The sequence below is a fragment of the Nonomuraea sp. NPDC050404 genome (assembly GCF_040655495.1).
Taxonomy (GTDB): Bacteria; Actinomycetota; Actinomycetes; order Streptosporangiales; family Streptosporangiaceae; genus Nonomuraea.
Map to the genome: position 1 here is coordinate 1 of NZ_JBFAKB010000017.1, position 56,588 is coordinate 56,588.

Sequence of the window (56,588 nt, forward strand, 5' to 3'; positions counted from 1 at the left end):
CGATCTCGGAGGGCCAACCTCCATCACCAGCACAGCACCGCCTTCAGAAAGCACGACCTTCTACATCGCAACCTCCAACAGCGTTCGTGGCACACTGATCTCGACATCTTTGGATGCCTGACCACGACCCGGCAACACCAACCAGCCGAACACCCGAATCAAGATCAGATACGGTGGGCCAACCGGCGCGGACTGCGATCTTGCCCGTGTGGCCTCTGGAGGTCGAAGCCGGAGATCAAGCACCACGCGGTGAGTCATGAAGCGGTACAGGTTGGTGGGCCGCCCCTACACACGGCGGCCCACCAACCCTCATGCTTTGCCGCTATACGCCAGTTCCGTCGTTGTGGTTCAGGGGTGATCGGCGCCAGGGGCGATCGGCCGGAGGCGCTCCCGCCCGCAGGACTGTGCGACAGTGATGTTCTCGAACGAACTCGCCGTAGATGCGTAAAGCCCGACGCCGCCGCTGCGGACGACGGTGTCGCGACCCTTCAGGACCTGAACGCCGTCCAACGTCACAGTGATGCGGTCGCCGTGGATCGCCGCACCCAGTCGCACGGGACCTGTCAACGGGTTGCTGATGGGTGCCGTGGCCACTGTGACGGGACCCGACGCGTGAGCCTCGCGGATAATGCTCGCGTACTGGGTTCCGCTGCTCGTCTTGCCGACGTGGATCCGATACCCGTACGCGTCCGTGGTGTCCCGCAGCGAGATTCCCGCGTTACCGACGGATCCGTCGATCGTGACCGTGGTTTCCACGGCATAGTCGCACGCCTCGGAGAAGCGCGTCGGCAGTGTCGAGTCGGCCAGTACGTGCGCCCGGCCACCGGCAGGCGGCGTGAGGCGCAACTTGCCCGAGGCGACGGACACCGACCCTGTCATTCCTCGCCAACCGGCCTGATCGAGCCCTTCCCTGATCACGATGTCGTCGAAGGTCGCGGCCCGCCGATGCGTAAAGGCGGCGGCACCACCCGTCGGCAACTGTCCGTCGTCCGCGGAGATCGACGTATCGCCGACCTTGGCGCTCAGATGCCTCCCGATCGCGGATACGACCAGCTTGTGCGGGACGTTGGCCCCGCTCGGCAGTGCGGTCTGCGCGAGGACCTCGGTCTTCGAGTCGTATATCTTCACGAGCTTCAGCGTCGCTCCCGACGTGGAGTTGAGCACTTCGGCCCGGTAGTAGTTGTGGGAATCGTGGTAGCGGAACGCGAGACCGGTACGGGCCGTCGTCTGGCCGCGTACGCCGGGAACGATGTCCGCGGCCATGACCACGTCATCGGGTACGTCCTGCAGCGCCGCGAACGACATCATGTCCGCGGTCGAGGTCTGTGCCAGCTGCGTGTCCGGCTGTGCGCCGGTGAGCGCCCAGGTCCCCTGGACCGGCGCCCAGCCGCCAAGGGATCCGTTGAAGTCATAGACGTCACGGTCCAGGCCGGCATCGTCGAACTCGTCGTTGAGCACCGGTGCCGGGGCGAAGTGTTCCTCGACCGACACGGTGATGAGGTCACCCGCGCGGGTGAACGCGACCGGGGTGTCATTCACCGTCACCGCATTCGCGTTCGGCGCGTTGATGGAGAGCGTGCCGGTGAACGGATCCCCAAGCGAGATCCGGGCGGTCGCGCCGCGCAGTTCCACACTGACATCGGACACCACTGCGGACGCGCCGATGACGGTGTCGCCCTGGTCGATCAGCGACGACCCTCTGGTCAGCGAGTACCTGGTAAGCCCGCCGCCCTTGGCACGCTCGAGGTAGGCGGTCTCGGCGTTGGTCGTGGCGGCCCCGAACGCCCTCGACGAGGGAGTCGCCTCGCGCGAAAGGTAGAAGCGTCCGGTCGCGTCCGGCAGGGCGATCTCCATCGCCGTCGCCACGGAGTGACTCACCCCGGGCATGGCGATGCGCTTCGCCGTCACCGAGGGCGCCGCGCCGGCCCTGCCGGGAACCACCACCGTGTCCAGTCCCGTCGGCCCGTTGGAGGACCAGTCGTACGACAGGTAGTCGACGTTGGTGAGCACCTGCTCGCCGACGCGTACAGCACCCTTCTCGTGGACCCTGGGGGTTACCGCGGCGCCGGCCGTCGCCACCGGGATCAGCCGCACGCCGGCAACGGGTGCGGCTCCGGGCACGGTGTCGAACCCGACCGTGGCGACCTTCGTGGTCGGATTGACGGTCACCGGATCACCGGGGAAGTGCCAGAGCTGCCGGTAGTCGTGCGCGGCGGTGTCACCGGTGAGGGAGTCGGAGACCACCCAGAAGCCGGGCTTGACGAAGTAGACGGCGCGATCGTGCTCGACCGGCCGGTAGCCCATCGCCGCGCCGCGGTAGATGTCGAGGCCCGCGTTCGAGCGCCACAGCGACGTTGTGCGGGGGACGCCGGCGGTCTGCGGGTCTCCGTCGACCTCGATGGTGTTGTGCGCCGCGGTGGTACGGCGCATCCAGTTGTTCGTCTCGGTCGGGCTGTAGTCCCCCACCCCGGAGTCGACGATCAGCGGACGCCCGTACGCCGCCATCACCAGGCTGAGGTCGTCCGGATGCCGATGCGAGGCGGTGTAGCTGGAATTCTGGTTGTTGATCAGCATGTACCGGGCGTCGGCGTCCCACCCGGAACGCTGAACCGCGAAGCTGATCGGAAACACCGTGGACGACAGCGTCGGGGCGGTCCCTTCCGTTCGGCCGGAGGCGACCCAGGTGAAATCGGGCCAGGAGTTGCGTACGCCGCTCCTGCGAATGGCCGACGTACCCGCGAAGTTGTTCGGCGTGTCGCCGATCGCCGCGGGTTCAAGATTCGGCTGACGGGTCGCGAACAGCGAATCCGCGATCCAGTCCGTCCCCTGGACGAGCGAATCAGGAACGGTTCGCCCGTTGGCAGTCGCAACTGCTATGACGGAGTTGATCACATCCGCCACGTATGCCTGATAGTTGAACGCCGGCTCGCGGTACACACCGTCGCCCTTCAACCACACGCGCAGGAACCGCTCTGCCGAGCGCACCGCGAACCACTCCCAGCCAGGCGATGCCGAGAACTCGGGCAGAAACACGGCTGCCGCGTGGATGGAGCGGGCCATCGACACGTACCAGTTGTTTCCGACATGTGTCTGCAGCGCGCCGACGAGGAATTTCGTCGTGGCGTGCACGCCGGACAGATACGTCACGAGATCGCTCGCGTCGATGCCAGGATCGGTACGGAACACGGAAAACGTGCTGATCAACTGTGCGAGCCGCTTGGCGGCCGACAGGTTGCGGTTCTGCGGCCAGCTCTGAACGTCGGCGAAGAAGTCCAGCGAGATGTCCATCCACGCCGCCGCGTACGCCGCACGCTTGGCCGGGTCACTCTCGGACACGTAAGCGAATGCCAGTTTGGGCATGAACGTGAAGTCGCTCATCAGAACCTGCGCGCCGCCCGGGGTGGTCTGCGTCCCACCCCAAAGGTCCTGCCAGTCGATGTCGATCCGCTGCTCGGCGCTGTTGTAGAAGTTGCGGGTCTCGGCGCCGAACCGGAAGATCCCCGCCGCGAGCTCGTCGGGGCCCGAGTCGCCACCGCCCAGGCCCTCGGCCGGAGCCGGGTACTGGACGTCGGTGCGACCCGCGTAATACACCTTGAGCTCGCTCGCGGCGCCCGCTTCGTCACCGGCGGCCAGCTTGGCCGCCACCGCGCCGAGCCCCGGGCGCGTCAGGTCGAGCAGTCCGCCGAGATCCGACATGTCGGCGACGGCGGGACTGCCCGGCGACAGAACCGCCGCCACCAGAGCCAGCACGACCGCCGCACGGGCCCGGCCACGCGTGTACCAACGAAATCGCACCACTGTCATCTCCCTAACTCCGCTGAGTCCAGCGCGTCAGCCACCGGCCTGCTCCTCGTACTCGGCCTTGATCTTGTTGCCCGCCCGGTCCATGAACTTCGTGATGGCCGGCTGCCACGCCGAGACGGGCTTGTTCCCCAGCTGGATCTCCAGCAGCACCGAGTCGAGTTCCTGCTGCTCGCCGGCGGCCTTGCTGGCGGCGGTCTCCGAGTACAGCCCGAGGGTCGGGTCCGCGACGGCAAGCGGGACGCCGGCGACCTGGTGGTCGTGCTGGTCCTGCACGGCCTGGCGGTTGCCCGGCTCGTAGATGACGGGCGATGCCTCGGCGAGGTACCGCACCGGCAGGAATATCTGGCTGCGCCCGCCCTCGGTGAGGGCCGGGTCGGAGCCGTCGCGGTTGAACGTCCGGCCCTCGACGCCGTACCGGAGGGCCAGGTACTCGCTGCTGCCGAAGGGTGAGCACAACCAGTCGAGGACCTTGAGGATCTGCTTGATCCGGTCGGCGTTGCCGGTCTTGGCGATGGCGGTGAAGCTGGACAGCGTCGGACCGGGCGTGCGTACCCGCGTCCCTGTGCCGTCGCGGGTGGGCGAGAGCATGCCGGTCAGGCGGAAGCCGGGGACGTCTTTCGCCTGACCGTAGAACTTGCCCCACCCGGCGTACCCGCCGATGGTGAACGAGGTCGTGCCGGCCACCATCCACCCGTTGCGCTTGGTGTTGGGCGCGCCCGCGTGGTCGGGATGCATCACCCCCGACTTCACCAGCTCGACGGTGTCCTCCAGGGCCTGCGTGAACTGCGGTGTCGTCCCGGAGTGGGTGAAGACGCCACCGTCGGCCTGCCAGACGCCGGCGCCGCCGGGCCAGTTGCCGGTGATCCCGTTCATCTCAAGGATCGTGTTGAACGGGATCTGCCCGAACGCCCACCGACCGGCCCGCTCGTCGGTCAGCGCGCCCGCCATCTGCTTGAACTCCTCCCACGACTTGGGCTGGAGGCCAAGTCCTGCCTTGGCGAGCAGGTCGGCCCGGGTGTACAGCACAGTGCCGATCCGTGCCCGCGGCACGGGGACGCCCCAGATCCGCCCGTCGTAGACGGTGCTGCGCCAGGCATCGGTGGGCAGGGCGGCGAGGTTCGGATAGGCGAGGACCGCGTCCCCGGACAGGTACTCGGTGAGGTCGGCGAATGTCGCCTTCAGCATGGCCGGCATCTGCTGGACAACGCCCTGGATGGCCACCATGTCAGGCAGATCGCCACCGGCGATGGTCGTGGCGACCTTGCTCTTGTAGTCCGCCGAGGCGACGTACGTGATCTTCAGTTCGGTGCCGAGTTTGTCGTTGAGGTTCTGCCAGTAGGGGTTCGAGCCGAGCGCGGGGGCGATCGGGTCGTAGGTGTACGTCAGTGCCGTGACGGCTTCGCCCCGCACCGGTTGTGACGCGGCGCCGGAGGCGGTCGGGTAGGCGAAGTATCCCGGCGACACCCCGGCCGGCTCGGCGGCCAGGTCGGGCGCGGCCGCGGTGACGGGCTTGTAGGTGGGCAGCTTGACCGGCCCGGTCGAGCTGTTCGGCGAACTCGGGCCGCCGTCTCCGCAGGCCCCGAGCAGCGGGGCCAGCCCCGTTGCCGCGCCGAGTGCCAGGACGTGGCGGCGGCTGAAGGTGGGTGCCAATGACGTCTCCTTTCCACATCGTGTGGACGACCGGTCAGCCCTTGACGGCGCCGACCATGAGTCCCTTGGCGAAGTGCTTCTGGATGAAGGGGTAGATGAACAGGATCGGCAGGACGGAGATGACCAGAATCGCCATCTGGACGGAGATCTGTGGTGGCAGGTTCTCCAGGTTCGAGCTGAGCTGGTCGGACCCGATCGGGGTGTTGTTGACGACATAGGTGCGCAGCACCAGTTGCAGCGGAAACTTCTCCGACGACTGGAGGTACAACATCGCGGAGAAGAAGGCGTTCCAGTACGCCACCGCGTAGAACAGCCCGATCACGGAGACGACCGCCTTCGACAGTGGCAGGACGATCCGCAGGAGGATGCGGATCTCCCCGGCACCGTCCATATGGGCGCTTTCCCGCAGCTCGCCCGGGATTCCCTGGAAGAACGCGCGCATGACGATGACGTTGAACGCGTTCACCAGCACCGGCAGGATCAGTGCCAGGTAGTTGTCCAGCAGGCCGAGTTGTTTGACCGTCAGGTACATCGGGATGATGCCCGGGTTGAACAGCAGGGTGAACACCGTCATCAGCAGGACCGGCTTGTGCAGCAACGAACCCGGCCGCGACAGCGCGTACGCCAGAGCGATCGTGGTGACGAGGCTGAGTGCCGTGCCGACCGCGGTGATGCCGCCGCTCACCAGCAGCGCACGGGTGACGATTCCGCCGGACAGGACGGCCCGGTAGGAGTCCAGCGTCGGTTCGTTCGTCCACAGCACGAAGCCGCCCGCCCTGTTGATCTCCTCCGGGGAGGCGATGCTGGTCACGAGCACCGCCCAGAACGGAACCAGAACCGCCAGGCAGCCCAGGCCGAGCACGAGTCCCCGCGCACCGAACCCCAGCTTGCTGGGCTCGCCCATCCAGGCCGGGCGCTGGGTACGGCCCGAGCGTGGCCGCCGCGGCCCCGCGCCCGCGGCGGGGCGCGCCACGGACACCGCGGTCGGCACAGGTCGGCTCGTCACTTGGCGTACACCCCCTGCTCGCCCAGGGCGTGGGCCAACCGGTTGGCGCCGAGCACGAGCGCGACACCGACCATGCCTTTGATCAGCCCCACCGCGGCGGCGGTGCCCCAGTCGCCGCCGACGATCCCGTGGTTGTAGACGTAGGTGTCGAGTACTTCGCTGGCACCGGCGCCGACCTGTGCCTGCTGCAGGATGATCTGCTCGAACCCGACGGACAGCGAGTCACCGAGCCGCAGAATCAGCAGCAGGACGATCACCGGGCGGATGTAGGGCAGGGTCACGTGCCACAGGCGGCGAGCGGCCGAGGCGCCGTCCACCACCGCGGCCTCCATCTGCGCCGGATCCACTCTGGACAGTGCGGCGAGGAAGATGATCGTCGACCAGCCGGTGTCCTTCCAGATCACCTGTGATGTGATCATGAGCTTGAACAGCTCGGGCACGCCGACGATGTGGAACGTGGACAGGTCGGCCGAGCGCAGCCAGGCGTTGAGCATCCCGCCGTTGCCGAACATCTGCTGGAACAGGGCGACCACGATGACCCAGGACAGGAAGTGCGGCATGTAGAGGATCGACTGGGTGAGGCGTTTGAGCCGTTCGCTGATGGTCGCGTTCAGGATCAACGCGAGGCAGATCGGCAGTGGGAACACGAAGATCACCTGGATCAGCGTGATGATCAGTGTGTTGACGAGTGCGTTGAGGAACACCGGGTCGCCGGTGAACACCGGCTCGAAGTTGTCCAGGCCGACGTACGGGCTGTGCCAGATTCCGAGGAACGGCTGGAAGTCCTGGAAGGCGATGATGTTCCCGCCAAGCGGCAGATAGTGGAACAGCAGCAGCGCCGTGACCCCGGGAAGCGCCAGCAGCAGCAGGACCCGGTCGCGCCGCCAGCGGTTGCGCAGGCTATGCATCGCCGCTCTCCACCGGTGCGGGCAGGCCGATGGGCCGGCCCGCGACGCAGGCTCGCACCGCCGCCCGCAGCCGGTCGTCGGCATTGGCCGCGACCCTCCTGCTCCGGGCGACCGCGGGCGCCGGGTCGGTGGCGATGTCGGTGACCGCCGCGACGACCGTCGCCGCGGCACGATGGTCGAGCTCGATCACCAGGTCCGGGGCGCCGAGGTCGGCGAACATCTGAGATTTCGTGGTCTCGGTCGGCTGCCGGAGGTAGACGGTCGGGATCGCATGTCGTGCGGCCAGAATCGGCGAATGACACTCCATGCTGACCACCAGCGACGAGACGGCGTAGACCCCGGTCGCCTCCTCCAGCGGCCAGTACCGGTCCAGGAGCCGGACCTGACCGAGCGTCTGTGGACTGAGCAGGCTGGGAAGCTGCTCGTGAGCGAGCTCGACGGCATAGCTCATCTCGGGCACCACGACGGCCGGCAGGCCGCTGACGCGTACCCAGGTCTCGATCGCGGCCGCCAGCACCGCCAGGTCGTGCGTCACGGTGGCTCGGTTGACCGCGTCGCGCCGCAGCTGCTCGCGGGTCGGCTCCGTGCCGTAGATCTTCGCGTAGGGGGCGAAGCGCAGCCGCGGAACGAAGCAGGCGAACCGACCGGGCCGCAGGCCGAAACCCTCCAGCAGGCGAGCGGCGGCGACGGCGTCAGTGTGGTCGAACGCGAACGTGCCATCCGGCCCGAAGGCGAGGTCGGGCCCGGTTATCTTCTGGCCGCGCAGGGTGGCCAGGGTCAGCGTCTCGCGGCAGTACACGAAGTCGGCGCTGTCGAAACGATCCTTGACGTCGTCCTCGAGATAGGACGGTGGGAGCAGATCGACCATCTGTGCCAGCTCCGGCAGCGTCGCCATGGTCGGTGGGCACAGCGGATCCACGGTGACCCCGAAGTACCCATACGGGCGGCCCACGTGCTCGCGCCACCAATCGATCTCGGTGGTCTGGAAGGCGTCGGCGCCCGATCCGTGCATCAGGACGTCCGCGCCGTCGATGGCGGCGGCCAACTCCGGGGTGCTCGGCCCGTCCCCGCCGAGAGTGCCATCGACGACGCGCAGGCCGGGAAACGCGTGCCGCAGCATGGATCGTTCGCGCTCCTCCAGCCGCACCGGCCAGAGGATGACCTCGACCTCGGGGGCGAACCGCTGAAACGCCCGCACCACGCCAGGGGAGTGAGCCACGTCGCCGATGTTCACCGTCGCCCAGGAGGACCGCAGGAGGACGGTGCGACGTGTCGATGTCATATGTACTCCTTGTTGACGTAACGTTAATTCAAAATAGGCATGGTGAGACGTTACGTCAAGAACCGAGTAGGCTGTCATCATGGCAACGCAACGTGACGTCGCACGGGCGGCTGGGGTGTCGCTCGCCGTGGTTTCGGCGGTGGTCAACGGCACGAGCCACACCCGGATGAAGGAATCCACCCGCACCCGGGTGCTCCAGGCGATGCAGCAGTTGGGCTACCAGCCGAACCAGACGGCCCGCTCGCTGCGGCTCAACCAAACCGACATGATCGCGATGATCCTCAACAAGCTCGACAACCCGGTCTACGGACCGCTGCGGCATGGGGTCTACGAGGCGGCGGCGGAGCACGGCGCGACGGTCCTGCTGGGCGATGCCGAGACGATGCGCTCCGGCAGCCAGTTCCTGACCCGGCTGCTCAGCCAGGGCACGGTCGACGGCATTCTGATCCGCGGCGAAGGGCTGCTGGACGACGACGTGATGACTGAACTCAGCTCCCACCCCAAGCCGATCCTCATCCTGGAACACGCACTGGACCATCCCTGGATCGACGTAGACGATCGCCGCGCAGGCGAGATCGCGACGCGGTTCCTGGTCAACCTCCGCCACCGCCACATCGTCTTCGTCGGGGGTTCGGGATACCTTTCCCAGCAGCGCTACCTGGGCTACCAGCAGGCGATGGACGCCGCCGGGCTGACACCGGCCCCACACCTGGCCACCGGGTTCGGTGAGCAGGCCGGCGCCGACGGGCTCCGGCAGGCCATGCAGGCGGCAACCGCGCCGACCGCCATCGTCGTCAACAACATCATGAGCGCGGTCGGGGTCCTGGCTGCCGCACGCGACCTCGGCATCACCATCCCCGACCAGCTGTCGGTGGTCGGCATCCACGACGTCGACCTGATGCGACACCTGCGCCCGGCCGTCACCGCAGTCCGGATGCCCATGTACCAACTCGGCCGGGCCGGCGTCGAGGCGCTTTACGACCTGATCGCGGGGCGGCCAAGCGCAGGCGGTGTCATCACCGACCCCGAACCCGAACTGGTGGTCCGTGACTCAGCGACTGCTCTGACCCGGATCCGCGATTAGCGTTCGCATGATCGCCCGCGGCTGAGGTGCCCGGCAGAACGCTGGAAGGGCTCCCTCGTCGTGCATGCGCACGGCGGGCCCGGCTCCTCCTACACCACCGCCGGCCCGACCGAGGACCTGGAGCGCTGGGCGGTGATGGTCGAGCAGGGGTACGACCACCGCGTGGTGTACCAGTACTACTGCCGCAACCTCCCCCGCTCAACGGAACCGCAGTATCCGCTGTGGCAAGGGCTCCCCGCCGGCTCCACCATGAAACCGGCCGACGTCCAGGCCCGCCTGCAGGAGTGCACCGGCATCGACTCCGAGCCGGCCGACCGGACCACGAAGCAGCGGCGCAACCTCGCCGACATCCTCGCCGTCACCCGCATCGCTGCAAGGCGTCCGTTCCTCGCCACGCTCGCAACCGCCTCGTTGGCCAGGGGACGAGCACCCGCCGGAAGCGGAACGGAAGAGGAACCGTAGATCCATCACGTAATGTCCTACGACATCGGCCATGAACAGGCAGAAGAGGCGGTGACCGAGTGGTCGCGCCCGGCTGGGCACCACCGCTGGCTCGCCGCGCATCCTTGACGAGTTCGCCGATCCGATCGCCACCTTGATGGGACGTGGTAGGGGTGCTGGAAGCGCTGGGTCTGTCCCACGCCGCGATCTCCGTCTACACGTTGATGCTCGAGAAACCAGGCTGCGGGATCGCCGAACTGATCAGCGCGACAGGTCTGCCCGAGAGCGACGTCCGGACCGCTCTTGACGACCTGGCCGATCTGGTGCTGGTACGTGCCTCCCGCGACGACCCGGGCCGGCTGCGCGCGGTCAGCCCCGAAGTGGGTCTGGCCGACCTGGTACGCCATCAAGAGGCCGACCTCGCCGCCCGCCAGGCCCAGGTCGCCGCCGCCCGCGCCACGGTCGCCCGCCTCGTCGCCGACCGGGCCGACAGTCTCGTTCCCGGCTCCGCCGAAGGCGAACGCCTCCTGGGCCTGGATGCGATCCAGCAGTGCCTGGAAAGCATGGGAAGGGCCGCGTCCAGGGAATGCCTGGGCGTACACCCCGGCGCGGCGCAGCGCCTGGAAGATCTGGCGGCCGGGCGGCCTCTGGACCGCGAGGCGATGATCCGCGGTGTGGCGTTCCGTACCCTCTATCAGGACAGCGTCCGCAACGACTCCGCCACCACCACCCACGCGAACTGGCTGCTGGAGCACGGCGGCGAGGTACGCACGGCGCCGATCGTGCCCCAGCGGCTCGTCATCGTCGATCGGGAGCAGGCCCTCGTACCCCTCGACCCGGCCGACACCCGTAAAGGCGCGTTGCACGTCACGGAACGGGGCATAGTCGCCATGCTCGTGGACCTGTTCGAGCGGGCCTGGGACACCGCCGTCCCCTTCGGCGCGGCTCACGAACGCGACCCGGAATCCGGCCTGCTCGACACCGAACGCGAACTCCTGCGGCTGCTCGGCTCCGGCATGATCGACGAAGCCGCGGGCCACCGCCTCGGCGTCTCCCTGCGAACGGTGCGCCGCATGATGTCCTCGATCATGGAACGCCTCGACGCGACCAGTCGGTTCGAAGCCGGGCTCAAGGCGGCCAGGCGCGGCTGGCTGTGAGCTCATGGGAACGCCCGCCCGTCAGCGGTACTCGGTGTAGGAACTCGGTGCGAGCCGCTCCAGCCACGCGTCCCCGGCGACGGCGTAGGTGAGCAGCGGGTGGTTCCACGTCCGCAGATCCTTCAGGGTTTCGCGGAGCACCCAGCGGGTCCACAGGTGATCAAAGCCACCCTCCTCAGCCTCCTCAGCCTCGTCGCCGGCCTCGTCGTGGCGGAGGAGTTCGGCGGCGAGATCACCCAGCGGCATCGTCCGCCGGCCGCCGACCAGCGGCTGGAAGACCTCGTCCACGCGGACTTCCGTTCGGCAGGAATTGAGGGAGGCCAGCCAGCCGGCCTCGAAGAACACCTGGCTGGAGCCGCTTGAGAGCCCACGATAAGCGTGTTCACGGGCCAGTATCGTGCTCCGGGCCGCCGTCGCCCTTGGCAGGGCCATCCCGGCCCCGCCTTCCAAAGCGAGGATCTTGGGGGCGACGACCTGGTCGTCACGTGCGCGGACGGCGCCGGTGATGTCGGCGCGCACCCCGTCTGCGAGACTCACCGTGTAGTACGGGAGCGGGTGAGCGGCGTTCAGCGGTCTGCTGCCCTGCATCGCGGCCGCCTCGTTGTAGACGTCGATGGCCTCCGGGGCCTGCTCCAGGAACCGGGGCAGCAGCCGGCCGCCGTCACGCGGAATGAGATCACGTGCCGCGGACAGGACCGGGGCGTCGCTCCCCATCATGTCCAGGGCGCGCCGCAGGCATCGCCGGAAGTACTCCAGCAGGCTTCCCTCCTGACCGGGTTCCGGCATGAGGTGGCGCAGCCTGCGCAGTGCCGGCTCGTGATCCTGGGGGCGGGGCAGCGTACGCAGGACGGCCTCTTCGTGCTTGGCGATGATGTCCCGCAGCCCGGCCGCGGCGTTCCGCATCGGTACGGCGGTGATCGCCCGGTCGGGCCCCGCCAGGGTCCACATGCCGTGCCTGCGGGAGGTCTCACGGACGAGTCGCTCGACGGTCGTGGATCGGTGCCGGGCCAGCTTGGCGAGCGGCGCCCGGCGGTCCAGGGCGAGGTAGTCGGCCCGGGAAAGATTGGCGAAGAGCAGCCCGTCAGGGCAGAAGGCGCCCAGCGGCCGGGTGTTGGTCCAGCCCTTCTTGCTCAGCACCTCCTTGCGGACGGCCTGGAAATCCTGCCGTTCCTCCTGACCGCGGACGACTCCGGCGTTGTCGATGTCGTCGATGACGTACGTCCCGCGGCCGCGGAAGAGGAAGGCGATCGACAGTGAGAGTGTCCAGGGGCTCTGGTAGAGGGCGAGCGGGGGAACCTCTGACGGCGTCACCTCGGCCAGACGCCTGTCGGCCAGGGGGCTCGCCTCGGCCAGTCGCCTGTCGGCCAGGGGGCTCGCCTTGGCGGGAGCAATGGTCGCCAGGGGGCTCGCCTTGGCGGGAGCAATGGTCGCGCTCATGGATATCGACCCTTTCGGTCGCGGGAACGGATGATCGGTCCAGACCGGATCTGTGCGGCCTGGTGCACAACTCAGGAACCGGTGAGCCCGGCGTGACGCCGCAGACCGCCCGCCCAGGCGACCGCGGTGGTGATGACCGCCAGCAGGCCCGCGCCGACGAACACCGGCCGGGGGTCACCGTCGTTGAGTGTGGTGAGGGCCCCTGCCAGCACGGTGCCGAGCGGCGCCGCGGAAAGGGCGGCGACCCGGGCGGTCGCGGTCACCCGGCCCAGAAGTCGCTGCGGGACGACGCGTTGACGCAGGCTCTGGATGACGACGCCGGCCAGGACCGCCGACGAGCCGGCGAGCAGGTTGAACAGGGCCAGCAGGACGTAGGAGGTGGACATGCCGATGCCGGCAAGCGACAGCCCCAGGACCGCCGAGCCGATCCCGATCAGGACGACCTGCCGTCTCGCGGTGGCCAGCCGCGTGGCGAGCATCGCGCCGGCCAGTCCGCCCGCTCCACTCGCGGCGACGATGAGACTGACGGTCGTGCTGTCCAGGTGCAGCGTGTCCCTGGTGTAGTACACGATCAGGTTCTCCACCGAGATGAAGAGATTCGCGGCCGCCTGGAGACAGGTGACGATCAGAATGAGCCGGCTGGTACGCAGGTAGCGCAGCCCCTCGGCCAGATCGGCGCGCAAGGCCGGGCGGCGGGACGCCGGCCTGCCGGACACCTCACCGGCGCCCCGCGCGGCGAACAGCACGGTGACGAACGAAGCCGCGAACGTGCAGGCGTTGAGGAGCAGGGCCGTCTGAAGACCTACGGTGACCGCCAGCAGGCCCACCACCCCGGGACCGACGACCAGTGCCGCCTGGCCGGCCATCTGCAGGTAGGAATTGGCTCGCACCAGCCGGTGACCGGCCGCCAGATCACGCACCACGACGGTCAGGGCCGTCTCGAAGAACACGGACGCCCCGGCGGAGAGGAACGCGAGCGCCAGGACCAGCCATACAGGTGGTGAGCCGGCGATCACCAGTAGTCCGAAGAGCACAAACGTGGCGCAGCGTACGACGTCCATGGCCAGCATGACCAGCCTCGGATCGGCGCGGTCGACGATGGCCCCAGCGGGGATCCCGACGAGCAGATATCCCACCGTCCGCGACGCGACCGCGAGAGCGGAGGCGAACGGGCTGTTGCTCACCTCCAGTACGAGCAGGGGAATCGCCAGTACGGCAAGACCGTCACCGAGCAACGAGGTCATCTGACCGCCGAGAAAGGCGGCGAATCGCCTGCGTGACGGCCGTCCTGCCGAAACCTGGTCTTCAGGCGGCGTTCGGATCAGAGTTGCCACGCTCAGTCTCCTCAGGCGGGAAGGACGTTCACGTTGTCGGAGAACCACCCGACGAGATCGTTCATGCTGTCGAGCAGGGCCGCGTCGTCCCCGGCCTCGAGCGTCACGAGACCGGCCCGATGAATCGACCCGCCGCGCATGTCGGGCATCACGCCGCCCGGTTCGATGTTCAGGACCGCGTCACGAACTGACCTTCGTTCCAGCACCTCGTTCACCCGGGGCGCCTTGACGATCGAACCGGGTGCGGCCGCCAGCATGGTGAAACCGATCGCGTTCGGGTTCACTTTCGGCGGTGTCGGCTCGGCGCCCACGAGGGCTCGAATTTGCTCCTCATAGAGGTCGATGCCGAATTTGAGCTTCATCGTCTGCACGATGAAACCGCCCCCTGGGCGTGCCCCGCACTCGCCGAACACATAACTGTCGCCGTCTTTGAAAAGCTCGAGATGGAAGACCCCGTCCATGAGCCCGAATTCGTCGAGGCAGGTTTCGGCGATGTCATGGATCCTGGAATAGATCTCGGGATGCGCGTCCGGGTCGAGGACGTACGAGCCGATGACGGCGCCGTCCCGGCATTGAAGCGGCTTGTTCAGGTACCGTGACACGCCCAGGACCCGCAGCGAGCCCTCCCGCACCACCCCGTCGACGTGATATTCGTCTCCGGCGGAGAATTCTTCGAGGTAGAAGGTGACGGGCCGGCCGCTTCTCGTATGAATGACCGAGAGCAGGGTCTCCAATTCCGCACGAGAATCCACCCGGACCGTCATCAGGGACGAGACGCCGGCGACGGGCTTCAGAACCGCGGGGAACTCGATCGGCAGGCGTGACGGGAGCGCGCCGGCGATGTCGTCGATGACCATGGCGCGCGACGTCGCCAGGCCCGCCGCCCGGACCGCGCTCTTCTGCAGCGACTTGTCACGGAACTTGAGCGCCGACTCGACGCTGACCAGGCACTTGGCGGCGAAGAGCTCCGCCAGCGCCGCGACGGGCACGAGCAGGGCCTCCGACCCGGTGTAGACGGTGTCGAACGAGGACCGGCCGAATCCCGCCCGCTCGACGGCGGACAGCACCTGTTCGACGTCCCGGCAGTCCCCGACCGAGAGCACGCGGCGCGCGTCCGCGGCACAGGCGCGTGCGCTTCCGAGATCCTCCAGATCGACGACGATCACATAGTCGAGGTCGAGGCGCTCCAGCGCGGAGGCTATGAGTGACTTCCATCCCACGACGAGCAACATTCCTGAGCTCCTGACTTTCCTTGTCCTACCGGCCGCCACTCCGGGTCGGCCGATTCAGGCGGTGAACGGTTCCGAGTAGTTCTCGGAAAACAGGCGCGAAGTGTGGTGAACGGTCGCGAGAATGCGTGTGGCGCAATATCGCGCGTTTTCCGCCGAGTCGCAGTGGAGGAACATGATGACCTCTATGCACCCGGGCCCGGCGCGGGCCCGGACATGTTCGAGACCGTCTTCCTTGGTGGCGTGCGCCCAGAGCGCGTCCATGAGCGCCGCCACGTCGCCGTCGCCGGCCTTGGCGGTGCGTGTCTTGAGCGCGGCGTGAACCATGTGCACAGCTCAGCCCCACGTCAGATCGTGGAACATCACGGCGGAGATGATGGAGTGAATCGAAAAAGACATGCCGATACCCTTTTCTGGTGAATGGATGATTGACGCGACTTCCGGAGCCCGGGCTGCCTTGCCGCTGATCAATACTTTTCCCGAGCCGGGCGGGCCATGGAAGACATTTCCCGGGGCACGAAGCGGCCTGGCACCAAGGAGCAACCCTCGGCATTCCGCCCGCTTCTGGATCGCCGGTGCCCGTTGACAACGCGCCGGCCCGCGTCCTACCGGACAAACAGCGCAGGCGGCAGCCGGTGGCGCCGACCTCATCTCGCGGGGAAAGCCCCACGTCCCGGTCGAGCGGTCGTACACGCTCGCCGAGGCCGCGCAGGCGCACATCGACGGCCAGGCCGGTCAAGCTCGCGATTCGCTCGGGATCAGTGATCGGATCTGGGACGGCGCGTAGTGGAGCCGCCTGGTCCAGGGGCTTGATGGGCTATTCGAGCGGCACAGGCCGACACCGCCGATGCCGTTGCTACACGCTGCGGCTCCTGGCCCGCCAACTCGACCAGCTCACTGCGCGCCAAGGTCACGGACGCGGCGGGTGACCGCGTGACACAGACCATCACCCGGGCGTACGCCATTGGGTTACCGATCCGCACACCGGCCGCACTCGACCGGATCCTCATCAGGCACGAACGCCACCTGCGCAAGGTCCTCGACGCGCTTCCGCCCCGTCTCCGTACAGTGACCATGCTTCGCGATGTCGCGGGACATGGCTCGGCGAGCTTGTAACGCTCGCGGGGCCCTGCCTCTCTGAACGTCTGAAGCGGGCGCGCTGAGCCCCTCAGATCTCATATGGCCTTCGCCCGAACTCGCGGGCGGAGGCCATGTGGCTAGCGGAGACACCCATGATTCTGCTCAGAAAACTCTCGTTCGGCATCATCGCCGGACTTCCCGGCGGCGTGATCGTGGCGATCGTGACGAAACCGCCCTGGCTGCCGTGGGCCGCGCACCTGGCGATCCTCGGGGCCGTGCTCGGCCTCATCATCGGCGACCGAAGACAGAGCACCGGCTCCGCCTTCTCCATTGGCCTGCTCATCGGCCTGCTCGACTGGGTGGCCTGGACAATGACGCTGGCCCCCGCACTCGAAGGGACGATGCCGACGTGGACGATCGCGGTGGCCGTGTCGCACTTTCCTGAACTCGTCGGCGCCGCGTTGCTCGGCGCGATCGCCGGGCTCGTCTACCACGCCCTGTTCACCTGGTGGCCGCCGAAGGTGGCGCCGCAGCGGGCCAAGCCGCACGTGGTGATCGTTGGTGGCGGCTTCGGCGGGATGGAGGCGACTCGTGAGCTGGACCGGCGGATCGCCCGCGGACTCGACGCCAACGTGACGCTGATCAGCGACTCGAACTTCCTGCTGTTCACCCCGCTACTGGTCGGAGTCGCCTCAAGCACTGTGGAGGCCAGGCACGTGAGCGCTCCGGTACGTGCTGGCCTCGACCATGCCTCCTTCCTGCACGGGCGGGTGGTCTCGATCGACACGCAGGCGCGCGACGCCTACGTCTCCGCCGGCAAAGAGGGGACGCTACGCGTGCCGTACGACCAGCTGATCTTGGCCGTCGGCGCGGTGCCGCACTTCTTCGACCTCCCGGGGGTCGGCGAGCACGCCCTCGCGATGAAGTCCGTGGAGGACGCCGCCAGGCTGCGCAACCACGTGCTGAGCTCGCTGGAGCGGGCCGACCTCGAACCGGATCCGGCCGAGCAGGCGAGGCTGCTGACGTATGTGGTGGCGGGCGGTGGGTTCGCCGGGACGGAACTGGTGGCAGAGCTTTTCGACCTGGTGCACGACGTGCTCCATTTCTATCCACGTCTGCATGGGCTGCGGCCGAGGTTCGTGATCGTGCACTCAGGTGAGCGGCTGCTGCCGGAGTTGTCGCCGGAACTCGGCCGCTACGCGCAGCGCAAGCTCGACAAACGTGGCATCGAGTTCCGCCTCGGCACACGCGTGACCGCCGCCACCGCGCGGGACATCACGCTCGACTCCGGCGAGTCCATCGCCACCCGCACCCTGGCCTGGACGGCGGGCAACCGGCCGAACCCGCTGGTGCGGCAGATCACGCAGGCGCCTCTCGTCGTGGATCCCACCCTGCGGGTGCCGGGCCTGCCCGGCCTGTGGGCGCTGGGCGACTGCGCGCGGATCCCCCGCCCGGCAGGCGGTTTCCATCCGCCGACCGCCCAGCATGCGACCCGCGAGGGAAAGACGGCGGCGAAGAACATCGCCGCGGTCCTGTCCGGACGCCGTCCCGTCCCGTTCCGCTTCGGCGGGCTGGGCGTGCTGGTCTCGCTCGGGCACCGCACCGCGGCAGGCGAGATCGGCGGGCGGCGGATCTCAGGCTTCCTCGCCTGGATCCTGTGGCGCTCGGTCTATCTGAGCAAGCTGCCCAGTGCGGAGAAACGGCTGCGCGTGCTCGCCGACTGGACCCTCGACCTGGCCTTTCCCAGGGACATCGCCCACTCGACCAAGGACGAGCACCATGCGTGACGCCGGATTCGGGGCGCTCGCCGGCCTCGTGGGAGGACTGGTCTTCGGCGGGGTGATGGCAATGATCGGGTTCCTGCCAACGGTCGCGGCGATCGTCAGGGCCGACTCGCCTCTGGTGGGCTTCGCCGTACACCTGCTGTTCGCGGCGATCATCGGAAGTCTCTTCGGCGTGCTCGCGGCGCGGCAGCGCGAGCTGCTGTTCTGGGGACTCACGTACGGCATGTCGTGGTGGTTCCTGGGCCCGCTCACGCTGCTGCCGATCCTGCTGGGCAGGCCGATGGTCTGGGACGTGGCGATGGCGCAGGCCCTGCTCCCCAGCCTGCTCGGCCACCTGGTCTACGGAGCGGTCACCGCCGCCGTCCTCGCTCTGCTGTCGCGCAGGGAGTGGCGGTTCAGACCCGGTCTCGTGGTACGCGCGTCGGCCGCCGGGCTGATCGCGGCGGCGGTGCTCGGGCCGGACTGGGCCGGGCTGGACTGGGCCGGACTGATCGTCGGCGTGCTGGTCGGCGCCTCCTACGCGCTGATCTTCGGCGACCGCGACGAGGGCACCGGCCCTGCCCTGATCCGCGGGACCGCCTTCGGTTTCGCCTGGTGGGTGCTCGCGGTGGTGACGATCCCGCCGCTGCTCGACGGTGGCGGGCTGGACTGGGCACTGCCCGCGGTGCGCGCCGCCACCTCGTCGCTGCCCGGCTATGTGCTGCTCGGAGCCGGTACGGCCCTGCTCACCTGCTGGATGGGCAGTCTGTCGCGTGCCGTGTTCTCCGATGACGTACGGCACACCCTCGATGGACGCCTGGCAGGCGGTCGGGTGATCTCAACCTGGCACGGCGTCATCGCCGGGCTGGCCGGCGGCGTGATCTTTACCGGCGTCATGCTCGCCGTGGGATTCCTGCCGGTCGTCGCCTCCCTGGTCGGCTCGGAGTCCGAGATCGTCGGCCTCGTCCTCCACCTGCTGATCTCCCAGTTCATCGGCGTCACCTACGCGATCTTCTTCCGCCGCCGCAGCTTCGACCCGGCCTCGGGAATCGGCTGGGGCGTGTCCTACGGCTTCCTCTGGTGGATCCTGGGCAATCTGACCGTGCTCCCCGCGCTGCTCGGCGCCGCACCCCAGTGGAGCGACGCCGCACTGGCCCGGTCCTTCCCCTCCCTCATCGGCCACCTTGCCTATGGCGCCGTACTCGGCCTGGTCTACCAGCGACTGGAGGAGCGGGTCAGCCCCTGGCACCTGACCCGCAGTGAGGCGAACGCGGCCCGGGCGGCGGCGCGTCACGAGCAGACACTCAGCACGGCCCCCGCGCTGTGGAGCCTGGTCACCGGGATGGCACTGCTCATCCCCATCCTGCTGTCCTGACAGCAGGCAAGGGAGCGGGATGGCAACGCCACCCGCTCCCCCGCCGCGCCCTGGATCGGTCAGACAGACTGCTTCAGCTCCGCGGCGCCGAACGACACGCTGAAGCGTTCGCACCAGATCGTCACCGTGGAGAACGTGTCCAGGTCGGTGCCCGGCGGGATCGCGTAGTTCTGGTTGCCCTCGTTGCCCTTGAGATCGCCGAGGTCGATGTGCCGGCCGTCGTCGAGGTTCTTCCAGTCGCCCGGCTTGACCGGCTGGTCACTGAGCCACACGTGCAGGGCGGGGCCGTCCGAGGTGCGCAGGTTCGTCAGACGCAGTGACGTGTTTCCGTCGGCGAGCTTCTGGATCTCCACCGAGCCGCTGGTCTCGTGCTCGTGGGTGATGAACGTACCGGTGGCGAGCCGCTCGGCGTTCCCGGGCACCTGCCGGCCGGTCGGCGCGGGAGCCGCCTCGTCCACGCGGACCGTGGTGAACAGCCGCCAGGGCTGGAAGAGGTAGAGCCCGACGGCCACCGCGAGGACGAGCACCGCGGTGATGATCCAGAAGACAGGGCGTCTGATCAGAGTCATGGAGGTTGTCCGTTTCTGTTGGCCATCCACGCCGGCACGATGGCCCGGCGTGCGCTGAAGCGACCGCCGGCGTCTTGAAAGGCCGCTGGGTCACATCGCCTTCAGAGAGGACGAGGGCGGCGAACGTTACATGTAACGCCCGGGCCCTTCATCTCACTGAGCCCGTATGAACAACGGAAAGGTGCTCTTCCCGGGCTCCGGCGGGGAACCACTGGCCGGCCGGCTGGAACTGCCCGCCGGGCCCGTGGTGGCGACGGCTCTGTTCGCCCACTGCTTCACCTGCGGCAAGGATTCCGTCGCCGCCGCAAGGATCTCCCGCGAACTGGCGGCACGGGGCGTGGCCGTCCTCCGCTTCGACTTCACCGGTCTCGGCCAGTCCGGCGGCGACTTCGCCAACACCACCTTCACCTCCAACGTCGACGACCTCGTGTGCGCGGCCGGCCACCTGCGCGACACGATCGGAGCACCGGGCATCCTCATCGGCCACTCCCTGGGCGGCGCCGCCGTCCTGGCGGCGGCGAGCCGGATCCCCGAGGCCAAGGCCGTCGTCACCATCGGCGCGCCGGCCGACACCACTCACGTCGAGCACCTGCTCGGGTCCTCGCGCGCCGAGATCGAGGCGAGTGGCGTCGCCGAGGTGCTGCTGGCCGGTCGGCCCTTCCGGATCAGCAAGGAGTTTCTGACCGACATCAGGAGTCAGAACCAGCAGGGGCGCATCGCCGGCCTGCAGCGCGCTCTGCTGGTCATGCACTCGCCGCAGGATGAGCTGGTGGGCGTGGAGAACGCCAGGCTCATCTACGACGCCGCACGCCACCCCAGGTCCTTCGTCTCGCTGGATGGAGCGAACCACCTGCTCACCGATCGGGCGGACGCCTCCTACGTGGCGGAGGTCCTCGCGGCGTGGGTCAGTCGCTACCTCGACGCCCCGCAGGACGCGGGCGGCGATCCGGGCGGCGGACCGGGCGGCGGACCGGGCGGCGGACCGGGCGGCGGACCGGGCGGCGAATCGGGCGGCGAATCGGGCGGCGAATCGGGCATGGTCACGGTGTCGGAGAGCGGCATGGGGAAGTACCAGCAGACGGTCACGTCGGGCCGGCACCGGCTGATCGCCGACGAGCCCCTCTCCTTCGGCGGCGGCGACACCGGGCCAGGCCCCTTCGACCTGCTCCTGGCCGGTCTTGGCGCCTGTACGTCGATCACGGTACGCCTGTACGCCGACCGCAAGAAGATCCCGCTCGAACAGGTCAGTGTGTCGCTGCGGATGATCGGCAGGAACACGATCGTCAAGCGGATCGAACTCGACGGGGACCTGACCGGCGAGCAGCGGGAGAAGCTGCACGAGATCGCCGACAAGTGCCCGGTTCACCGCGCCCTGTCCGGCGGCATGACGATCACGACGGAGTGATGCTCTGAGCACGCATGCCCGACAAGGCGCCGTACGGGCGGAGCTGACAGCCAGCCCGGCCACGGAACAGCCGGGCACGATGAGCTCGGCCAGGCGACGCCGGCAGACCCACGAAGGGCCTGCCGGCGAGCCGTTCACATGAGTCGGTCCGGGGCTTGTTAACCCTTCAACCGCTCCAGCTCGATGGCGAGGTTGGCATTCTCGCGGCGCACCTCGTCGGCCTCGTCCCGGACTTTGTCAAGCCTGTCCTCAAGCATGCCGACACGCTCGCGGTAACGCTCCAGCTCAGCCCGGATGAACTCGGCGTCGGCCACCTGGCGGGCCGCCTCCTCGCGGATCGTCACGGTCTCCTCGTCGAACTTGTGCTTGGCGCTCTCGGCCTCGACGATGGCGATCTCGGCCGTCTCCTCGGCGAGCACGGCGCGCTGCTCGGCGGCCAGGATGCGCTGGGCGGAGGCGCGGGTGACAGTCTCGATGCGGGCTTCGGCCGCCGCGGAGTCTGTGATGATCGCCAGCTCTTCGACATAGGCGGGCAGGTCGGTGGCGAGCCGGTCGATGAGGGCGATGAGGTCATCGCGCGAATGGGCGGCGGAAGCCGTACGCGAAATTTCCTCCATCACCGACATCTCATCCTGTACGTCTTCCGCGGGCTCCTGCCCGACCGGGTCTGCGGGGACCTGCTGGAACACCTGCGGAACGGTGGCAGCGGGGACCTGCTCGAAAGCCGCGGTCGCTCCGGGTGCCTTCGCCGCGGCCTTGGCCGCCTTCTTGGCCTCGGCCTCCGCGCGCTTTTCCTCCTTGCGCTGCATCCGCCTGGCGCGGAACCTCCTGAACGCGTTGAGCGAGTTGTGGTCGGGGTCCTTGCAGTAGCGGGGTGCCGGGCCCTGCTCCCCGGGGACGGGCGGCTCCGCCGGGTTCGTACAGCCCGGGTACGCGCAGGGGGAAACGGTCTCAACGTTCATTGCTGCCTCTCTCAACTGATCTATCGATGTTCCGGATTCTCGAAATCGAACCGGCACCCGGCATCCCACTCCGACCGCTGGTTCCCGTGCGCCCGGACGCCACCGGCGTCCTTGAGCAACCGGGCCAGGTGCATCAGGTTCCACGTCATGAACGTGATGTTCCTGTTGGTGAAGTCGTTGGCGGGACCGCCGGAGCCCGGATCGAGGTAGGAGGGGCCCGGCCCCGCCTCTCCGATCCAGCCCGCGTCCGCCTGCGGCGGGATCACATATCCCAGGTGCTGCAGGCTGTACAGGATGTTCATGGCGCAGTGCTTGACGCCGTCCTCGTTGCCGGTGATGAGGCAGCCGCCCACCCGCCCGTAGTAGGCGTACTGACCGGCGTCGTTGAGCAGGCCCGAGCACGCGTAGAGCCGCTCGATCACGAGCTTGGTGATCGAGCTGTTGTCGCCCAGCCAGATCGGCCCGGCGATGACGAGGATGTCGGCGGCCATGACTTGCTGGTAGATCGACGGCCACGCGTCGCGCTCCCAGCCGTGCTCGGTCATGTCCGGCCACACCCCGGTGGCGATCTCGTGATCGATCGCCCGTACGTGCTCGACCCGCACGCCCTGCGTCTCCATGATCCGCGAGCTGAGGTCGATCAGGCCCTGCGTGTGGCTGCGCTCAGGGCTCTTCTTCAGCGTGCAATTGATGAAAATCGCACGAAGGTCGTCGTAGCGCATACCGGCTCAGTGAGGCGAACGGGCCGAGCGTTACACCCTTCATCGCCCCGGCTCACACACCGATCGCTGGACACCGGGCCCTCCGGGGGAAGACCGGTTCAGGTCAGGGTCGGTGCCAGCCCCTGAAGGCGGCGAGCAGTTGCTGCCTGGCGGCCGGTGAGATGTCGTCGGGGGTCAGTTCACCCGTCGTGGCGATCGTCTGGCGAAATTGCTCAAGGTAGGTTTCGCAGCCAGGGCACTCCGCGACGTGCTCGATGAAACGCCGCTCGTCCCCCTCGGACAGGGTGCTCTCAAGGAAACCGGTCACCAACTCCACGAAGTCAACGCAGTTCACGCTCGTTTCCTCTCGCCGACGGTGTCATAGGTGGTGGAGAAGTAGTCCTCCAGCTTACGGCGTAGCGCGGCCCTGGCCCGATGCAGGAGTACACGCTGGTTGCCCGGCGAAATCTCCAGCATCGAGCAGACCTCCTCGGAACCGTATCCCGCGACGTCGCGAAGGGTGATCACCGTTCGGAGGCGGGGCGGCAGCTCTTCGAGCGCCCGCTCGATCACCTCGCGTACCTCGCCGCGCAGCGCCGAGTCCTCGGGAATGTGCCAGTGGCGCGGTTCCTGCCCGACGGCCCAGTGCCCGGCGTGTTGCTCACCGGGAGGGCGGAACCGCGAGGGATCCACGGTCGGCCCCTCGTCCTCCGACACGATGCTGGCGAAGGGCAGGGTCTGGCTCTCCTTGACGCCACGCGCCTTGGCGATGTTGACGAGGATGCGGTACACCCAGGTCTTCAGCGACGAACGGCCCTCGAAGCCGCAGATCCCTCTGAAGACCGCCAGCCACGTGTCCTGGACGACCTCCTCGGCGGAGGCCTTGGTCGACACGAACGACATGGCGAGCTGCATCATGCCCTTTGACCAGCTGTCCAGCACCAGAGCGAACATCTGCTCGTCACCGTCGCGTAGCCGCTGGACCAGAACCTCATCCAGCGGCAGCTCGCGAGCACGCTTCATCTGCCCTCCCTGTCACCGACCAACTGAGGGGTCAGCTTAGGGCAATTAAATACACGGCAATTGTATTCATATCTATCCGTAAGACTTTCTTCATCCGCCCAAACGGGCGCCACGGGACGAGACGGGGGCGTCCGGGGTTCGTAAGGGTTCTTACGAAGAGCGGACGTCGGGCGCGGAAACGGCCTGAACCTCGGTCCCGGGTGCCAGGCTGCGCTCTGTGCGCCGGAACCTCCTCATGACCGTGGCAGTGCCCCCCACCCCGGCGATCGTCTTCATCGGCGGGATCGTACCGATCGGCTGGGCCGTACGCCGACCTCATCGAGTGGAAATAGCCCCATGATCCTTAAAACCATCTCCGCCAGGTTCACCAGCCGCCTGCGCTCCGAGCAGGTGACCGCCAAGCTGGGCGTCTGGCTCGGCATCAGCTTCACCGTCGCCTTCGCCACGGGACTGTTCAGCCACTTCACGCAACATCCACCGGACTGGCTGCTCTGGCCCTCCAGGCCGGTCAACCTCTACCGGGTGACCCAGGGACTGCACGTCATCGGCGGGATCGCCACGGTCCCGCTGCTGCTGGCCAAGTTGTGGGTGGTCCACCCGAAGTTGTGGCAGTGGCCCCCGTTCCGTTCGGCCGGTCACGCCGTCGAGCGGCTGTGCGTGCTGCTGCTGGTGGCGGGCGCTCTGTTCCAGCTCGTCACCGGGGCGCTGAACATCGCCTACGTGTACCCGTACCCGTTCGGCTTCCTCCAGGCGCACTACTGGACGGCCTACATCGTCTACGGCGCGCTCATGATCCACGTGATCAACGAGTGGGCCAAGGTCAGGCGCAGCCTCTGGACCCGGGTGGAGGGCCCCGAGCGCCGGCGTTTCCTGTTCACCGTCGCCGCCGCCTGCGGACTGACCGCCCTGGCCACCGCGGGCGAGGCGGTCACCCCGCTGGAACGGCTGGCCATACTCGCCCCGCGCAACCCTCGCGTCGGATCCCAGGGCCTGCCGGTCAACCGGTCGGCAGCGGCGGCGGGCGTGGTCGCGGTCCCGGACTACCGGTTGCGAATCACCGGTGCCGTCCACACGCCCATGACCTTCGGCTACGCCGACCTCACCGCGATGCCGCAGCACTCCGTACGCCTGCCGCTCTCTTGTGTGGAGGGCTGGAGCGTGGAGTGCGAGTGGACCGGCGTACGACTGCGCGACCTGCTCAAGGCCGCCGGCGCCGCCCCTGACGCCTTCGTCACCGTCGTGTCACTCGAACGGGCAGGCTGGTATCGAAGCAGCGAGGTCCGTCCGCCCCACTGGAACGACCCGCTCACGCTGCTGGCTCTGCGCGTCAACGGGCAACCGCTGGACCTCGACCACGGCTTCCCCGTACGCCTGATCGCCCCGAACCGGCCGGGCGTCCAGCAGACCAAGTGGATCGAGGAAGTGAGGGTGGCATGAGATGGGCCGGCTACGCGGCGGGCGCCGCGCTGATCGTGCTCGGCCTGGGCGGACTGGCGGCCGACGGCATCCTGATCGGCTGGGCGCTGTGGTTCGGCGGGGTGCTCGCCGTCCACGACGGCCTGCTCGCCCCGGGAGTCGCGGCCGCCGGCACGGTGATCGGCCGCTGGCCCTCCTCCGTGCGCTCCGCCCTGATCGTGGCGGCGACCGTGGCCCTGGCCACCCTCCCGACCGTGCTGGCGCTGGGACGCAGGGCCGACAATCCCTCGATCCTGCCGCTCACGTACGGCGTCAACCTGCTCATCGTGCTCGCCGTCATCGCCGCGGTCGCAGTGGCGGACCACCTGCTGTCGGCCGCTCGTAAGAACTGGTCACGCTGACGCTTTGGGCGCGGAGTCGACCTCGGGTTCATGTGAACGAGTCCGCTCCGCCCACGCCACAGCCGGCGGAACCATGAGCCCCGCGGCGACCATCAGAACGCCGAGGGCGATCCATCCGTTCGTACCGACTCCCAGCACGAGCACCGCGAGGAGGTACGGGCCGGCGGACGCGGCCAAACCCTGCCCGAGCCCGAAGACTCCGCTGTATTCGCCCTGCAGATGAGCGGGCACCAGACCGAAGCTCAGCTCGAATTCGGCGGCCGCGTAACGCAGTTCGGCCAAGGGGCTGTCGTCGTCCGGCTGGAGGTCGGGTGCCGAAAGGCGTTGGTCGCCGCCACCGTCGCGATCCGCGCCCAGCAGAACGCGGTCAGCGCTCAACAGGAGTCCGACCGTCAGCGCGACAAGGCGGTATCACGCCGCCTGGCCGAACGCAGCGAACGCGTCATTGATGATCCGACGCTCGCCGCTCGGTTCGCGGCGACGGCATGGAAGATCAGTCCCACCCCCGAAGCCCGCGCCAGCATGGTCAACATCCTGCGCCGCCCCGGCAGAGCCATCCTGGGCAACCAAGCCACGGTGTTGTCGGTGGCGTTCAGCTCGGATGGGCGCACGCTGGCCTCGGCCGGCCAGGATGGCACGGTGCGGTTGTGGGAGGTGGGCCTTCCGGAGTGGAGCGCCTTCCGCAGCCTGCGCACCGCACACGACGGTCAGGCGGACGAAGGCCGGCGGGCCGGGGAAGAACACGAATGTCCTGCAGGCAGGCGATCTCCGGACAAGCCGGTGTGAGTCTGCCGCACCTCACGAGCGCCGCGGCGGATGGGGGTGGAGCGGATCAGGATGCAGTGCGGAGAGCTGGGAGGGTGTCAGGCGGTGAAGACGCGTTCGGCTTCGTTGCGTTGGGTGTGCAGGTCCCAGTAGACAGGGGCGATCTCCTCGGCCTGCGCGGTCGGGGCTCCGGGAGGGCCGCCCGCGCCGATCCACACGCCGATGGCGACGTGCGCGGCTTGGATGCCGGTGCCGGCCAGCTCCTTGTGCAGGTTGAGCACCCAGTTGCGCAGGGCTGCCTGGGCGGCGTTGACGTTGCCGAGCATCGGGTGGGGGTCGATCGAGCCGCCTCCGTTGGTGTAGAGCAGGGTGCCCGTCCCGGCTTCGCGCATCGCGGGGAGGACGGCCTGGGTGGCGGTGATGGCGCTGTAGAGCAGCAGGTCGATCAGGCCCCGCACGTCGGACGGGTTGGTCTGGGACGGGGTGGCGAGGGCCATGGAGCCGATGCTCGGGGCCGGGGAGTGCTCCAGGACGTCGATACCGCCGAAGCGAGTGGCGGCGTCCTTGAGAGCCCGGGTCAGCGCGTCGTGGTCGAGCACGTCCGCCGGGAACGCGGCGGCGGTGATGCCCTCTGCGGTGAGCCGGCCGACGAGGTTGTCGAGCTTGGCTCGGTTGCGGGCGATGAGGGCGACGTCGTAGCCCCGGGAGCCGAAGGTGCGGGCGATGGCGTGGCCCATGCCGGGGCCTGCGCCGACGATGGCGAGAGTGGGCATGATCAGTTCACTTTCCATGGGGAGTGGGGTCAGGAAGTTGCGGAGGGGGGGACGGCGCAGCCGCTGGGGGCGAAGGTGACGGGGTGGGTCTCCGCCCAGGTTTTGCGCAGGAGCTGCAGCAGACTGTCGCTGTCCTGCGCGCCGGCGACGCCGTACCGGCCGTCGACGACGATGAACGGGGCGCCGCTCGCGCCCAGGCGCTGCGCCTGGCGGGCGTCATGGAGGACCTGCTGCCGAGCGGGAAGGACCGGTGGACCACCTCCACGCGTTCGCCGTACTCGAACCGCTCGACGGCTCGCTCCAGGCAGTGACTGCCCAGCCCGCACCAGGGGCAGGCCACCTCGGACCAGATCTCGACCTGCATCGCGCGCCCTCCAATTCCTACTATTTGTGCGTAACGTCAAGATAGGACAGTATGGAGAGGCTTACAAAAGGCACATCACTGTGCGTCACGGAGGGGAATGTGCGTCATGGAGCACGCGGGGAGAGCGGCGGCCGCCGCGAGCCGGGGGCCCTGCGCGGCGATCCCGGCCGACCAGATGGCCTTCATCCGGCAGATCCTGGACCGGGTCGGCGACAAGTGGAGCATGCTGATCATCGCGACCCTGGAGGACGGCCGCCTGCGCTACACCGACCTGCAGCGTGATGTCCCCGGCATCTCCCAGCGCATGCTCAGTCACACCCTGCGCCAGCTGCAGCAGGACGGGCTGATCACCCGCACGGCCTACGCGGAGGTCCCGCCGCGCGTGGAGTACACCCTCACCCCGCTCGGCCGCGGCCTGCTCGACATCGTCAAACAGCTGATCGGCTGGGCCTCCGACCACCACGACGAGATCCGCGCCCACCGCGACCGCGCCGCTCATGATTAGACCGCAGAACATGAACGAGCTGTTCGTCTCTCTGCTGGAACGAGGTCCGGCGGGCCTGCGCAGGCCGCCCGAGCGTACGTCCGCCGGTCGGGTGCCGGCCTCATCTCGGTGAGCCTGCTGGCAGTCGGCGCCACCCTGCTCGGGGACGGCATCACTTGGCGCGTGGAGGTCGTCCTGGTCGGCTGGACGTCGTGTCGATTCGATGAGATGAACCGTGTCTTGTCCGGCGCGCCAGGGGCGGCCGGTCGTCCGCGTCGTTTCGGCGCCATGCGCGTTCGCCGGTCTGGTGCAGGAGTTTCTTCTCTCGGTCCCCGCCGGTGCAACTGCGGCAATGTCGCACTTGCCGTTCGGGTTGGTCGGAGGAACCTACCCTGACGCCGCGGAAGCGGCCGCAGCGCCGTGTGTGCCTCCGGCGAAGGTCATGCCGATGCGCCTTCCCCTGCGCTGGTAACACTCGCTTCCCTCTGTCCTGGAGTGATTGCCGGCGTAGGTGCGCTGCCGGGCGGGGGCTTGTTGGGTGCTGTGCGCTGGTGTTGTCTGTCGCGGATGTAGATGACGGCTGGTTTCCCGTCGCCAAGAATGCGGCGGTCCAGATCGAACAGCGTGGTAGCCGCGACGAGATCGCTTAGCTTGGCGTGGCCGTAGCTGCGGGAATCGAAGTCCGGGCGCTGCTTGGTGATGATGTGCCCGACAGCGGCCAGCCCCGCCCACCCATCATCGTCAGAGGACGCCTCGACAGCGTTGCGGAGCAGGTTCACCAACATGGTGTCCGCCTTCAGTCTTACGGCTGAGCGCGCCGTCGGCATGACCACGGCGCCGGTGAGTGGCGCGCCGGGCTGGCCGTAGGTCAGGTTCTCGATATAGATGAACTTGTCGCACGCCGCGACGAAAGGCTTGGGCGTCTTGTGCTCGCCGAACCCGTACACGGTCAGGCCGGACTCACGTAAGCGCTGAGCCAAGCGCGTGAAGTCGCTGTCGCTGGAGACAATACAGAACCCGTCGAAGCGTCCGGAATAAAGCAAGTCCATCGCGTCGATGACCAATGCCGCATCGGTCGCGTTCTTGCCGGTGGTATACGCGAACTGCTGTATCGGCTGGATGGACTGGGCCAGGAGTTGGTCCTTCCAGCCTTTCAGATTCGCTCCGGTCCAGTCGCCGTAGGCGCGCTTGACGTGGGCCGTGCCATATTTGGCGACCTCCGCCAGCAGCCCCGCGATGGCTCCGGGCTGAGCGTTGTCGGCATCGATGAGCACCGCGAGTTTGGTGGCGTTCTCCTCGGCCATGTTGTTTCTCCGGGCTGGCAGGTGGGGCTACGCGCCCCTGGTTACGACGTGCGTCGTACACACTCTCCTACTGCGGGAGTGGGCTCGCCACAGGGCCCGTATCGGGAGTTGGGCTCGTGGGCGGGGGTCATCGGGCAGGCTCCGAACGACGACACCGACCGGAACGGCCCGACCGCCGTCGCATGGCACGTCGACCGAGCCATAACTACTCTCGGTTTTCATATAGCCACAGAAGGTGAAACGCGCGTACGGTGAGGGCGTTGCTGATCGGCTGGACACGCCTGGAGGTCTGCATGGCGCCTCGCACGCCCTTCGGAGTTTCGAAAGCTGGGTGTACAAGCCGACAGGGGTTTGTTTCGACGGGAGCCAGAGCTGAGCGATGCGCACGACGACGGTCTTTTCCTCGGTGGCTCCGGTCTCTCCGCGTGGAACGATCCTCGGGTGGGTGTCCGTGGTGGGTCGCCTGTCTGTGCGGGGTCGCGGCGGTGTCGGCCTGCTCCTCGTCATCCCCTTCCGCGCCGGAGACCTGGAAGTTGACGGAAGCGGCGAGGGTTTCGCCGGCCTCTGGGACGCCGCTGCCCGTGGATGTGAGTGGCCGGATACTCGGCACGGTGGAAACGCCTGCGTTCACCCTGACTGCCCTGATTCAGGAGGGCAATCGGTGCGGCGTCTACCTACGGCCCCGCGGCGGCCAGGAGCCGGCCTATCTGGCGGCGGGGCCGCCGCTTCAGGACGAGGAGGGCGGCTCTGCCAGCGTCGATCCGTCGGTGGCTTTCGGCATCGTGGCGCCCGATGACCGGGCCGGATACTCGTCGATGTCTCTGGCGGGGGCGACCATGCTGGAGATCGGCTGTGGGAGGTCGCTGCTGTACTGTGCCGTCACTCCTCCCGGCCCCACTTCCCCTGTCGAAGCTCGCGGCGAGGTTGAGGGGCATCCGGTTCGTAGCGAGTTCCGCTCGCGGTTCGTCGTCATCGCAGGGCTGCCCGAGGATCGGAAGTCCGTCAGATATCCCCATGATTGACCCCGGACGGCAGCGGCGCCTCGGACGCCCATATCGCGACCCAGCTTCAGGCGTTGCGGGCGGTGCCGCGGTCGGGGGCGCTCATGTCGCCTGTTCCGGGTGTGCCGTCGGCGAGTCCGTAGCGTAGGTAGACGGTACCCTTCGGGCCGGCCGCCGGGGGTTCGAGGAGGGTGATGTTGGTGGGCACCGCGCCGCCGTCGAACACCTTCTTTCCGATGCCGAGCACGATCGGGTGCAGCCAGAGGTCGAGGCGGTCGAAGAGCTTCTCGCGCAGGAGGCTCTGCACCAGGTTGAGGCTGCCGACGACCTTCACGTGCTCGTGCCGGTCACGGATCTCGCGTACCGCGTCGGCCAGGTTCGGGCCGAGTTGCGTGGAGCCGGCCCACGGGAGGTCGGGCTTGCCGCGGGAGGCCACGTACTTCGGGATGGTGTTGAAGAGCGTGGCGATCTCGTTGTCGTGGCCGCCCTCCTGGTGCGGCCAGTAGGCGGCGAAGATGTCGTACGTTCGCCGGCCGAGCAGAAGGGCGTCCGTGCCCTCGTACGCGCTGCCGACCTGTGCCCCGGCGACCTCGTCCAGCAGGGGCGCCTGCCAGCCGCCGAACGGGAACCCCTCCGGGTCCTCGGTGGGGCTGCCGGGCGCCTGCCCGACGAGGTCGAGGGTCGCGAACAGCTCTATGTGGATGAGGCCCATGCCTTGCTCCCGATGAGTCGGTTGAGGTGCTCAGTTGGAAGGTAGACCGATGGGCGCCGGCGGATTCATCGCTGAGACGACCGACATTCGGGGTGCACAAGAGGTCGGGGCGAACCTTCTGTGGCGATCAGGCGTGACGCCCCCTCGTGCTTTCCCGTACCTCCAGCTGATGACCCACCCGCACTTCCCGCGCCGCCACCTTCGAGCCGCCCGCGATGCGGTCGGCCAGCAGTTCCACGGCCCGGCCGGCGATGCCCGCCTTGTCGGGAGAGATCGTGGTGAGGGTGGGGGTGGCGTACCGGCCGTCCTCGATGTCGTCGAAGCCGGCCAGTGCGACGTCGTCGGGCACCGCGAAGCCGCGTTCCAGGAGCGTACGGAGTGCGCCGAGGGCGAGCAGGTCGTTGAAGCAGAAGACGGCGTCGGAGGCGGCGCCGGAGTCCAGGAGGGTGGCCATCGCCTGGGCGCCGTCGGCGCGGTGGTAGTCCTCGACGGGCACGATCAGGCGGTCGTCGGCGGGCAGGCCGGCGGTGGTGAGGGCGTCGAGGTAGCCGGTCAGGCGCAGGCGGGAGGTCTCGGCGGCCACGTCGTCCTGGGCGCCGATGGCGGCGACGCGGCGGCGGCCGAGCCCGGCCAGGTGCAGGGTCGCCTCCCTGGCGGCGGCGACGTTGTCGAGTACGACGTGGTCGGCCGGGCCCTCGTAGACCCGCTCGCCCAGCAGCACCATCGGAGTGTCGTCCATACGGGCGGCGAGGTCCTCCGGGGTGAGCGCGAGCGGGCTGAAGATCACGCCGTCGATCAGGTGCGCGCGGAAGTTCTCGGCGACGAGTTGCTCGCGCTCGCGGACACCGCCGGTCTGGTCGATGAGCACGGTCAGCCCGCGTTCCTCGGCCGCCGCGATCACGAGCCTGGCCAGCTCCGCGAAGTACGGAATGTCCAGCTCGGGCACGGCCAGCGCGATGATCCCGGTACGCCCTTGGCGCAGGTTCCTGGCCGACAGGTTGGGCCGGTAGTTGAGCTCCTTGATGGCCGCCGTGACCCGGGCTCTGGTGGCCGGGGTGACGTGCACGTAGTCGTTGACCACGTTGGAGACGGTCTTCACCGAGACGCCGGCCAGCCTGGCCACGTCCTTGAGGCCGACACGCGCTCTGTCCATGGAGCGAAAGTTTACGCCCTGCTTTACAACGTTGAATAAGACACTGTATAGATGGCGGAACCCAAGCAAGGAGGATTGCTCCCATGGTTTCCGCCCAGCTCACGCTCGGCGACCGGCCGAAGGCGGTGCCGCCCAGCCCGCCGCGAAGGACCTGCCCACGAAGGCCCGGCCGATCCTCGCGGCGGCGCTGATCGTGCTGGTCACGGCGGCCTGCGGGTCAAGGGCTGCGTGGCGTGGGCGAGACCGTGCGTGACGCGGGCGGCGCCGTCACCCTCAAGTTCTGGAACGGCTTCACCGGCCCCGACCGCGCGGCCGTCGAATCCCTGGTCGAGCAGTACAACGCGGCGCAGTACGGCCCGCTGATGGCGGCCTCCGTGCCGACGCCGCTGCCGGTGGTCATCTTCTTCATCATCATTCAGCGCCGGTTCGTGGCCGGCGTGGCGACGACGGGAATCAAGTAAATGCGCTGGTACGAGGACGGCCGCCTGCGGTTCGCGGTCGGCATCGAGGACACCTTCGTCCCCCAGGAGTTCCCCGCCAGGCGGCGGCTGGACGAGTACGAGCTGACCCAGCACTACCACCTGTGGCACGCCGACCTCGGCCGGGCCGCCGAGACCGGCGCGGAGATGATCCGCTGGGGCATCCCCTGGTACCTGATCGAGCCCGAGCCCGGCACGTTCCGCTGGGACTGGCTCGACCGCGTCGTGGACCGGCTCGACGAGGTGGGCCTGACCTGCATCGTGGACCTGATGCACTACGGGACCCCGCTCTGGCTGGACAACCAGTTCCTCAACGCCGACTATCCACGTCGGGTGAGCGCGTACGCCGCCCGCGTGGCCGAGCGCTACCGCGACCGCCTGCACGTGTGGACCCCGCTCAACGAGCCCATGGTCAACGCCATCCAGTGCGGCGAGAAGGGGCTGTGGCCGCCGGCGCTGACCGGCGACGACGGGTTCGTCAAGCTCGCCATGGCGCTCACCAGGGGCATCCAGGAAACCCAGCGCGGCATCGCCGCCGTCCAGCCGGAGGCGTCGTTCGTCCACGTCGAGGCGAGTTTCCGCTTCGAGGGCGGCACCGACCTGCTCAACGAGCGCCGCTACCTGATCATGGACCTGGTGACGGGGAAGGTGGACAACCGCCATCCGCTCTACGCCTACCTGCGCTCCAACGGCGTCACCGACCGGGACCTGGAGTCGCTGGAACCGGTCGTACCGGACGTGATGGGCGTCAACTACTACCCGGCCTTCACCACCCAGCGGCTCACCACCCCCAAGCCGGAGCCGGTGTGGGCGGGCACGGCGGGCCTGGAGGAGTTGCTGCGTGAGTTCGCCGACCGTTACGGCCGGCCGCTGTTCGTGACGGAGACCAGCCGCGCGGGCACCCCGGAGGAGCGGGTGGCCTGGCTCAGGGACAGCGTCGAACTGGCGCACCGGCTCCGCGCCGAGGGCCTGGATCTGGTGGGTTACACCTGGTGGCCGATGTTCGCGCTGGTCGACTGGCTCTACCGGGAGTCCACGCGGCCGGCGGAGGAGTGGCTGGTGCAGATGGGGCTGTACGACCTGGTGCCCGATGGCGGCGGAGTCCTCCAGCGGGTGCCGACCGCCGCGGTCAAGGCGTTCCAGGAGCTGGCCAACGCTGGGCCGCGACAGGCTGGGGGGTGACGTAGCCCGCCGCCCCGCCCAGGAACCACAGTCAACTCCCTCGTGGGGCGCCCACCGAAACCGGTTGGATTTTGCGTTGTGAAGTCGATGCAAAGGTTCCGCGAAATAGCGGAATATAACCGGATATATGGACGATTTGGGGGTTAGTGTCGTATATGGGGATTAATTGATCGGGGGGAGGAAGCAATGTCCGGAGTGAATGGCTTCCTTGAAGGAGGGGGCTGCGGACGGCGCCGCTGGCGCCGCCGTCGCTGCCGCCGCCGCAGGCGCTGGTGGGGCGGCCCTTGGGGACGCGACTGGTGGTAGACCGAACGGAAATAAAACCGAGTAGCCGCGGCGGTTCTCGTGCCGCGCATGATTCACACCCGTTGGCTGTGCTGCGCGAACCGCCGCGGCCCCCGCATTTTTTGCCGGAGATTGTTTGACTGTTTGCCGTCCCATGAGTGCGCGCGGAAAGCGCGGAACAAACCTCTGTACGTCAATGGCCTTGACATGGATGGTCAGCGGGAGGATGTTGAGCGCATTCAGGGGTGGATTCCCGGGCGGGCGAAGCGAGTACACCGGTCCCGTGACCCTTCGCCGGGTCCTGCGAGCCATGGTTCTGCGAGCCATGGTTCCGCGAGTTTGTTTCGGCGCGCCTGGAACCGCCCACGGCTCCAACTCTAAGGAGGCTGTCGTGAAAGACACGTCCGCGGAGTACAGCGACCAGGCCCTGGAGGCCACTCTCGACGAGGCGTCGATCACCATGCTCGGCGCGGCCAAGCCGCCCGGGATCACCACGAAGGACCTCTCGGGCATCGGCTTCACCTACCGCCACAACTGGGGCGCACGGAACGGGTTCTGGCGGCTCAGGCTCAACACGACCAGCGTGGGACCGAACACCAGGGTGTTCGTCGCGGCGAGCGAGGGTCCGACCGCCGACGGCGGCAAGCTCGTCGGGGACGCGAAGTACCTGGTCTACAACGTCGCACCGGAGAACGGCGCGGTGACGATCCGCGTGCACGTCGACTGGACCAGCCCGATCGGGCTCGTCGTCGACTACCTCATCGTCAACCCGTAACAGATCACGACCCGGGTTCCCCGGCGGCACGGCCCTGCCACGGCACCGCGGTGCCACCGGGGAACACCGGCCGAACCGGCCCCTTCCCGCCTGACCATCCGGCGGCGAACAAGCCCCTGCTCATCCCCCGTACCGCGCTGCACACGACTCCCTCGTGTAACCCTTCTCCTGGTTTCTGACCAAAGAGGGGTGTTAGTCGACGAAGGGAGCATGGCCGGTGCGTCTCAAACAGGCAGAGATCGCCACGGATCACGTAGCGTTCGAAGCCTTCTACCGGCGGCACGTCGATGCGGTCACCCGCTTCCTCGCCCGGCGAGTCGATGACCCCCACACGGTCGCCGACCTGGTGGCCGAGGTCTTCATGGCGGTGCTCGACTCCGCGCACACCTACCGGCCCGAACTGGGCGGCGAGATCGCCTGGCTGTACGGCGTGGCACGCAAGACGCTGTCGACCGAGCGGCGCCGGGCGTTCAAGGAGTCGCGGCTACGGAACCGGGTGAACGGGCGGCGGGTGCTGGACACCGACGACCTGGCCCGGCTCGAAGAGCGCATCGACGCGGAGCGGGCCGCCAGGCAGCTCTTCAAGGCCATGTCCGACCTGCCGGAAGGCGGCCGCGCCGTGCTGGAACTGGTCGTCATCGACCAGCTCACGGTCGCCGAGGCGGCGATGGCACTCGGCATCCGTACGGGAACCGCGAAGGTACGGCTGCACCGCGCCCGCCGCACGTTGCAAGGGCTCCCCTTCGTCATGGAAGGAACACCGGGATGAGTTTCGAGGAGCAGATTCTGATGGAACTGAAGGCCGAGATCACCGAGCGCGCCGAACGACGCCGCCGTACCGTCCGACGCCTGTTCACGGGGGCAGGGGTGGCAGGGCTGGCCGCGGCGGCGGCGATCGCGGTGCCGATGCTGACCGGGTCGGAGCAGCCGGCGTACGCGGTGACCCAGAACACCGACGGCACGATCAGCGTCACCCTCAACGAATTCAGGGACGCCGACAAGCTGGAACAGGATCTGAAGAAGGTCGGCGTGACCACCGACATCACCTACCTCAAGCCAGGAAAGGTCTGCCAGCAGAACAGGGGTGAGATAATCGGGGGCGGTTCGCCGGAGGAATGGGAGAATTCCGCTTCTGACAAGGCGGCTCGCCTGCACCTTTCAGGTCTGAGAATCGATCCTCGCCAGGTCGGCAAGGGTCAGACCTTGGTGATGGCGTTCAGCGAGAACCGGGGCCGGGCGACCGGACCTGACGTGAAATGGCAGTTCTCCGCCTACGTGGTGAAGGGCCAGGTCAAGCCCTGCGTCATGGTGGACAATCCGATCTGGGACGACGTCAAAGGCCCTGCCGGGAACTGACCCGGGTATACCGCGGCCATACTGACGGCATACCGCCGCTGTCTACGGTCGGGCCCGTGGAATGAGCGCGAAATCCATCAAATGAAACGCTGCCGCCAGAGCGGTGCCAGAAGGATTCGCCATTCCAGGATTCGCACATCCCACCGGGCCCGGCATATGACCGCGGAGGAAAATCCCATGCCCCGATTCACCCTGTTACGTGCCGTCGCCACCACGACGCTCATCGCCACCTTGGGCGTCGTCGGCGCGGCAAGCCAGGCGACGGCCACTCCCACCTCTGGAACGATGGCCGCGCCCGACCTCCAGCTGCCCTTCCCCTGTGGCCAGAAGTGGCGGCTGGACACCTGGGCGCACGCTCCCGCGCTGGACATGGTGAAGGAGCCGGACCAGCACGGCACCGACGGCGCCACCCTGGTCGCCCCCGCCGCCGGTACGGTCAGGCAGTCCTACACTCACGGCAACGCCGGCAACATGATCCAGATCGACCACGGTGGCCGCTACTTCACCACGTACATCCACCTGCAGTCGCGTGCCGTATCGGTCGGGGACCGGGTGCAGCGGGGAACGGTGATCGGCAAGGTCGGCAAGACCGGCGAGACCTCCAACGGCCACCCGCACCTGCACTTCGAGCTCGGCTACGACGCCAACGGCGACGGCTCGGCCTCCTGGGGCTTCGCCGGCTCGGAGCGGGTCAGGCCGACCTTCGACGGCGTCACCTACGGCCAGGCGAACAACCGGACCTGGCGCAACGTCACCAGTGGCAACTGTTCCAACCCCGCGCCTGAGGGGACCGCCTCGATCTACGGGGTGCTGCCGGACGGACGGCTCACGTACACGGCCGTCGACGCCGCCACGGGCCGGCGTACGCACGGCGCGGTGATCTCCACCGCCGCACTCGGCTTCAAGCCCAAGGCCATCGCCACCCTGAACTTCAACACCCTCCTGGTGACCAAGGAGGGCTCCGACGGCGAGCTCTACCGCGTCGACATCCGCACCAACGACGAGGAACTCATCTTCGAGACCCCCGTCCGGCTCGGCACCGGCTGGACCCATGACCTGCTCGCGTACGACGGCAAGAGCCACCTCTTCGGCATCGCCGGCGACACCCTGCGCCGCTACACCGTCACCGCCGCCAAACCGAGCCTGAGCAACATCACCGGCAACACCCAGATCGGCACCGGGTTCGCGCTCAAAACCCTCACCGCCACCGGACCCGACTGGATTCTCGGCACCACGACCGGCGGCCTGCTCATCTCCTACCGCGTCATCGGCGCCGGCAACTGGCAGCGCCACCAGCTCCGCGACAGCACCTGGCAGAACTTCGACAGCCTCCTGTCCCCCGGCGCGGGCGTCTACTTCGGCCACAACCCCGCCGGCGCCCTGTACCGCTACCACGACGGCAACCCCTACGACGGCCAAGGCGACGACCTGACCGGCCAGGGCACCGTCGACACCACCGGCTGGGCGCAGACCCTGCTGTCCGCCCAGCCTGGCACCGTCACCTGAGAACGGCCGGCTGACCTCACTTCGGACCTCGGGCAACCGGGGTCCGAAGTGCGTTTACGTGGGGGGGGCGCGGGCCGGCGATCTGCGGCACATGCGCCCGTCATACCTGGAACATACCCGCCCCGAACACAATGCCGATCGGGAGGTACACGATGTTCCAACTGTTGGGGCGCATGGCGGTGGTCGACGGCGGGGGCCGCGCGATCCACGTCCGGGCCGCGAAGCAGCAGGCGATCCTCGCCGTCCTCATGCTGCGGCCGGGTGGGGTGGTCAGCGTGGATCGGCTGATGACGGAGCTCTGGCCGGAGGAGCTGCCGGCCACGGCCAGGGCGAGCCTGCAGACGTACGTCTACCGCCTGCGGCGCACTCTGGCGCCGCTGGCCGCCAACGGCGTCGACCTGACCACTTTCGGGAACGGCTACACGCTGACGGTCCCGGACCGGGCCGTGGACGTCAGGGCGTTCGAGCGGTGTTTCGTACGGGGATCGGCGGCTCTGACCGCGGGCAGTCCCGTGCGGGCGGCCGAGTTGCTGCGGGAGGCGCTGGACATGTGGCACGGTCCGCTGGCGCCGGAGATCGACGTCGAGACCGTACGCCGCGAGCGCCGCCGCCTGGACGCCCTGCACGTGACCGCGTCCGAGCTGTGGGTGGAGGCGGAGCTGCGGCTCGGTCCGCACAACTGGGTCATCCCGGAGCTGGAGCGCCTCGTCGAGGCCCACCCCTTCCGCGAGTCCCTGTGGGAGCTGCTGCTGCGTGCCCTGGCCGGGCGCGGCCGCCGTGCCGAAGCGCTCGACGCCTACCGGCGCATGCGCGACATCCTCAGTACGGAGCTCGGCATCGAACCGGCCGACCACCTGCGCCGCCGGCACCAGGACATACTCCGGGGCGCGTCTCTGTAGAACAGGGAACTGCCCTCTGGCCGGCGCCGGCCAGAGGGCTATCCCTTTTGGTTACCTAAGCGCACTGCTTCCTGATGTAGACCGAGCAGTCGGTCCGCCAGCACTGGAACACCGAGCAGCAGATGCTGCCGGTGCAGGTCGTGCTCTGCAGAACGCAGCGTGCGGTGCAGGCAGCCTGCGCGTCGCCCGCCGGTACGACGAAGGCGACGATCCGGTCCGCCAGGGCGGTGATGGACTTCACCCTTCCCACCTTTCCACGCCGAGTCAGTCGCAGATGGTGACCGTGTGAGTGGAGCAGTCGCCATTGGTGCACCGCATCAGGTAGCACCCGGCGCTCGGCGTGCCGATCTGCACACACCTCGGCGTGCACGCGGCGTCGGCCTTGACCGTGGGAATCAACCGGTCGATGAGCTTGTCCAGCATTCTGTCTCACCTCCTTTCTCATCTCGGGGTTCACTGGGCGCGGACCTCACGGGAGCTCGTCTCGTGAAATCCGCGGGCTTGGAGGCGGAAGAGGCGGGCGTACGTGCCGTCCACCGCCATGAGGTCGTCGTGGCCGCCCCGCTCGGTGACGCGCCCGTCCTCCAGGACGACGATCAGGTCGGCGTCCCGCACCGTGTTGAGCCGGTGGGAGATGAGCAGGCTGGTCTGGCCGGCGCGGTGGTCGCGCATCCGGGCGTGCACGTCGGCCTCGGCCTCGGGGTCGAGGCCGGAGCTCGGCTCGTCGAGGATCATCAGGTCCCGCCCGTCGCGGAGGAAGGCCCTGGCCAGGGCGGTACGCTGCCACTGGCCGCCGGAGAGCTCGACGCCCGTCGAAGCGTCCTCCCGGTCCTCCTCGCTGCTGAACAGCCGGGTGAGCAGCGTGTCGTAGCCGCGCGGCAGGGCCGTCAGCAACTCGTCCACGCCGGCCCTTCGCGCGGCGGCGCGGATCCGGTCCAGGTCGTCGCGGACGCCGAGGTCTCCCACGCCGATGTTGTCGCGGGCGGAGAAGTCGTAGGCCATGTGGTCCTGGAAGACGCCGCTGATCCGCTCGCGCAGCGCGTCCGGGCGCACCTCGCGCAGGTCGGTACCGTCCCAGAGGATCGTGCCCCGGGTCGGGTCGTAGAACCGGCAGAGCAGTTTGACCAGCGTGCTCTTGCCCGCACCGTTGAGCCCGACCAGCGCGACTGCGGCGCCGTACGGGATGAACAGGTCCACGCCGCGCAGGATCCAGGGGTGGTCGTCGCTGTAGCGGAACCACACGTCGCGCAGTTCGATCCCCCGGCGCAGCGGCCCCGGGACGGCGGGGAGGACCACGAGGTCTGGCGCGGCCCTGACCACCGTCACGTAGTGGCCGAAGAGGCGCAGGTTGTGGTCGGTCATCGCGATGCCGTTGACCAGGTTGTCGAGCCCGCCCTGGACGGCGACGACGGCGGCGGCGAACATCGACACGTCCCCGACGGTGAGCGTCCCGGCGCGGGCCGCGGCTATGGCCCAGACGAGCCCGCCGCCGGCCACCACGGCGGACAGCAGGGCCAGCGCCCCCTCCGCGGACAACTCCCTGCGGTCCATCCGACGCTTGGCCGCGTGCGCCGTCGACAGCTCGGCCATGAGCCGGCCGCGCAGGAATCCGCCCAGGTTGAAGAGCCTGATCTCCTTGGCGGCCTCGATGGTGCTGAGCAGGGTGCTGTAGAAGAACTGCCGCCGCTCGGCCGGGCCGATCTCCTTCATCATGGCCGTACGCCGGCGCGACAGCTTGAGCTGCGCGACGAGTGCCGGTACGGCGGCGCACAACACGATCAGCGTCATGACCGGGCTGATCACCAGCAGGGAACCGACGAAGCCGAGCACGGTGGCGGAGGAGCGGATCAGGCCGAAGGACTCGGTGACGATGCCGTCGGCCCTGGACGTACCCTCCTGGGCCAGCCGCAGCCGGTCGAGGAAACGCGGGTCCTCGAACGGCCGCAGCCCGGGGAATCGGGCGGTGGCCGCGAACAGCCGGTCCGTCGTGGTGGCCGCCATCGCGCGGCCGATCTGGCCGCCGAGGTAGCGCGAGCAGTGCGGCAGAATCGCGGCGGCTACGCCGGTGCCGGCCAGCCCCCCGGCCAGGGCCAGCAGCTCGGCCAGGGTGGCGTCTCCGGTGAGGCCGTCGATGACCAGCTTGGTCAGCCAGGCCACCGCCACCGGCGCTGCGGCCGCGCCGAGCAGGGTGACCGCATACCCGATCATGGGTACGGCGGCGCCGCTCCAGGCGGTGGCCGCGGCCTCCCGCGCCGACACCACCAACCGCACCTCGCCGGCGGCCTCACGCGGCGACGCGGTCGGGCTCGCCTCGCCGGCGGTTGGGCGCTCCTCGTCAGCGGGCATGTTGCGGCTCCAGCTTTCTGAGGGCGACGGCCTGGAGGTCGTCGGCGTTGAAGAAGCCGTGCTCGCGGGAGTCGAAGCTGACCTCGGTGTTGTCGCCGATCAGGACGAACCTGCCGGCCGGGACGAGGTCGTCGGCGACGGCCGTCCGTGCCCAGTCGGGGACCGGATCACCCGGCAGGGCGGCGACGCGTTTGACCAGGAACCTGCTGCCGGTCGGGCGGGGGTTCAGCACGACGGCGATCTGCCCGTTGCGCAGTGCCGCCAGGCGTGTGCGCCGGGACAACAGCCGGTCTCCATGGTGCAGCGCCGGGGCCATGCTGTCGCCGCGGACGCGGATCACCAAGTACGTGGCGCGCAGCCATACGGCCAGCAGGGCCAGGCCCGCGAGCCCGCACACCGCGGCGAGGAACGCCCGGCTCACGGTGCCTCGCCCACTACGGGCGTGGTCCGGCCGCGACCGGCGACCGTGATGGCCGCGGGGCGGGCTGTGCCGCTGGGTGAGCGCGGCCCGGTCGGGACCTGGCACGCGACGAGCAGGAGTTCCACGATCCGGATATTTCACGATCCCGGTAGCCCGCCCCTCGCGCGCCGCTAGCCCGGCCGGGGTGGGTGGGGTGGCCGGGAAGAGCGGAAGGAGGAGCGGCCGGGGAGAGTGGCGGGGAGGGCGAGGTGGGCGGGTGTTGGTTACCAGGTTTGGTCGGCGGCGCGGACCAGCAGTTCGTTGACGGCGACCCGCCGCTCGCGCGTGACGATGTAGCTGATCGCGTCCGCGATGTCCTCCGGCCGCAGCGCCTCGATGCCGGCCACCTCCCGGCGGGCCGCGTCCCTGGTGGTGTCGCTGACGTGGTCCACCAGTTCGGTGTCCACGGTGCCGGGCTCCACCACGCTGACCCGGACACGTTCGCCGATCAGCTCCTGGCGAAGCGACTCGCTGAACGACCTCAGGCCGGACTTGGTCAGGCCGTACACGCTGCTGTCAGGCCGGGCGACGCGGCCGGCCGTCGAGCCGACGTTCACCAGGTCCGCCACCTGCCGCGGTGAGGTGGACGCCGCGTAGATCAGATGCGGCACGGCGGCGTGCGTGACGTGCAGCAGCGCCGCCACGTTGAGCGAGATCATCCGGTCCCACTCCTCGACGGTGGTGTGCAGCGCCGAGTTCAGCAACATGATGCCGGCGTTGTTGACCAGGATGTCCAGCCGCCCGTACCGATCCAGCGTGTCCTGCACCAGGTCGTCGGCGCGGCCGGGCTCGGTGAGGTCGGCCTCTGACACGACCGCCTCCCCGCCCAGTTTCACGATGTCGCTCGCGACCCGCTCCAGGCGGTCGCGGCGGCGGGCGGCCAGGGCCACCGCCGCGCCCTCGCGGGCCAGGCGGCGCGCGGTGGCGGCGCCGATCCCGCTGCTGGCCCCGGTGACGAGCGCGACGGCTCCGTCCAGCGACTGCTCGTACATGACTGCCTCCTCGGATCGAGGACGACGCGGCTCGCGCGCGTGGTCCGGTCCGCCGAGACTCGCGCAGCCGGCCGCCGGGTCGCACCCGTGAGTGTCACTGGTCGGCCCGGGCCAGGGCAGCTCCCCGGCCTGGGCCGCCCCAGGCGACGGGCGCGGCCACAGCCGCGTCAGGAAGGTTCGGTGCCGGAGAGTGCGTCGCCGAGTTGCCTGCGCGAGCTGATCCTGAGCTTGGCGAAGATCTTGCGCAGGTGCCACTCGACCGTGCGCGGGCTCAGGAAGAGCCGGGTTCCGACTTCCGGGTTGGACAGGCCGTCCCGCACGAGCAGCGCGATCTGCCGCTCCTGCGCCGTCAGCTCCTCGCTCGCCGAGGCGTCGTTCGTCCGCTTGCGCACGTTCTCCCCCGTGGCGAGCAACTCGCGCCGGGCCCGCTCGGCGAACGCCTCCATGCCGATCGACACGAACGTCTCGTACGCGGTCCGCAGGTGCGCCCGCGCCTCGGCCCGCTGCCGATCCCTGCGCAGCCACTCGCCGTACAGCAGGTGGGCGCGGGCCAGTTCGGGACGCAGGATCGTCCGGCCCAGCCGCTCGATCGCCTCGCGGTAGAGGTCCTCCGCGGCGGCTTCGTCGCTCAGCAGCGCGCGGCAGCGGGCCAGGATGCCCTGCGCCCAGTCCGTGTCGCACGGTTCCGCCGCGTCCGCGAGACCTTCGAGCGCCCCGCGCGCGGCTGTGTCGTCCCCGGCCCGCGCCGCCGCCTCGACCAGTTCGGGCAGCGCCCACTGGGAGACGATCACGTTGGCGCTGCGGGTGGTGGCCTGGGCGGCCGGCAGTGCCTGCCCGTAGCGGGCCAGGCCGTTGTACAGGACCGAGGCCGCCCAGTGGGCGGAGGCGACGCCGTTCAGCTGCCCGGCGGCGCCGGCCTCCTCGATCGTGGCGGCGATCAGCGCCGACGCCTCGGCCTCCTTGCCCTGCATCGCCGTCAGCAGCAGCTGGGTGTGCTGCGTCATGGGCACGCCGGTCGCGTCGGCGACGGCCTGGGACTGGGCGACGAGCGCGGCGGCGGCGGCGAACTCGCCGCTCAGCGAGATCGGCACGCCCAGCGCGTGCAGGTAGATGGGCAGCTCGGACAGGGCGCCGGCGGTACGCACCTCCTCGACCGCCCTGGTCGGCGTGTCGGGCATGATCCGGTCCTCCCAGAGGAGCGCGCTCACGCCACACGCCGCCCAGCCCCATTTGAGCAGGTCCTGTACGGGATGGTCCGCGAGCGCGGTCTTGGCCCTCCGCAAGATGGGCAGCGCGGCGCCGCGGCCGTCGGTGATGAGCAGCGCGTAGCCTTCGAGCACGAGATCGAGGGCACGCGGGCTGCCTTCGGGAGCGGGCAGTTCCCGCATCGCACGGGAGATGGCCAGGAGGCTGTCCCGGTTAGCGGCGCCGAACGACGCCGAGGCCCAGGCGATGAAGTACGTCTCCCGCGCCAGGTCCATGTCGAACGGCTCCAGCCGCCGCGCGGCGGTCAGCAACATCCGCGGCGCGTCGTTGTTGAAGCCGGCCGCGAACGTGATGTGACCGCGTGCCAGATGGGCCCGTACGCGCTGGAACTCGCTCTGCGCGTCCCGGTCCGCGAGGTCGGCGAACCGGCGCGCGGTCTCGATGTCGCCCGCCCGGAGGCTGGCGTCCGCGGCCGTCAGGGCGCGTTCGGCCCGCCGCGAGGTGTCGATGGTCAGCGCCACGGATCGTTGCAGGAATGCCGCAGCGGCGGCCAGCCCGCCACGCGCCTGCGCCCAGCCGGCGACTCGTTCCAGCTCGGCGGCCACGCTCTCGTCGGGCGCGGCCGTCGCGGAGGCGAGGTGCCAGGCGCGGCGGTCGGGGTCGGTCCGCGCGTCGGTGACCTCCGCCAGGGCGAGGTGGACGGCCCGGCGGTCCCCCTCCTTCGCCGACCCGTACACGGCCGACCGCACGAGCGGATGGCGGAAGATCACCCGTGCGCCGAACTCCAGCAGCCCGTCCGTCCCGCTCGCCAGGACGGTCGTCGGTGTGACGCCGAGCCGTTCGGCGGCGCTCCACACCAGCGCGGGGTCGCCGACCGGCTCGGCGGCGGCGATGAGCAGGAGCAGCCGGGTCTGCTCGGGCAGTTCCCCGATCCTGGCCAGGAAGCTCTGCTCGATCCGGCCGGGCAGCGTGTCGGCGTCCAGCAGGCCGAATCCGCTCGCCGTCCTGGACACGGCCAGCTCACGCGGCAGTTCCAGCAGGGCGAGCGGGTTGCCCCTGGTCTCGGCCACGAACCGGTCGCGGATGTCCTGGTCGATCCGTACGTGGGTCACCGAGCTGAGCAGCGCGTGCGCGTCGGCGGGCTTCAGCCCGGTGACCTCCAGCTCCGGCAGTCCGAGCAGGTCCCGGGCGCGCCGGCGGGAGCCGAAGACCAGGCCGACCGACTCCGCGAGCAGCCGCCGCGCGACGAAGCCCAGCACCTGCGCCGAGGCCCGGTCCATCCACTGCGCGTCGTCCACCACGCAGAGCAGCGGGGCCCCCTCCGAGGCGTCCGACAGCAGGGTAAGCACGGCCAGTCCGACCAGGAAACGTTCTGGCGGCGTGCCTCCGCGCATCCCGAACACCGTCTCCAGCGCGTCGCGCTGCGGCTCGGGAAGATGCTCCAGCCGATCCAGCAGCGGGACGCACAACTGGTGCAGGGTGGCGAAGGCGAGCTCCATCTCGGATTCGACGCCGCCCGCGCGCAACACCCGCATGCCGGTCGCCGCGTTCTCCGCGTACTCCAGCAGCGCCGACTTGCCGACTCCGGGCGCGCCGTGGACCACGAGCACGCGGCTCTCCCCCATGCGGACGGCCGCGATCAGCCGATCGAGGAGCGCGCACTCCGGTCCTCGTCCGAGTAAGCCCACGTTCTCACGCATCCGCTGCTTCACGCCCCCGCCCTCGTCAAGTGCCTGAATCTGCATACACCCAAGATCCCCGCCGGGCCAAATAACCGGTTCAGTAAAGAATTTCGCCGTAGCCGTCACAAGCGCGGAGGCTGTCCGGTCTTAGCTGGCGACCGGGTGGCAACGGAGATGGCCCGGAGGATGGAAGGGATCGCGATGAAGATCGTGGTAATCGGCGGTACGGGCCTGATCGGGTCGAAGCTGGTGACGAAGCTGACCGAGCACGGCCACGAGGCGGTGGCGGCCGCGCCGAACACCGGCGTCAACACGCTGACCGGCGAAGGGCTGGCCGAGGTGCTGGTGGGCGCGCAGGTCGTCATCGACGTGTCGAACTCGCCGTCGTTCGAGCGGGCGGCGGTGCTGAACTTCTTCGAGACCTCCACGCGCAACCTGCTCGAGGCGGAGGCGGAGGCGGGCGTGGGGCACCATGTCGCGGTGTCGATCGTCGGCACGGAGCGGATGCCGGACAACGGCTACTTCGCGGCGAAGATCGCGCAGGAGCAGCTGATCGAGAAGTCGGGCATCCCGTACTCGCTGGTGCACTCGACCCAGTTCTTCGAGTTCGCCCGCGGCATCGCCGACGAGGCCACGGTGGACGGCAAGGTGCACATCGCGCCCGTGTTGTTCCAGCCGATCGCGGGCGACGACGTGGCCAAGGCGATCGGCCTTACCGCGGTCGGATCGCCGCTGAACGGCCGGATCGAGATCGCCGGGCCCGAGCGGGTCCCGATGGATGAGTTCTTCCGCGCGGCGCTGACCGCGTGGGGCGACTCGCGCGAGGTGGTCACCGACCCGCACGCGCGCTACTTCGGCAGCGAGCTGAGCGAGAAGTCGCTGGTCCCGGTGGACGACCGCGCCTCGCTCGGCACGATCCGCTACCTCGACTGGCCCGGCCTGAACACGCCGCCCAAGAAGTAACCCCCTCAGCCGGCACCCGCGCCCGGCGCGGGTGCCGGCTGACCAGCCACGTTTGGGAGGAATGATGAGCGGTTCGATCGGCGACGACCACTCTCTGCACGAGCTCAAGGTCGAGATCGAGGCGGAGGTGACCCTGGTCGAGTCCAGTCACGTGGAGGAGAGCGTCAACCTGTCGGTCACCGAGTGGTTGTTCGATCCGACGGAGGCCGAGCGCGAGGAGATCGGCCTGCGGGGCCTGCACGACGCGGTCGAGGTGCTGGAGGACGGCTCCGGGCCGGGCGATCATGCCGCGTGAGGCGCGGATCGACTCTCTGGAAAGTCTGCGTGAGCATTTGCAGTGGGCGGTCGAGTTGGAGCACGCGACGCTGCCGCCGTACCTGTGCGCGTTGTACTCCCTGGACCCCGAACGCAACCCCGAGGCCGTGGAGGTCGTGGGCAGCGTCTTCGCCGAGGAGATGTTGCACCTGGCGCTGGCCGCGAACCTGCTGAACGCCGTCGGCGGCCGGCCGCGCCTCGACACGCCGGAGATGTTGCCGCCGCACCCTCGCGGGCTGCCGCACGGCGATCTGGAGTTGTCGCTGCTCCCGTTCGGCCCGCAGGCGCTGGAGATGTTCCTGCGCCTGGAACGGCCCGCGCCGCCCGGCGCCCCGGCCGAGAGCGACGCGTACGAGACGATCGGGCAGTTCTACGCCGCGATCGAAGAAGGACTGCGCCACCTGTGCGAACAGCTCGGGGAGAAGGAGGTCTTCGGCGGCGATCCGGCCCGCCAGGTGAGCGCCGCGCACTTCCGGCACACCGCCGGCCGGCTGATCGCGGTGGACGGCCTGGACTCCGCGCTGGCGGCGCTGGAGGAGATCGTCGAACAGGGCGAAGGCGCCGGCCGCGGCGAGGTCTGGGACGGCGACCGGAACATCTTCCACCCGGAACGCGACGAGGTCGCCCACTACTACCGCTTCCAGGAACTCAGACTCGGCCGCCGCTACCGGCGCGGAGACACCCCGCGGTCAGGACCCACGGGCGAAACCATCTTCGTGGACGCGGACGGGATACGCCCGATGCGGCCCAACCCGCGTCCGGCCGAGCCGGGCAGCGCGATCCGGGCGGCCCAGGACGAGTTCGACCACACCTACTGCGCGATCCTGCACCTGCTGGAGCGGGCGTTCAACGGCAGCCCGAGGCTGCTCGCCGTCGCCACCGGCACCATGTACGCGCTCAGGGCTCAGGCCGAGGCCCTGCTGCGGATGCCCGACGAGGACGGCGTCACGGCCGGGCCCACCTTCTCGTTCGTGCCGCCCGAGTCGCGCCGGTGGAGCGTCGGTGACGGGCAGCGGATCGTCGTGCTCCGCGACGGCCCGTACGTCGTGTACGGCGGCGTCCCGCTCAGACGCAAACGCAAACTCGTCTCCGCCGAGAACGACGCGCTGACCTGGAAGACCGGCGAACCTCTCGAAACCGAGGACACCTACGCGCTGTGCCGCTGCGGCCACTCGCGCGCCAAGCCGTTCTGCGACGGGACCCACGCCCTGATCGCATTCGACGGCACGGAGAGCCCGGTCATGCGCCCGTACCGGGAACTGCAGCACGTGCACGACGGCGTGGGCGTCTCGGCGCAGCGGGTGGGCGAGTTGTGCGTCCACGCCGCCTTCTGCATCGGCCGTACCAGGCCGATCGCCAAAATGCTGGCCGACACCGGCGACAGCGACGTGCGCTCGGAGGTCATGGGCCGCATCGGGAACTGCCCGTCCGGCTCCTACAGCTTCGCGATCGAACGCGGCGGCGAGACGATCGAGCCCGACCTCCCGCAGGCCGTCTCGGTCCTGGAGGAGGAGGACGGGCTGGCGAGCGCGCTCTGGGTGACCGGCCGGGTGCCGGTCGTACGGTCGGACGGCCTGCCGCTGGAGACCCGCAACAGGATGACGCTCTGCCGTTGCGGCCATTCCGGCAACAAACCGCTGTGCGACGGCACCCACCGGGAGATCGGCTTCCACGAGTAGCCCGCGCTGTCACGGATGGGAAAGCCGCCCTGTCTTAGAGGCGGAACGTACGTTTCGACGCGACAGGAGCGAGACCTTGCCACCACCCGGCGCCATGATCCGGATCCGCGTACGGATGAGCGCGCGCCCCATCGACGAACCGCACCGCGCCGCGAGCCAGCTCGAACTTCTGTTTGACCTCACGTTCGTGGTCGCGGTCGCGGCCGTCACCGCGCAGTTCGCGCACTTCATCGCCGACGATCACGCCCTGGCCGGGCTGGTGCCGTTCCTGCAGGTGTTCTTCGCGATCTGGTGGGCGTGGATGAACTTCACCTGGTTCGCCTCGTCCTACGACACCGACGATGTCGTCTACCGGCTGCTGACCATGGTGCAGATGGCCGGGGTACTGGTGCTGGCCGCCGGTGTGCCCGCCGCCATGGGCCACGCCGACTTCGGCGTCGTCTCGCTGGGCTACCTCATCATGCGGGTCGGGCTCGTCGCCCAGTGGCTGCGGGCCGGGCTCGAAGACCCGGAGCGCCGCCGGACCGCGTTCCGCTACGCGGGCGGCGTCGCCGTCTTGCAGGCGGGCTGGCTGTGGCTCGCCGTCGCGGACACAGGAGCCCCGCCCTCGGCGCTCGCCCTGCCGGTCTTCGTCTGCCTGGCCGCCCTGGAGCTCGCGGTGCCACGGTGGGCCGAGCGAGCCAGGCCCACCAACTGGCACCCGCACCACATCGCCGAGCGCTACGGCCTGTTCGCGATCATCCTGCTCGGGGAGAGCGTGCTGGCCGCGAGCAGAGGAGTCGCGGGCGCGCTCGAAGCGGGTGAGGTCAACGGTCCCTTCGTGGTCGTCGCCGGCTCCGGTCTCGTCCTGCTGTTCGCCCTGTGGTGGCTGTACTTTCTCGGGCCGGCGGGAGAAGGTCTCAGCGACCGCCGCCATCGCTCCTACCTGTGGGGATACGGTCACTACGGCATCTTCGCGGCCCTGGCCGCGCTCGGCGCGGGGCTCGAAGTGGCGGTGGAACAGAGCGGGCATCATGTCGCGGCCGCGCCGCTAATGCTCGGCTACGCGGTCGCCGTGCCCGTCGGTGTCTATCTTGTCCTGCTGTGGGCGGTACACGTGCTGGTCAGCGCGGAGCCCGTCATCGCGCCCGCCGCGGTACTCGGCTGCGTCGCCGTCGTCCTGACGCTGCCGCTCGCCGCGCCCCTGATCGGCGTGGCCGCCGTGGTCGCGGCGATCGCGGCCGTCTGCGTCCTGCTGGTCGCCGTCACGATCTGGGCGGCTGCCGTACGGAGTGCGCGCGCGTGATCGGCGCGGGTCCGGGGACGTCGCGGGGTTGACGCGCGTGATCGACGCCAGCGGCGAGCAGCTCCTCCAGTTGGGCGAGGTCGCCGGTCTCCGCGGCGGCGAGGAACGTGCGTACGAGGCGGCGGTGCGCGAGGCCGCTCACCGGCCGGCTCCGGCCAGTGGCTAGGTGGTCGCGGGCGCGCCGCACGAGTTGCCGCGCGTGGTCCTCGCCCAGGTGAAGGAGCTCGGAGATCCGGCGATAGGGGTAGTCGAAGGCCAACCGCAGCAGGTAGACCGCGCGCTCGGCGGGGGTCAGCCGCGCCAGCAGCAGCCGCATCGCGACGCCGATCGCCTCGCGCCGCTCCGCCGCCGTCTCAGGGCTGACGGAGCGGTCCGTCAGGTCGGGAAGCCAGGGGCCCGCGGCGGTCTCGTGCCGCCTGCGGGCGGACTGGGCGACGTTGATGGCCAGCCTGGTGGTGGTCAGCGCGAGAAAGGCGGGCGGGCTGGCGACCACCGAGCGGTCGGCGCGGGCCCATCGCAGCCACGTCTCCTGCACCACGTCCTCGGCCTCGCCCGCGTCGTGCAGCATGCGCAGGCCGATCGCGAAAAGGCGGGGCGTGGCGCTGACGAACGCCGAGACGGCCCCGTCGCCTCTGCCCGTCGGCCGGTCGTCGGTCCGCTGCGCGGATTCTCTGTGCGGCTCCAAAAGGTCAACAGTCACGATCTCGGCTCCGTTCACACCGCGGCATCCGGCGATGCCACTGCGATCACGATCGGTTGTCGAGCCCTTGCGTCGCGCCCTGGGAAAGCCTGGTCGGCACCCTGGCCCGGGCCACTGGGGTCCCCTGGTGACGACTACTGGGGACCTGGCGCCGGCCGCCTGACCTCGCAGATCAGCGGCACATACCCAGTTGTTGCTCCCGATCCCGGTGTCACGGAACCGGGCGCCCTCCGGTCTTAGAGGGCGAAGCAATCCTCCGACCGGAAGACGGAGCATTCAAGATGAAGGACAACATCCTTGAGCCGGCGGCGCAGGAGCTCGCCGACGCGACCTCCAAGCCCCCGTTCCTGTACGAGCTGGGCACCGACGGCGCCCGCAAGGTGCTCGACGACCTGCAGGCCGCCCCGGTCGGCAAGCCGGACGTGGACGAGAAGTGGATCACCGTCCCGGCCGGCGTCGGCGACGTGCGGGTACGCCTCGTCAAGCCGGCCGGGACGACGGGCGTGCTGCCCGCGATCCTGTACGTGCACGGCGGCGGCTGGGTGCTGGGCAACGCCGGCACACACGACCGGCTGGTGCGCGAGCTGTCGGTCGGGACGGGCGCGGCGGTGGTCTTCGTCGAGTACGACCGCTCGCCCGAGGCCCGCTACCCGGTCGCGATCGAGCAGGCGTACGCCACCGCCCAGTGGATCACCCGGCACGGCGCGGAGGAGGGGCTGGACGCCTCCCGGCTGGCGGTGGCCGGGGACTCGGTCGGCGGCAACATGACCGCCGCGCTGACCATCCTGGCCAAGCGGCGCGGCGACGTGACCTTCGTGCACCAGTCGTTGTACTACCCGGTCACCGACGCCGCCCAGGACACGGGCAGCTACCGCGAGTTCGCGGCCGGGCCGTACCTGACCGCCAGGGCGATGGCCTGGTTCTGGGACTCCTACACCACCGACCCGGCCCAGCGCGCCGAGATCACCGCCTCACCGCTGCGCGCCGGCCTGGACGAGCTGGCCGGGCTGCCGCCGGCGTTCGTCGTCGTGGACGAGTGCGACGTGCTGCGCGACGAGGGCGAGGCATATGCCCGCAGGCTCACCCAGGCCGGGGTCCCCACCACCAGCGTCCGCTACAACGGCACGCTGCACGACTTCATGATGCTCGACCCGCTGCGCGACACCCGCGCGGCGCGCGCCGCCACCGCCCAGGCCATCGAGGTCCTCAGGGCCGCACTGAACACCGCATAGGCGAGCCTGGTTTCCAGGTCGCGACGCCGAAGGCGGGAACCGGACCGGTTCCCGCCTTCGGCACGCCCACCGTGCGGTCATGACGCCCGGCGGTCGCGCCTGGCCTCCAGCTCTTCCGGGCTGACCACGGTCAGCATCGGCTGCCCAGGCGCGCAGAACATCGTCACCACGAAGGCCGACTCCTCGTCGTCCAGGTGGTTGCCGTCCTGGTAGTGGATCACGTCCCCGCCGGGCTCCCAGAACGCCTCGCCGGCCCGTACGACCCGGACCGGTTCGCCTTCGAGCTCGAAGTTGATGGCGCCCTTGATCACGTACCCGAACGCGGGCCCCGAGTGCCGGTGTGGCGGCGCGCCAGGGCTCCTCGGCGGCAACGTGACCCGGATCGTCATCGCCTCGGCCCCCGCCGGCGCGGGCGGCGCGCCCGGCACGGTGGCGACCACCTCGATGTTCGGCGGCGGACCGCTCTTGTCGGGATTGTCCAGGTGGTGCGTGTGATCGGTGCTCATCAGGCTTCCTTCGCGGTACGACGGCCGGTTCGGTCCGGCCCTGCACAGCTCAGACCGGACAGGGCCCCGTTCTGTGACACCTACCCGGCGGGGCGCAGGCGAACAGGAAGCCGCTGGTGACCGTTGCTGATGAGCGTGGGAATCGGCCGCAGCGCGTCGGCGGGTTCCGCCAGTTCCATGGCGGGGAAACGGTCGAAGAGCTGACGCAGCGCTTCGGCGACTTCGAGGCGGGCCAGCGGAGCGCCGAGGCAGAAGTGCACGCCGTAGCCGAACGCCAGGTGGTCCTTCGCTTTGCGGGCGACGTCGAAGGTGTCGGCGTCCCGGCCGTGCCAGTCCGGGTGGCGGTTGGCGGCGCCGTACGCGGCCAGGATGGGGGCTCCCTGGGCGATGACCTGGCCGTCGGGCAGCCTGATGTCGGTCACGGCGAAACGCAGCGGCAGGTACTTGATCGCGGGCTCGGCGCGCAGGGTCTCCTCCACCACGTCCGCCCAGGCGGCCCGGCCCGTACGGACGAGGTCGAGCTGCTCGGGAGACCGCAGCATGGCGAGGACGGCCTGGTCGATGACGTTGACGGTGGTCTCGTACCCGGCGTTGATCATCAGGATCATCGTGTCGCGCAGTTCGACGTCGGTGAAGCCGGTGCCGTCGCCCTCCTCGTCGCGGGTCGCGATGAGCAGGGAGGTCATGTCGTCGCCGGGGTCGCGGCGCTTGGTGGCGATCAACTGGTCAGTGGCCTTGAAGAGACGTGCGGCATTGGCCTGGGCCTCCTCGGGTGTGAGCGTGCTGTCGAAGACGTTGTCGACGATCTGCCGGAAGTCGCCCCGCTGGTCTTCCGGCACCCCCATCAGGTGGCCGATCACGGCGATCGGCAGCGGGTAGGCCAGGCGTTCGCGCAGGTCCACCACCTCGCCGGGGGGCAGCGCGGCCAGTTCGTCGATCAGCTCGGCGACCAGGGATTCGATGACCGGCTTCAGCCTGGCGATGCGGCGGGCGCTGAAGGCGGGCGCGACCATCCGGCGCAACCTGCGGTGGTCGGCGCCGTACGCGGTGAGCATGCTCTGCACCTCGATCCACAGGGCGAGCGGCCACGTGCGGATCGTCTGCTGGAAGTCCGGATAGTGGACACGGCCGTTCTTGGACACGTCGGGGCTGGTGAGCAGGGTCTTGAGCAGGGCGGGGTCGCTGACCGCCCAGGCGCGCAGGCCAAGGACGTCCACGGGGATGGCCGGGCCGCGGGCCCGCAGTGCCCGGTACTCAGCGTGCCGGTCGGCACCGGTGGGGTCGATGACGAACGGGGCGTTCTGGTACATGCGTCTTCTCCTTTTTCACGGGCACGCTGAGGCAAAAATGGCGGCTCTCACCCACGATTGACCGGGTAGCCGGGGGGATTTGTGACAGTTTGTGGCTGCGGTTCGGCACAATTGCTGATGTGCAAGTTGGACTGCTCGGGCCGTTCGAGGTCCGGAACCGCGATGAGGCCGTGCTGGACGTCCCCGGCGCCCGGCTGCGCGCGCTGCTGGCCGCGCTCGCCCTCGAACCTGGCCGGATCGTCACGCGTTCGAGGCTGGTGGACTGGATCTGGGGACAGCGGCCGCCCGCGGACGAGGTGAACGCCCTGCAGGCGCTGGTGTCCAGGCTGCGCAGGGTGTTGCCGGACGGCGTGATCGAGGCGGACGCCGGCGGGTACCGGCTGGCCGTGGCTCCCGACGCCGTGGACGTGTCCCGGTTCGAGCGCCTGGTCGCCCAGGCACGTACCGCCGAACCGGCGGAGCGGGCGGAGCTGCTGCGCTCGGCCCTGGCCCTGTGGCGCGGCACGGCCATGGCCGACATCGCGCTGCAGGACAGCGACGCCTTCGACAACGCGGTCGCGCGCCTGGACGAGCTGCACGTCACCGCGCTCGGCGATCGGGTGGACGCCGACATCCGGCTCGGCCACGGCTCCGAGATGGTCTCCGAGCTGACCGAGCTGGTGGCCGCGTACCCGCTGCGCGAGGGATTCGTGGCGGCCCTGATGCGGGCGCTGGCCGAGGCGGGGCGCGGGACCGAGGCGCTGACCGTCTACCAGCGCACCCGTGAGCGGCTCGCCGAGGAGCTGGGCGCCGACCCGTCGGCCGAGCTCTCCGCGCTGCACACCGCGCTGCTGCGGGGCGAGCTGGGCGAGGGGCCGGAGAACCGCAGGACGAACCTGCGCGCCGAGCTGACGAGTTTCGTCGGCAAGGACGAGGACGTCGCCGCGGTCGCCGCCCTGGCCCTCAAACACCGGTTGGTCACCCTGACGGGACCGGGCGGCTCGGGCAAGACCAGGCTGGCCACGGAGACCGCGCGGACGATGCTCGCCGAGCTGCCGGACGGGGCGTGGCTGGTCGAACTCGCCTCGGTACGGGCCGGCGGCGAGCTGGCGCAGGCCGCACTGACCGCGATCGGCCTGCGCGACCAGGCGCTGCTCGGCGCCCCGCGCGATGGCGAACCGATGGACCGGCTCATCGCCACGGTCAGGGAACGCGGCATCCTGCTGATCCTGGACAACTGCGAGCACGTGATCGAGGAGGCGGCGGACTTCGCCGACCGGCTGCTCGGGGGCTGCAGGCGGCTGCGCATCCTGGCCACGAGCAGGGAACCGCTCGGCATCACCGGGGAGGTGTTGTGGCAGGTCGAGCCGCTCGCGCTGCCCGCCCCTGGCGGCGACCCCGCCTCATCGCCCGCGGTGCGGCTGCTGCGCGACCGCGCGGAACTGGTGCGCAAGGACATCGGTTCCGACCCGCGAACCCTGTCGGCCATGGCGGGGATCTGCCGGGCGCTCGACGGGATCCCGCTGGCCATCGAGCTGGCCGCGGCGCGGCTGCGTACCATGTCGGTCGATCAGCTCGCGCGCCGGCTCGACGACCGGTTCCGCCTGCTGACCAGCGGCAGCCGTACGGCGCTGCCCCGGCACAAGACGTTGCGCGCGGTCGTGGACTGGAGCTGGGACCTGCTGACCGAGGCCGAACGCGGCGTGCTGCGGCGCCTGTCGGTGTTCTCCGGCGGGGCGAGCCTGGAGGCGGCGGAACGGGTGTGCGGCGGCGAGACGTTCGCCGGGGAACTCGTGCTGGACGTGCTCACCGCGCTGATCGAGAAGTCGCTGCTGATCGCCGACGGCGAGGGCACGCCGCGCTACCGGATGCTGGGCACCATCAAGGAGTACGCGACCGACCGGCTCATCGAGGCCGGGGAGGGCGAGCAGGTCTGCAGGGCGCACCTGGCCTACTTCACCGAGCTGGCCGAGAAGGCCGAGCCGCACCTGCGCCGGGCCGAGCAGCTGGAGTGGCTGGCCACACTGGAGGCCGAGCACGACAACCTCGGCGCGGCCCTGCGCGGGGCGATCGCCGAGGGCTGGGCCGAGGAGGCGATGCGGCTGGTCGGGGGCGCGGGCTGGTACTACTTCCTCAGCGGGCACCGGACCGAGGGCACCGAGCTGAGCATCGCGGCGGCCTCACTGCCCGGCGAGGTGTCCGACGACGTGCGGGCGCTGGCGTACGCCATCGTGACGGTGTTCGTGACCTCCGGGCCCGGCGGCGACCAGTACCAGGCGCAGGAGTGGATCCACGAGGCGTACCGGGTCACCAAGGACCGCGGGCACGGCCATCCCGTTCTGGGGTTCGTCGCGCTGTGGGAGCGGCTGCTGCGGGAGCCGACGGCGTTCATGTCCGTGTTCGACCCGCTCATCGCCGACGAGCACCCCTGGGTGCGCGCGCAGGCCAGGCTCACCCGTGGCCGGTTCCGGCTCACCCTCGACGGCGACGAGACCGACGTGGACATCGACGCCGAGATCGCCCTCGCCGAGTTCCGCGCGATGGGTGACCGGTGGGGCATCTCCTCGGCGCTGGCCTTCACGGCCGACCGGCTCGCGATGCGCGGCGAGTTCGCCCGTGCGTGCGAGCAGTGCGAGGAGGCCGTCGCGGCGCTGATCGAGGTGGGCGCGACCGAGGACGTCATCAGTCTGCGGGCGCGGCAGGCGCAGCTCTACTGGCTGCTCGGTGACGAGCGGTCCAGCGCCGCCGCCATGGCCGAGGCGCAGCGGTGGGCGGGCGGGCTGGCCTGGCCGGAGGTGCTGGCCGAGCTGACGCTGGCCAAGGCCCATCTGGCGCGCTGGCGCGGCGAGCCGGACGAGGCGTACCGGC

The 56,588-nt window shown here is 69.4% G+C and carries 53 protein-coding genes (1 of these 53 running past the window's edge); 24 read left to right on the plus strand and 29 right to left on the minus strand.

What is annotated here, in order from left to right; all coding sequences use genetic code 11:
* Positions 1-348: 348 nt before the first annotated feature.
* The 5 genes from AB0I81_RS38520 to AB0I81_RS38540 are packed head-to-tail and all read right to left on the minus strand — an operon-like array spanning position 349 to position 8,650.
* Positions 349-3,804, minus strand: a complete 3,456-nt coding sequence (locus AB0I81_RS38520; RefSeq protein ID WP_360667608.1) for an alginate lyase family protein — start codon at positions 3,802-3,804, stop codon at positions 349-351.
* Between the two features lie 27 nt (positions 3,805-3,831).
* Positions 3,832-5,454, minus strand: a complete 1,623-nt coding sequence (locus tag AB0I81_RS38525; protein WP_360667611.1) for an extracellular solute-binding protein — start codon at positions 5,452-5,454, stop codon at positions 3,832-3,834.
* A gap of 34 nt (positions 5,455-5,488) precedes the next feature.
* Complete coding sequence (locus AB0I81_RS38530) at positions 5,489-6,460, minus strand: carbohydrate ABC transporter permease (RefSeq protein WP_360667614.1); 972 nt, start codon at positions 6,458-6,460, stop codon at positions 5,489-5,491.
* Positions 6,457-7,368 (minus strand): ABC transporter permease subunit, encoded by a 912-nt coding sequence (locus AB0I81_RS38535; protein WP_360667617.1) that lies wholly within the window; start codon positions 7,366-7,368, stop codon positions 6,457-6,459. Before AB0I81_RS38535 ends, AB0I81_RS38530 begins: the two co-directional genes overlap by 4 nt.
* Positions 7,361-8,650 carry a polysaccharide pyruvyl transferase family protein gene (locus AB0I81_RS38540; protein WP_360667620.1) on the minus strand — a complete coding sequence of 430 codons (1,290 nt, stop codon included), beginning with the start codon at positions 8,648-8,650 and terminating at the stop codon, positions 7,361-7,363. Before AB0I81_RS38540 ends, AB0I81_RS38535 begins: the two co-directional genes overlap by 8 nt.
* Before the next feature lie 79 nt (positions 8,651-8,729).
* Between AB0I81_RS38540 and AB0I81_RS38545 the strand changes: the two genes are divergently transcribed.
* From AB0I81_RS38545 to AB0I81_RS38555, 3 genes are all read left to right on the plus strand, one after another.
* On the plus strand, positions 8,730-9,734 hold the full coding sequence (locus AB0I81_RS38545; RefSeq protein ID WP_360667623.1) for a LacI family DNA-binding transcriptional regulator: 1,005 nt from the start codon (positions 8,730-8,732) through the stop codon (positions 9,732-9,734).
* Positions 9,735-9,794: 60 nt separating this feature from the next.
* Entirely contained in the window at positions 9,795-10,196 is a 402-nt protein-coding gene (locus AB0I81_RS38550) for a hypothetical protein (RefSeq protein ID WP_360667626.1), read from the plus strand.
* Positions 10,197-10,339: 143 nt separating this feature from the next.
* Complete coding sequence (locus tag AB0I81_RS38555; protein WP_360667629.1) at positions 10,340-11,332, plus strand: helix-turn-helix domain-containing protein; 993 nt, start codon at positions 10,340-10,342, stop codon at positions 11,330-11,332.
* A 21-nt stretch (positions 11,333-11,353) separates the two neighbouring features.
* On the opposite strand, the gene AB0I81_RS38560 is transcribed toward AB0I81_RS38555, so the two are convergent.
* The 4 genes from AB0I81_RS38560 to AB0I81_RS38575 all read right to left on the minus strand — a co-directional run bounded on the left by AB0I81_RS38560 (position 11,354) and on the right by AB0I81_RS38575 (position 15,659).
* A complete protein-coding gene (locus AB0I81_RS38560) occupies positions 11,354-12,769 on the minus strand; it encodes a hypothetical protein (RefSeq protein WP_360667632.1) in 1,416 nt (471 codons plus the stop codon).
* A 71-nt stretch (positions 12,770-12,840) separates the two neighbouring features.
* On the minus strand, positions 12,841-14,103 hold the full coding sequence (locus tag AB0I81_RS38565; protein ID WP_360667635.1) for an MFS transporter: 1,263 nt from the start codon (positions 14,101-14,103) through the stop codon (positions 12,841-12,843).
* Positions 14,104-14,114: 11 nt separating this feature from the next.
* Positions 14,115-15,335, minus strand: coding sequence for an ATP-grasp domain-containing protein (locus tag AB0I81_RS38570; RefSeq protein ID WP_360667638.1), 1,221 nt, complete (start codon positions 15,333-15,335; stop codon positions 14,115-14,117).
* A 54-nt stretch (positions 15,336-15,389) separates the two neighbouring features.
* Positions 15,390-15,659, minus strand: coding sequence for a hypothetical protein (locus AB0I81_RS38575; protein ID WP_360667641.1), 270 nt, complete (start codon positions 15,657-15,659; stop codon positions 15,390-15,392).
* 905 nt (positions 15,660-16,564) lie between these two features.
* Here AB0I81_RS38575 and AB0I81_RS38580 point away from each other — a divergent pair.
* Both AB0I81_RS38580 and AB0I81_RS38585 read left to right on the plus strand, forming a co-directional pair.
* Entirely contained in the window at positions 16,565-18,199 is a 1,635-nt protein-coding gene (locus AB0I81_RS38580; protein ID WP_360667644.1) for an NAD(P)/FAD-dependent oxidoreductase, read from the plus strand.
* Positions 18,192-19,550 (plus strand): hypothetical protein, encoded by a 1,359-nt coding sequence (locus tag AB0I81_RS38585; protein ID WP_360667647.1) that lies wholly within the window; start codon positions 18,192-18,194, stop codon positions 19,548-19,550. The genes AB0I81_RS38580 and AB0I81_RS38585 overlap by 8 nt, the downstream gene beginning before the upstream one ends.
* A gap of 59 nt (positions 19,551-19,609) precedes the next feature.
* Here the strand turns inward: AB0I81_RS38585 and AB0I81_RS38590 are convergent, their stop codons facing one another.
* On the minus strand, positions 19,610-20,119 hold the full coding sequence (locus tag AB0I81_RS38590) for a DM13 domain-containing protein (RefSeq protein WP_360667650.1): 510 nt from the start codon (positions 20,117-20,119) through the stop codon (positions 19,610-19,612).
* 166 nt (positions 20,120-20,285) lie between these two features.
* Between AB0I81_RS38590 and AB0I81_RS38595 the strand changes: the two genes are divergently transcribed.
* Complete coding sequence (locus AB0I81_RS38595) at positions 20,286-21,524, plus strand: bifunctional alpha/beta hydrolase/OsmC family protein (protein ID WP_360667653.1); 1,239 nt, start codon at positions 20,286-20,288, stop codon at positions 21,522-21,524.
* Between the two features lie 158 nt (positions 21,525-21,682).
* Here AB0I81_RS38595 and AB0I81_RS38600 read toward each other — a convergent pair whose 3' ends face one another.
* The 4 genes from AB0I81_RS38600 to AB0I81_RS38615 form a co-directional block, all read right to left on the minus strand.
* Complete coding sequence (locus AB0I81_RS38600) at positions 21,683-22,486, minus strand: hypothetical protein (RefSeq protein ID WP_360667656.1); 804 nt, start codon at positions 22,484-22,486, stop codon at positions 21,683-21,685.
* A 20-nt stretch (positions 22,487-22,506) separates the two neighbouring features.
* Positions 22,507-23,208, minus strand: a complete 702-nt coding sequence (locus AB0I81_RS38605) for a flavodoxin family protein (RefSeq protein WP_360667659.1) — start codon at positions 23,206-23,208, stop codon at positions 22,507-22,509.
* Between the two features lie 103 nt (positions 23,209-23,311).
* Positions 23,312-23,542 carry a zf-HC2 domain-containing protein gene (locus tag AB0I81_RS38610; protein WP_360667662.1) on the minus strand — a complete coding sequence of 77 codons (231 nt, stop codon included), beginning with the start codon at positions 23,540-23,542 and terminating at the stop codon, positions 23,312-23,314.
* A complete protein-coding gene (locus AB0I81_RS38615; protein ID WP_360667665.1) occupies positions 23,539-24,210 on the minus strand; it encodes a sigma-70 family RNA polymerase sigma factor in 672 nt (223 codons plus the stop codon). Before AB0I81_RS38615 ends, AB0I81_RS38610 begins: the two co-directional genes overlap by 4 nt.
* A 336-nt stretch (positions 24,211-24,546) precedes the next feature.
* On the opposite strand from AB0I81_RS38615, the gene AB0I81_RS38620 reads away from it, so the two are divergent.
* Both AB0I81_RS38620 and AB0I81_RS38625 read left to right on the plus strand, forming a co-directional pair.
* Positions 24,547-25,647 carry a molybdopterin-dependent oxidoreductase gene (locus AB0I81_RS38620; protein WP_360667668.1) on the plus strand — a complete coding sequence of 367 codons (1,101 nt, stop codon included), beginning with the start codon at positions 24,547-24,549 and terminating at the stop codon, positions 25,645-25,647.
* Positions 25,644-26,027, plus strand: coding sequence for a hypothetical protein (locus AB0I81_RS38625; RefSeq protein WP_360667671.1), 384 nt, complete (start codon positions 25,644-25,646; stop codon positions 26,025-26,027). The genes AB0I81_RS38620 and AB0I81_RS38625 overlap by 4 nt, the downstream gene beginning before the upstream one ends.
* Here AB0I81_RS38625 and AB0I81_RS38630 read toward each other — a convergent pair.
* The gene (locus AB0I81_RS38630; RefSeq protein ID WP_360667674.1) at positions 26,019-26,309 is read right to left on the minus strand and encodes a hypothetical protein; all 291 of its coding nucleotides are present in this window, start codon (positions 26,307-26,309) and stop codon (positions 26,019-26,021) included. The genes AB0I81_RS38625 and AB0I81_RS38630 overlap by 9 nt on opposite strands.
* Positions 26,310-26,351: 42 nt before the next feature.
* Here AB0I81_RS38630 and AB0I81_RS38635 point away from each other — a divergent pair, with 42 nt between their 5' ends.
* A complete protein-coding gene (locus tag AB0I81_RS38635) occupies positions 26,352-26,813 on the plus strand; it encodes a WD40 repeat domain-containing protein (protein ID WP_360667677.1) in 462 nt (153 codons plus the stop codon).
* A 77-nt stretch (positions 26,814-26,890) separates the two neighbouring features.
* On the opposite strand, the gene AB0I81_RS38640 is transcribed toward AB0I81_RS38635, so the two are convergent.
* Together AB0I81_RS38640 and AB0I81_RS38645 are read right to left on the minus strand one after the other, a co-directional pair.
* A complete protein-coding gene (locus AB0I81_RS38640; protein ID WP_360667680.1) occupies positions 26,891-27,565 on the minus strand; it encodes an SDR family oxidoreductase in 675 nt (224 codons plus the stop codon).
* A gap of 7 nt (positions 27,566-27,572) precedes the next feature.
* Positions 27,573-27,929 (minus strand): DsbA family protein, encoded by a 357-nt coding sequence (locus AB0I81_RS38645; protein ID WP_360667683.1) that lies wholly within the window; start codon positions 27,927-27,929, stop codon positions 27,573-27,575.
* Between the two features lie 106 nt (positions 27,930-28,035).
* Between AB0I81_RS38645 and AB0I81_RS38650 the strand changes: the two genes are divergently transcribed.
* Complete coding sequence (locus AB0I81_RS38650) at positions 28,036-28,434, plus strand: helix-turn-helix domain-containing protein (protein WP_360667686.1); 399 nt, start codon at positions 28,036-28,038, stop codon at positions 28,432-28,434.
* 419 nt (positions 28,435-28,853) lie between these two features.
* On the opposite strand, the gene AB0I81_RS38655 is transcribed toward AB0I81_RS38650, so the two are convergent.
* Entirely contained in the window at positions 28,854-29,717 is an 864-nt protein-coding gene (locus AB0I81_RS38655) for an NYN domain-containing protein (RefSeq protein ID WP_360667689.1), read from the minus strand.
* Between the two features lie 611 nt (positions 29,718-30,328).
* On the opposite strand from AB0I81_RS38655, the gene AB0I81_RS38660 reads away from it, so the two are divergent.
* Positions 30,329-30,739: a hypothetical protein gene (locus tag AB0I81_RS38660; RefSeq protein ID WP_360667692.1), complete on the plus strand. Its 411-nt coding sequence runs from the start codon at positions 30,329-30,331 to the stop codon at positions 30,737-30,739.
* A 46-nt stretch (positions 30,740-30,785) separates the two neighbouring features.
* On the opposite strand, the gene AB0I81_RS38665 is transcribed toward AB0I81_RS38660, so the two are convergent.
* Both AB0I81_RS38665 and AB0I81_RS38670 read right to left on the minus strand, forming a co-directional pair.
* On the minus strand, positions 30,786-31,430 hold the full coding sequence (locus tag AB0I81_RS38665) for a dihydrofolate reductase family protein (RefSeq protein WP_360667695.1): 645 nt from the start codon (positions 31,428-31,430) through the stop codon (positions 30,786-30,788).
* A 127-nt stretch (positions 31,431-31,557) separates the two neighbouring features.
* Positions 31,558-32,583, minus strand: coding sequence for a LacI family DNA-binding transcriptional regulator (locus AB0I81_RS38670; RefSeq protein ID WP_360667698.1), 1,026 nt, complete (start codon positions 32,581-32,583; stop codon positions 31,558-31,560).
* Between the two features lie 233 nt (positions 32,584-32,816).
* On the opposite strand from AB0I81_RS38670, the gene AB0I81_RS38675 reads away from it, so the two are divergent.
* The 7 genes from AB0I81_RS38675 to AB0I81_RS38705 all read left to right on the plus strand — a co-directional run bounded on the left by AB0I81_RS38675 (position 32,817) and on the right by AB0I81_RS38705 (position 39,065).
* Entirely contained in the window at positions 32,817-33,044 is a 228-nt protein-coding gene (locus tag AB0I81_RS38675; protein WP_360667701.1) for a hypothetical protein, read from the plus strand.
* Positions 33,045-34,244, plus strand: a complete 1,200-nt coding sequence (locus tag AB0I81_RS38680; protein ID WP_360667704.1) for a family 1 glycosylhydrolase — start codon at positions 33,045-33,047, stop codon at positions 34,242-34,244.
* 676 nt (positions 34,245-34,920) lie between these two features.
* Positions 34,921-35,304 carry a hypothetical protein gene (locus AB0I81_RS38685; RefSeq protein ID WP_360667707.1) on the plus strand — a complete coding sequence of 128 codons (384 nt, stop codon included), beginning with the start codon at positions 34,921-34,923 and terminating at the stop codon, positions 35,302-35,304.
* A gap of 217 nt (positions 35,305-35,521) precedes the next feature.
* Positions 35,522-36,073, plus strand: coding sequence for an RNA polymerase sigma factor (locus AB0I81_RS38690; protein WP_360667710.1), 552 nt, complete (start codon positions 35,522-35,524; stop codon positions 36,071-36,073).
* Positions 36,070-36,660, plus strand: coding sequence for a hypothetical protein (locus tag AB0I81_RS38695; RefSeq protein WP_360667713.1), 591 nt, complete (start codon positions 36,070-36,072; stop codon positions 36,658-36,660). The genes AB0I81_RS38690 and AB0I81_RS38695 overlap by 4 nt, the downstream gene beginning before the upstream one ends.
* Positions 36,661-36,837: 177 nt before the next feature.
* The gene (locus tag AB0I81_RS38700) at positions 36,838-38,166 is read left to right on the plus strand and encodes a peptidoglycan DD-metalloendopeptidase family protein (RefSeq protein ID WP_360667716.1); all 1,329 of its coding nucleotides are present in this window, start codon (positions 36,838-36,840) and stop codon (positions 38,164-38,166) included.
* 152 nt (positions 38,167-38,318) lie between these two features.
* Positions 38,319-39,065, plus strand: a complete 747-nt coding sequence (locus AB0I81_RS38705; protein WP_360667719.1) for a BTAD domain-containing putative transcriptional regulator — start codon at positions 38,319-38,321, stop codon at positions 39,063-39,065.
* Positions 39,066-39,120: 55 nt separating this feature from the next.
* Here AB0I81_RS38705 and AB0I81_RS38710 read toward each other — a convergent pair whose 3' ends face one another.
* The 6 genes from AB0I81_RS38710 to AB0I81_RS38735 all read right to left on the minus strand — a co-directional run bounded on the left by AB0I81_RS38710 (position 39,121) and on the right by AB0I81_RS38735 (position 45,814).
* A complete protein-coding gene (locus AB0I81_RS38710) occupies positions 39,121-39,306 on the minus strand; it encodes a hypothetical protein (protein ID WP_360667722.1) in 186 nt (61 codons plus the stop codon).
* 23 nt (positions 39,307-39,329) lie between these two features.
* Positions 39,330-39,488, minus strand: coding sequence for a hypothetical protein (locus tag AB0I81_RS38715; RefSeq protein ID WP_360667724.1), 159 nt, complete (start codon positions 39,486-39,488; stop codon positions 39,330-39,332).
* 30 nt (positions 39,489-39,518) lie between these two features.
* Positions 39,519-41,411, minus strand: a complete 1,893-nt coding sequence (locus tag AB0I81_RS38720; RefSeq protein ID WP_360667727.1) for an ABC transporter ATP-binding protein — start codon at positions 41,409-41,411, stop codon at positions 39,519-39,521.
* Positions 41,401-41,832 (minus strand): S26 family signal peptidase, encoded by a 432-nt coding sequence (locus AB0I81_RS38725; protein ID WP_360667730.1) that lies wholly within the window; start codon positions 41,830-41,832, stop codon positions 41,401-41,403. The genes AB0I81_RS38720 and AB0I81_RS38725 overlap by 11 nt, the downstream gene beginning before the upstream one ends.
* 263 nt (positions 41,833-42,095) lie before the next feature.
* A complete protein-coding gene (locus AB0I81_RS38730) occupies positions 42,096-42,863 on the minus strand; it encodes an SDR family NAD(P)-dependent oxidoreductase (RefSeq protein ID WP_360667733.1) in 768 nt (255 codons plus the stop codon).
* A 167-nt stretch (positions 42,864-43,030) separates the two neighbouring features.
* Positions 43,031-45,814, minus strand: a complete 2,784-nt coding sequence (locus tag AB0I81_RS38735; protein WP_360667736.1) for an AAA family ATPase — start codon at positions 45,812-45,814, stop codon at positions 43,031-43,033.
* A 138-nt stretch (positions 45,815-45,952) separates the two neighbouring features.
* Between AB0I81_RS38735 and AB0I81_RS38740 the strand changes: the two genes are divergently transcribed.
* The 4 genes from AB0I81_RS38740 (at position 45,953) to AB0I81_RS38755 (ending at position 49,993) form a co-directional block, all read left to right on the plus strand.
* Positions 45,953-46,714 carry an SDR family oxidoreductase gene (locus AB0I81_RS38740; RefSeq protein WP_360667739.1) on the plus strand — a complete coding sequence of 254 codons (762 nt, stop codon included), beginning with the start codon at positions 45,953-45,955 and terminating at the stop codon, positions 46,712-46,714.
* 64 nt (positions 46,715-46,778) lie between these two features.
* Positions 46,779-47,009 (plus strand): hypothetical protein, encoded by a 231-nt coding sequence (locus AB0I81_RS38745; protein ID WP_360667742.1) that lies wholly within the window; start codon positions 46,779-46,781, stop codon positions 47,007-47,009.
* A complete protein-coding gene (locus tag AB0I81_RS38750; RefSeq protein WP_360667745.1) occupies positions 46,999-48,708 on the plus strand; it encodes a ferritin-like domain-containing protein in 1,710 nt (569 codons plus the stop codon). Before AB0I81_RS38745 ends, AB0I81_RS38750 begins: the two co-directional genes overlap by 11 nt.
* A 94-nt stretch (positions 48,709-48,802) precedes the next feature.
* Positions 48,803-49,993 carry a low temperature requirement protein A gene (locus tag AB0I81_RS38755; protein WP_360667748.1) on the plus strand — a complete coding sequence of 397 codons (1,191 nt, stop codon included), beginning with the start codon at positions 48,803-48,805 and terminating at the stop codon, positions 49,991-49,993.
* On the opposite strand, the gene AB0I81_RS38760 is transcribed toward AB0I81_RS38755, so the two are convergent.
* Positions 49,953-50,693, minus strand: coding sequence for a sigma-70 family RNA polymerase sigma factor (locus AB0I81_RS38760; RefSeq protein ID WP_360667751.1), 741 nt, complete (start codon positions 50,691-50,693; stop codon positions 49,953-49,955). The two genes, AB0I81_RS38755 and AB0I81_RS38760, sit on opposite strands and share 41 nt — an antisense overlap.
* Positions 50,694-50,974: 281 nt before the next feature.
* Here AB0I81_RS38760 and AB0I81_RS38765 point away from each other — a divergent pair, with 281 nt between their 5' ends.
* The gene (locus AB0I81_RS38765; RefSeq protein ID WP_360667754.1) at positions 50,975-51,925 is read left to right on the plus strand and encodes an alpha/beta hydrolase; all 951 of its coding nucleotides are present in this window, start codon (positions 50,975-50,977) and stop codon (positions 51,923-51,925) included.
* A 77-nt stretch (positions 51,926-52,002) separates the two neighbouring features.
* On the opposite strand, the gene AB0I81_RS38770 is transcribed toward AB0I81_RS38765, so the two are convergent.
* Both AB0I81_RS38770 and AB0I81_RS38775 read right to left on the minus strand, forming a co-directional pair.
* Entirely contained in the window at positions 52,003-52,431 is a 429-nt protein-coding gene (locus AB0I81_RS38770) for a cupin domain-containing protein (RefSeq protein ID WP_360667757.1), read from the minus strand.
* An 80-nt stretch (positions 52,432-52,511) separates the two neighbouring features.
* A complete protein-coding gene (locus tag AB0I81_RS38775; protein WP_360667760.1) occupies positions 52,512-53,741 on the minus strand; it encodes a cytochrome P450 in 1,230 nt (409 codons plus the stop codon).
* 119 nt (positions 53,742-53,860) lie between these two features.
* Here AB0I81_RS38775 and AB0I81_RS38780 point away from each other — a divergent pair, with 119 nt between their 5' ends.
* Positions 53,861-56,588, plus strand: partial view of a BTAD domain-containing putative transcriptional regulator gene (locus AB0I81_RS38780; RefSeq protein ID WP_360667763.1) — the 5' portion only. Its footprint extends 407 nt past the window's final position; the window shows 2,728 of its 3,135 coding nt (coding positions 1-2,728); the start codon lies at positions 53,861-53,863; its stop codon lies off the right edge, out of view.

Bases quoted from the DNA above. Each gene is read 5' to 3' on its own strand.
- AB0I81_RS38540 (WP_360667620.1), bottom strand. From the start codon at position 8,650: ATGACATCGACACGTCGCACCGTCCTCCTGCGGTCCTCCTGGGCGACG.
- AB0I81_RS38740 (WP_360667739.1), top strand. From the start codon at position 45,953: ATGAAGATCGTGGTAATCGGCGGTACGGGCCTGATCGGGTCGAAGCTG.
- AB0I81_RS38535 (WP_360667617.1), bottom strand. From the start codon at position 7,368: ATGCATAGCCTGCGCAACCGCTGGCGGCGCGACCGGGTCCTGCTGCTG.
- AB0I81_RS38735 (WP_360667736.1), bottom strand. From the start codon at position 45,814: ATGCAGATTCAGGCACTTGACGAGGGCGGGGGCGTGAAGCAGCGGATG.
- AB0I81_RS38680 (WP_360667704.1), top strand. From the start codon at position 33,045: ATGCGCTGGTACGAGGACGGCCGCCTGCGGTTCGCGGTCGGCATCGAG.
- AB0I81_RS38640 (WP_360667680.1), bottom strand. From the start codon at position 27,565: ATGCCCACTCTCGCCATCGTCGGCGCAGGCCCCGGCATGGGCCACGCC.
- AB0I81_RS38615 (WP_360667665.1), bottom strand. From the start codon at position 24,210: ATGAAGCGTGCTCGCGAGCTGCCGCTGGATGAGGTTCTGGTCCAGCGG.
- AB0I81_RS38670 (WP_360667698.1), bottom strand. From the start codon at position 32,583: ATGGACAGAGCGCGTGTCGGCCTCAAGGACGTGGCCAGGCTGGCCGGC.
- AB0I81_RS38570 (WP_360667638.1), bottom strand. From the start codon at position 15,335: ATGTTGCTCGTCGTGGGATGGAAGTCACTCATAGCCTCCGCGCTGGAG.
- AB0I81_RS38700 (WP_360667716.1), top strand. From the start codon at position 36,838: ATGCCCCGATTCACCCTGTTACGTGCCGTCGCCACCACGACGCTCATC.
- AB0I81_RS38545 (WP_360667623.1), top strand. From the start codon at position 8,730: ATGGCAACGCAACGTGACGTCGCACGGGCGGCTGGGGTGTCGCTCGCC.
- AB0I81_RS38745 (WP_360667742.1), top strand. From the start codon at position 46,779: ATGAGCGGTTCGATCGGCGACGACCACTCTCTGCACGAGCTCAAGGTC.
- AB0I81_RS38595 (WP_360667653.1), top strand. From the start codon at position 20,286: ATGAACAACGGAAAGGTGCTCTTCCCGGGCTCCGGCGGGGAACCACTG.
- AB0I81_RS38730 (WP_360667733.1), bottom strand. From the start codon at position 42,863: ATGTACGAGCAGTCGCTGGACGGAGCCGTCGCGCTCGTCACCGGGGCC.
- AB0I81_RS38705 (WP_360667719.1), top strand. From the start codon at position 38,319: ATGTTCCAACTGTTGGGGCGCATGGCGGTGGTCGACGGCGGGGGCCGC.
- AB0I81_RS38770 (WP_360667757.1), bottom strand. From the start codon at position 52,431: ATGAGCACCGATCACACGCACCACCTGGACAATCCCGACAAGAGCGGT.
- AB0I81_RS38575 (WP_360667641.1), bottom strand. From the start codon at position 15,659: ATGGTTCACGCCGCGCTCAAGACACGCACCGCCAAGGCCGGCGACGGC.
- AB0I81_RS38750 (WP_360667745.1), top strand. From the start codon at position 46,999: ATGCCGCGTGAGGCGCGGATCGACTCTCTGGAAAGTCTGCGTGAGCAT.
- AB0I81_RS38665 (WP_360667695.1), bottom strand. From the start codon at position 31,430: ATGGGCCTCATCCACATAGAGCTGTTCGCGACCCTCGACCTCGTCGGG.
- AB0I81_RS38715 (WP_360667724.1), bottom strand. From the start codon at position 39,488: ATGCTGGACAAGCTCATCGACCGGTTGATTCCCACGGTCAAGGCCGAC.
- AB0I81_RS38590 (WP_360667650.1), bottom strand. From the start codon at position 20,119: ATGACTCTGATCAGACGCCCTGTCTTCTGGATCATCACCGCGGTGCTC.
- AB0I81_RS38695 (WP_360667713.1), top strand. From the start codon at position 36,070: ATGAGTTTCGAGGAGCAGATTCTGATGGAACTGAAGGCCGAGATCACC.
- AB0I81_RS38585 (WP_360667647.1), top strand. From the start codon at position 18,192: ATGCGTGACGCCGGATTCGGGGCGCTCGCCGGCCTCGTGGGAGGACTG.
- AB0I81_RS38650 (WP_360667686.1), top strand. From the start codon at position 28,036: ATGGAGCACGCGGGGAGAGCGGCGGCCGCCGCGAGCCGGGGGCCCTGC.
- AB0I81_RS38560 (WP_360667632.1), bottom strand. From the start codon at position 12,769: ATGAGCGCGACCATTGCTCCCGCCAAGGCGAGCCCCCTGGCGACCATT.
- AB0I81_RS38765 (WP_360667754.1), top strand. From the start codon at position 50,975: ATGAAGGACAACATCCTTGAGCCGGCGGCGCAGGAGCTCGCCGACGCG.
- AB0I81_RS38520 (WP_360667608.1), bottom strand. From the start codon at position 3,804: ATGACAGTGGTGCGATTTCGTTGGTACACGCGTGGCCGGGCCCGTGCG.
- AB0I81_RS38645 (WP_360667683.1), bottom strand. From the start codon at position 27,929: ATGCAGGTCGAGATCTGGTCCGAGGTGGCCTGCCCCTGGTGCGGGCTG.
- AB0I81_RS38775 (WP_360667760.1), bottom strand. From the start codon at position 53,741: ATGTACCAGAACGCCCCGTTCGTCATCGACCCCACCGGTGCCGACCGG.
- AB0I81_RS38720 (WP_360667727.1), bottom strand. From the start codon at position 41,411: ATGCCCGCTGACGAGGAGCGCCCAACCGCCGGCGAGGCGAGCCCGACC.
- AB0I81_RS38755 (WP_360667748.1), top strand. From the start codon at position 48,803: ATGATCCGGATCCGCGTACGGATGAGCGCGCGCCCCATCGACGAACCG.
- AB0I81_RS38620 (WP_360667668.1), top strand. From the start codon at position 24,547: ATGATCCTTAAAACCATCTCCGCCAGGTTCACCAGCCGCCTGCGCTCC.
- AB0I81_RS38655 (WP_360667689.1), bottom strand. From the start codon at position 29,717: ATGGCCGAGGAGAACGCCACCAAACTCGCGGTGCTCATCGATGCCGAC.
- AB0I81_RS38580 (WP_360667644.1), top strand. From the start codon at position 16,565: ATGATTCTGCTCAGAAAACTCTCGTTCGGCATCATCGCCGGACTTCCC.
- AB0I81_RS38625 (WP_360667671.1), top strand. From the start codon at position 25,644: ATGAGATGGGCCGGCTACGCGGCGGGCGCCGCGCTGATCGTGCTCGGC.
- AB0I81_RS38605 (WP_360667659.1), bottom strand. From the start codon at position 23,208: ATGCGCTACGACGACCTTCGTGCGATTTTCATCAATTGCACGCTGAAG.
- AB0I81_RS38600 (WP_360667656.1), bottom strand. From the start codon at position 22,486: ATGAACGTTGAGACCGTTTCCCCCTGCGCGTACCCGGGCTGTACGAAC.